The sequence below is a fragment of the Streptomyces piniterrae genome, from assembly GCF_005048155.1.
Classification (GTDB): Bacteria; Actinomycetota; Actinomycetes; order Streptomycetales; family Streptomycetaceae; genus Streptomyces; species Streptomyces piniterrae.
In genome coordinates, this window is the sequence record NZ_SUMB01000018.1 from 1 (window position 1) to 55,764 (window position 55,764).

At 70.9% G+C, this 55,764-nt stretch carries 53 protein-coding genes, 6 tRNA genes and 1 pseudogene (1 of these 60 only partly in view); 14 read left to right on the forward strand and 46 right to left on the reverse strand.

Annotated features, from left to right (window positions below; all coding sequences use genetic code 11):
• From FCH28_RS38755 to rpsD, 12 genes and pseudogenes are all read right to left on the reverse strand, one after another.
• Positions 1–209 (reverse strand): annotated as a pseudogene (locus FCH28_RS38755) (hypothetical protein); the annotation flags it as partial.
• A 244-nt stretch (positions 210–453) separates the two neighbouring features.
• On the reverse strand, positions 454–894 hold the full coding sequence (gene aroQ, locus FCH28_RS35585; RefSeq protein ID WP_136744562.1) for a type II 3-dehydroquinate dehydratase: 441 nt from the start codon (positions 892–894) through the stop codon (positions 454–456).
• A 5-nt stretch (positions 895–899) separates the two neighbouring features.
• A complete protein-coding gene (gene aroB / locus FCH28_RS35590) occupies positions 900–1,991 on the reverse strand; it encodes a 3-dehydroquinate synthase (protein WP_136744563.1) in 1,092 nt (363 codons plus the stop codon).
• The gene (locus FCH28_RS35595; RefSeq protein WP_136744564.1) at positions 1,988–2,545 is read right to left on the reverse strand and encodes a shikimate kinase; all 558 of its coding nucleotides are present in this window, start codon (positions 2,543–2,545) and stop codon (positions 1,988–1,990) included. Before FCH28_RS35595 ends, aroB begins: the two co-directional genes overlap by 4 nt.
• Positions 2,542–3,726 (reverse strand): chorismate synthase, encoded by a 1,185-nt coding sequence (gene aroC / locus FCH28_RS35600; protein WP_136744565.1) that lies wholly within the window; start codon positions 3,724–3,726, stop codon positions 2,542–2,544. Before aroC ends, FCH28_RS35595 begins: the two co-directional genes overlap by 4 nt.
• A 192-nt stretch (positions 3,727–3,918) precedes the next feature.
• Positions 3,919–4,746 (reverse strand): shikimate dehydrogenase, encoded by an 828-nt coding sequence (locus tag FCH28_RS35605; RefSeq protein WP_136744566.1) that lies wholly within the window; start codon positions 4,744–4,746, stop codon positions 3,919–3,921.
• Entirely contained in the window at positions 4,743–6,446 is a 1,704-nt protein-coding gene (mltG, locus tag FCH28_RS35610; RefSeq protein ID WP_136744567.1) for an endolytic transglycosylase MltG, read from the reverse strand. Before mltG ends, FCH28_RS35605 begins: the two co-directional genes overlap by 4 nt.
• Positions 6,447–6,571: 125 nt before the next feature.
• Positions 6,572–7,036: a Holliday junction resolvase RuvX gene (ruvX, locus tag FCH28_RS35620; protein ID WP_136744672.1), complete on the reverse strand. Its 465-nt coding sequence runs from the start codon at positions 7,034–7,036 to the stop codon at positions 6,572–6,574.
• 14 nt (positions 7,037–7,050) lie between these two features.
• On the reverse strand, positions 7,051–9,720 hold the full coding sequence (gene alaS / locus FCH28_RS35625) for an alanine--tRNA ligase (protein WP_136744568.1): 2,670 nt from the start codon (positions 9,718–9,720) through the stop codon (positions 7,051–7,053).
• Positions 9,720–10,067, reverse strand: coding sequence for a DUF6167 family protein (locus tag FCH28_RS35630; RefSeq protein WP_136744569.1), 348 nt, complete (start codon positions 10,065–10,067; stop codon positions 9,720–9,722). Before FCH28_RS35630 ends, alaS begins: the two co-directional genes overlap by 1 nt.
• A gap of 8 nt (positions 10,068–10,075) precedes the next feature.
• A complete protein-coding gene (locus FCH28_RS35635) occupies positions 10,076–10,522 on the reverse strand; it encodes a DUF948 domain-containing protein (RefSeq protein WP_246103488.1) in 447 nt (148 codons plus the stop codon).
• A 214-nt stretch (positions 10,523–10,736) separates the two neighbouring features.
• The gene (gene rpsD, locus FCH28_RS35640) at positions 10,737–11,348 is read right to left on the reverse strand and encodes a 30S ribosomal protein S4 (RefSeq protein WP_136744570.1); all 612 of its coding nucleotides are present in this window, start codon (positions 11,346–11,348) and stop codon (positions 10,737–10,739) included.
• Between the two features lie 182 nt (positions 11,349–11,530).
• On the opposite strand from rpsD, the gene FCH28_RS35645 reads away from it, so the two are divergent.
• Positions 11,531–12,322, forward strand: coding sequence for a DUF2470 domain-containing protein (locus tag FCH28_RS35645; RefSeq protein ID WP_136744674.1), 792 nt, complete (start codon positions 11,531–11,533; stop codon positions 12,320–12,322).
• 148 nt (positions 12,323–12,470) lie between these two features.
• On the opposite strand, the gene FCH28_RS35650 is transcribed toward FCH28_RS35645, so the two are convergent.
• The 4 genes from FCH28_RS35650 to FCH28_RS35665 all read right to left on the reverse strand — a co-directional run bounded on the left by FCH28_RS35650 (position 12,471) and on the right by FCH28_RS35665 (position 16,871).
• The gene (locus tag FCH28_RS35650; protein WP_136744675.1) at positions 12,471–13,850 is read right to left on the reverse strand and encodes a replication-associated recombination protein A; all 1,380 of its coding nucleotides are present in this window, start codon (positions 13,848–13,850) and stop codon (positions 12,471–12,473) included.
• Positions 13,851–13,968: 118 nt separating this feature from the next.
• Positions 13,969–14,610, reverse strand: coding sequence for a vitamin K epoxide reductase family protein (locus FCH28_RS35655; protein WP_136744571.1), 642 nt, complete (start codon positions 14,608–14,610; stop codon positions 13,969–13,971).
• Positions 14,611–14,882: 272 nt separating this feature from the next.
• Positions 14,883–16,145 carry a histidine--tRNA ligase gene (gene hisS, locus FCH28_RS35660; protein ID WP_136744572.1) on the reverse strand — a complete coding sequence of 421 codons (1,263 nt, stop codon included), beginning with the start codon at positions 16,143–16,145 and terminating at the stop codon, positions 14,883–14,885.
• Positions 16,146–16,157: 12 nt separating this feature from the next.
• Positions 16,158–16,871 (reverse strand): MBL fold metallo-hydrolase, encoded by a 714-nt coding sequence (locus tag FCH28_RS35665; RefSeq protein WP_136744573.1) that lies wholly within the window; start codon positions 16,869–16,871, stop codon positions 16,158–16,160.
• A gap of 181 nt (positions 16,872–17,052) precedes the next feature.
• Between FCH28_RS35665 and FCH28_RS35670 the strand changes: the two genes are divergently transcribed.
• Both FCH28_RS35670 and FCH28_RS35675 read left to right on the forward strand, forming a co-directional pair.
• On the forward strand, positions 17,053–17,883 hold the full coding sequence (locus FCH28_RS35670) for a peptidylprolyl isomerase (protein ID WP_136744574.1): 831 nt from the start codon (positions 17,053–17,055) through the stop codon (positions 17,881–17,883).
• A gap of 271 nt (positions 17,884–18,154) precedes the next feature.
• On the forward strand, positions 18,155–19,384 hold the full coding sequence (locus FCH28_RS35675; RefSeq protein WP_136744575.1) for a DUF349 domain-containing protein: 1,230 nt from the start codon (positions 18,155–18,157) through the stop codon (positions 19,382–19,384).
• A 128-nt stretch (positions 19,385–19,512) separates the two neighbouring features.
• Here the strand turns inward: FCH28_RS35675 and FCH28_RS35680 are convergent, their stop codons facing one another.
• The 15 genes from FCH28_RS35680 to pgsA form a co-directional block, all read right to left on the reverse strand.
• Entirely contained in the window at positions 19,513–22,176 is a 2,664-nt protein-coding gene (locus tag FCH28_RS35680; RefSeq protein ID WP_425472070.1) for a RelA/SpoT family protein, read from the reverse strand.
• Positions 22,177–22,347: 171 nt separating this feature from the next.
• Entirely contained in the window at positions 22,348–22,896 is a 549-nt protein-coding gene (locus FCH28_RS35685) for an adenine phosphoribosyltransferase (protein ID WP_136744576.1), read from the reverse strand.
• Positions 22,893–24,020: a protein translocase subunit SecF gene (secF, locus tag FCH28_RS35690; RefSeq protein WP_136744577.1), complete on the reverse strand. Its 1,128-nt coding sequence runs from the start codon at positions 24,018–24,020 to the stop codon at positions 22,893–22,895. The genes FCH28_RS35685 and secF overlap by 4 nt, the downstream gene beginning before the upstream one ends.
• Position 24,021: 1 nt before the next feature.
• The gene (secD, locus tag FCH28_RS35695; RefSeq protein ID WP_136744578.1) at positions 24,022–25,782 is read right to left on the reverse strand and encodes a protein translocase subunit SecD; all 1,761 of its coding nucleotides are present in this window, start codon (positions 25,780–25,782) and stop codon (positions 24,022–24,024) included.
• Positions 25,783–25,935: 153 nt separating this feature from the next.
• Positions 25,936–26,454, reverse strand: coding sequence for a preprotein translocase subunit YajC (yajC, locus tag FCH28_RS35700; RefSeq protein ID WP_246103492.1), 519 nt, complete (start codon positions 26,452–26,454; stop codon positions 25,936–25,938).
• Between the two features lie 210 nt (positions 26,455–26,664).
• On the reverse strand, positions 26,665–27,768 hold the full coding sequence (ruvB, locus tag FCH28_RS35705) for a Holliday junction branch migration DNA helicase RuvB (protein ID WP_136744580.1): 1,104 nt from the start codon (positions 27,766–27,768) through the stop codon (positions 26,665–26,667).
• A gap of 79 nt (positions 27,769–27,847) precedes the next feature.
• Complete coding sequence (gene ruvA / locus FCH28_RS35710; RefSeq protein WP_136744581.1) at positions 27,848–28,468, reverse strand: Holliday junction branch migration protein RuvA; 621 nt, start codon at positions 28,466–28,468, stop codon at positions 27,848–27,850.
• Positions 28,465–29,037, reverse strand: a complete 573-nt coding sequence (gene ruvC, locus FCH28_RS35715; protein ID WP_136744582.1) for a crossover junction endodeoxyribonuclease RuvC — start codon at positions 29,035–29,037, stop codon at positions 28,465–28,467. Before ruvC ends, ruvA begins: the two co-directional genes overlap by 4 nt.
• Before the next feature lie 248 nt (positions 29,038–29,285).
• Positions 29,286–30,038, reverse strand: a complete 753-nt coding sequence (locus FCH28_RS35720; RefSeq protein ID WP_136744583.1) for a YebC/PmpR family DNA-binding transcriptional regulator — start codon at positions 30,036–30,038, stop codon at positions 29,286–29,288.
• A 62-nt stretch (positions 30,039–30,100) separates the two neighbouring features.
• Positions 30,101–30,691 (reverse strand): pyridoxal 5'-phosphate synthase glutaminase subunit PdxT, encoded by a 591-nt coding sequence (gene pdxT, locus FCH28_RS35725; RefSeq protein ID WP_136744584.1) that lies wholly within the window; start codon positions 30,689–30,691, stop codon positions 30,101–30,103.
• A gap of 15 nt (positions 30,692–30,706) precedes the next feature.
• On the reverse strand, positions 30,707–31,618 hold the full coding sequence (pdxS, locus tag FCH28_RS35730) for a pyridoxal 5'-phosphate synthase lyase subunit PdxS (protein ID WP_136744585.1): 912 nt from the start codon (positions 31,616–31,618) through the stop codon (positions 30,707–30,709).
• A 166-nt stretch (positions 31,619–31,784) separates the two neighbouring features.
• The gene (locus FCH28_RS35735) at positions 31,785–32,330 is read right to left on the reverse strand and encodes a LemA family protein (RefSeq protein ID WP_136744586.1); all 546 of its coding nucleotides are present in this window, start codon (positions 32,328–32,330) and stop codon (positions 31,785–31,787) included.
• 269 nt (positions 32,331–32,599) lie between these two features.
• On the reverse strand, positions 32,600–33,760 hold the full coding sequence (locus FCH28_RS35740; RefSeq protein ID WP_136744587.1) for a glycosyltransferase family 4 protein: 1,161 nt from the start codon (positions 33,758–33,760) through the stop codon (positions 32,600–32,602).
• Positions 33,757–34,707 carry a phosphatidylinositol mannoside acyltransferase gene (locus tag FCH28_RS35745; RefSeq protein ID WP_136744588.1) on the reverse strand — a complete coding sequence of 317 codons (951 nt, stop codon included), beginning with the start codon at positions 34,705–34,707 and terminating at the stop codon, positions 33,757–33,759. Before FCH28_RS35745 ends, FCH28_RS35740 begins: the two co-directional genes overlap by 4 nt.
• Positions 34,704–35,360 (reverse strand): phosphatidylinositol phosphate synthase, encoded by a 657-nt coding sequence (gene pgsA, locus FCH28_RS35750; RefSeq protein WP_136744589.1) that lies wholly within the window; start codon positions 35,358–35,360, stop codon positions 34,704–34,706. The genes FCH28_RS35745 and pgsA overlap by 4 nt, the downstream gene beginning before the upstream one ends.
• Positions 35,361–35,659: 299 nt before the next feature.
• Here pgsA and FCH28_RS35755 point away from each other — a divergent pair, with 299 nt between their 5' ends.
• Positions 35,660–37,858: an elongation factor G-like protein EF-G2 gene (locus tag FCH28_RS35755; protein WP_136744590.1), complete on the forward strand. Its 2,199-nt coding sequence runs from the start codon at positions 35,660–35,662 to the stop codon at positions 37,856–37,858.
• A 125-nt stretch (positions 37,859–37,983) separates the two neighbouring features.
• Positions 37,984–39,663, forward strand: a complete 1,680-nt coding sequence (locus tag FCH28_RS35760; protein WP_187364005.1) for a hypothetical protein — start codon at positions 37,984–37,986, stop codon at positions 39,661–39,663.
• Between the two features lie 151 nt (positions 39,664–39,814).
• Here the strand turns inward: FCH28_RS35760 and FCH28_RS35765 are convergent, their stop codons facing one another.
• From FCH28_RS35765 to FCH28_RS35775, 3 genes are all read right to left on the reverse strand, one after another.
• Positions 39,815–41,041: a YncE family protein gene (locus FCH28_RS35765; protein WP_136744591.1), complete on the reverse strand. Its 1,227-nt coding sequence runs from the start codon at positions 41,039–41,041 to the stop codon at positions 39,815–39,817.
• Complete coding sequence (locus tag FCH28_RS35770; protein ID WP_136744592.1) at positions 41,041–41,829, reverse strand: polysaccharide deacetylase family protein; 789 nt, start codon at positions 41,827–41,829, stop codon at positions 41,041–41,043. Before FCH28_RS35770 ends, FCH28_RS35765 begins: the two co-directional genes overlap by 1 nt.
• Before the next feature lie 93 nt (positions 41,830–41,922).
• On the reverse strand, positions 41,923–42,480 hold the full coding sequence (locus FCH28_RS35775) for an HIT family protein (RefSeq protein ID WP_136744593.1): 558 nt from the start codon (positions 42,478–42,480) through the stop codon (positions 41,923–41,925).
• Positions 42,481–42,547: 67 nt separating this feature from the next.
• Between FCH28_RS35775 and FCH28_RS35780 the strand changes: the two genes are divergently transcribed.
• Positions 42,548–43,195, forward strand: coding sequence for a potassium channel family protein (locus FCH28_RS35780; protein ID WP_136744594.1), 648 nt, complete (start codon positions 42,548–42,550; stop codon positions 43,193–43,195).
• Between the two features lie 54 nt (positions 43,196–43,249).
• On the opposite strand, the gene thrS is transcribed toward FCH28_RS35780, so the two are convergent.
• The 3 genes from thrS to FCH28_RS35795 all read right to left on the reverse strand — a co-directional run bounded on the left by thrS (position 43,250) and on the right by FCH28_RS35795 (position 47,108).
• The gene (gene thrS, locus FCH28_RS35785) at positions 43,250–45,229 is read right to left on the reverse strand and encodes a threonine--tRNA ligase (protein WP_136744595.1); all 1,980 of its coding nucleotides are present in this window, start codon (positions 45,227–45,229) and stop codon (positions 43,250–43,252) included.
• A gap of 125 nt (positions 45,230–45,354) precedes the next feature.
• Complete coding sequence (locus FCH28_RS35790; RefSeq protein ID WP_136744596.1) at positions 45,355–46,542, reverse strand: hypothetical protein; 1,188 nt, start codon at positions 46,540–46,542, stop codon at positions 45,355–45,357.
• The gene (locus FCH28_RS35795) at positions 46,542–47,108 is read right to left on the reverse strand and encodes a DUF4365 domain-containing protein (RefSeq protein WP_136744597.1); all 567 of its coding nucleotides are present in this window, start codon (positions 47,106–47,108) and stop codon (positions 46,542–46,544) included. The genes FCH28_RS35790 and FCH28_RS35795 overlap by 1 nt, the downstream gene beginning before the upstream one ends.
• A gap of 308 nt (positions 47,109–47,416) precedes the next feature.
• On the opposite strand from FCH28_RS35795, the gene FCH28_RS35800 reads away from it, so the two are divergent.
• Positions 47,417–48,142, forward strand: coding sequence for a 3'-5' exonuclease (locus tag FCH28_RS35800; protein WP_136744678.1), 726 nt, complete (start codon positions 47,417–47,419; stop codon positions 48,140–48,142).
• Positions 48,143–48,280: 138 nt separating this feature from the next.
• Here the strand turns inward: FCH28_RS35800 and FCH28_RS35805 are convergent.
• From FCH28_RS35805 to FCH28_RS35820, 4 genes are all read right to left on the reverse strand, one after another.
• Positions 48,281–48,352, reverse strand: a tRNA-Val gene (locus tag FCH28_RS35805).
• A 117-nt stretch (positions 48,353–48,469) separates the two neighbouring features.
• The gene (locus tag FCH28_RS35810) at positions 48,470–48,931 is read right to left on the reverse strand and encodes an SRPBCC family protein (RefSeq protein WP_136744598.1); all 462 of its coding nucleotides are present in this window, start codon (positions 48,929–48,931) and stop codon (positions 48,470–48,472) included.
• An 85-nt stretch (positions 48,932–49,016) separates the two neighbouring features.
• Positions 49,017–49,088, reverse strand: a tRNA-Val gene (locus tag FCH28_RS35815).
• A 53-nt stretch (positions 49,089–49,141) separates the two neighbouring features.
• Positions 49,142–49,573, reverse strand: coding sequence for a TIGR02611 family protein (locus tag FCH28_RS35820; RefSeq protein WP_136744599.1), 432 nt, complete (start codon positions 49,571–49,573; stop codon positions 49,142–49,144).
• 190 nt (positions 49,574–49,763) lie between these two features.
• Here FCH28_RS35820 and FCH28_RS35825 point away from each other — a divergent pair, with 190 nt between their 5' ends.
• Positions 49,764–50,177, forward strand: a complete 414-nt coding sequence (locus FCH28_RS35825) for an SsgA family sporulation/cell division regulator (protein WP_003959770.1) — start codon at positions 49,764–49,766, stop codon at positions 50,175–50,177.
• Between the two features lie 230 nt (positions 50,178–50,407).
• A complete protein-coding gene (locus FCH28_RS35830; RefSeq protein WP_136744600.1) occupies positions 50,408–50,974 on the forward strand; it encodes a CGNR zinc finger domain-containing protein in 567 nt (188 codons plus the stop codon).
• A gap of 48 nt (positions 50,975–51,022) precedes the next feature.
• On the opposite strand, the gene FCH28_RS38425 is transcribed toward FCH28_RS35830, so the two are convergent.
• On the reverse strand, positions 51,023–51,178 hold the full coding sequence (locus FCH28_RS38425; RefSeq protein WP_169314340.1) for a hypothetical protein: 156 nt from the start codon (positions 51,176–51,178) through the stop codon (positions 51,023–51,025).
• 68 nt (positions 51,179–51,246) lie between these two features.
• Positions 51,247–51,720 carry a hypothetical protein gene (locus FCH28_RS35835; RefSeq protein WP_136744601.1) on the reverse strand — a complete coding sequence of 158 codons (474 nt, stop codon included), beginning with the start codon at positions 51,718–51,720 and terminating at the stop codon, positions 51,247–51,249.
• 169 nt (positions 51,721–51,889) lie between these two features.
• On the opposite strand from FCH28_RS35835, the gene FCH28_RS35840 reads away from it, so the two are divergent.
• Positions 51,890–52,432 (forward strand): DsbA family protein, encoded by a 543-nt coding sequence (locus tag FCH28_RS35840; RefSeq protein ID WP_136744602.1) that lies wholly within the window; start codon positions 51,890–51,892, stop codon positions 52,430–52,432.
• Between the two features lie 99 nt (positions 52,433–52,531).
• Here FCH28_RS35840 and FCH28_RS35845 read toward each other — a convergent pair whose 3' ends face one another.
• From FCH28_RS35845 to FCH28_RS35855, 3 genes are read right to left on the reverse strand one after another with little or no spacing between them, the layout of a single operon-like run.
• On the reverse strand, positions 52,532–53,359 hold the full coding sequence (locus FCH28_RS35845; RefSeq protein WP_136744603.1) for a GNAT family N-acetyltransferase: 828 nt from the start codon (positions 53,357–53,359) through the stop codon (positions 52,532–52,534).
• A 34-nt stretch (positions 53,360–53,393) separates the two neighbouring features.
• On the reverse strand, positions 53,394–54,218 hold the full coding sequence (locus FCH28_RS35850; protein ID WP_136744604.1) for an aminotransferase class IV: 825 nt from the start codon (positions 54,216–54,218) through the stop codon (positions 53,394–53,396).
• Complete coding sequence (locus FCH28_RS35855) at positions 54,215–55,285, reverse strand: chorismate-binding protein (RefSeq protein ID WP_136744605.1); 1,071 nt, start codon at positions 55,283–55,285, stop codon at positions 54,215–54,217. The genes FCH28_RS35850 and FCH28_RS35855 overlap by 4 nt, the downstream gene beginning before the upstream one ends.
• Positions 55,286–55,462: 177 nt before the next feature.
• Here FCH28_RS35855 and FCH28_RS35860 point away from each other — a divergent pair.
• The 4 genes from FCH28_RS35860 to FCH28_RS35875 form a co-directional block, all read left to right on the forward strand.
• A tRNA-Gly gene (locus tag FCH28_RS35860) sits at positions 55,463–55,535 on the forward strand.
• Between the two features lie 35 nt (positions 55,536–55,570).
• A tRNA-Cys gene (locus FCH28_RS35865) sits at positions 55,571–55,644 on the forward strand.
• Between the two features lies 1 nt (position 55,645).
• Positions 55,646–55,717, forward strand: a tRNA-Val gene (locus FCH28_RS35870).
• Between the two features lie 25 nt (positions 55,718–55,742).
• Positions 55,743–55,764 (forward strand) — tRNA-Val (locus FCH28_RS35875); it runs 50 nt beyond the window's last position.

The window sequence follows — 55,764 nt, forward strand, 5'->3', positions numbered from 1 at the left end:
GGCGGCGGGACGGGCGGTGCGGCGGGTGCGGGCGGGGCGGGCGGCGCCGGTGGGGCCGCGGGGGACGGCGGCGAGCCGGGCGGGACGGGCCGGCCGTGGTGGGGGGTCCAGCTCATCGTGGCGCCGTGCTCGGGCTGTCCTGGATGGCCCTGCTGGCCTGGCGTCTGCCCCTGGGGCGGTGGCAGCGGAGCCCCCACTGCGTACTGCATCCGGTGGCTCTCCGTCTCGTGCGGTCGACATGGTGCGGTGCTCGGCGCCGGGTGGCGTGGTCCAGGACCATCCGGTGCGTCGTGCGGTAACCGACCGGCCCACAAGGGCCGTTGTGCCCGACACCGTCGGCGTGGGTGTACTTCTGCGAACGGTACTCTGCCAGCTCGCACTGGGTGCGGTCCCCACCCCCGGCGCTCACCGGAGGAACGTCCGGGGGCGGTGGGGAGTGCCCGATCCGGTGCGTCAGCCGTCGAGTTCCTCGGCCAGCGCACGGAGCGCGAGACGGTACGAGCCGATGCCGAAGCCGGCGACCGTACCGCTGGCGACCGCCGCGATCACCGAATTATGCCGGAATTCCTCGCGGGCGTACGGGTTCGAGATGTGCACCTCGATGAGCGGCGCGGTGCGCTGCGCCGCGGCGTCCCGCATCGCGTACGAATAGTGCGTGAAGGCACCGGGGTTGATGACGACCGGGATCGAGCCGTCGGCGGCTTCGTGCAGCCAACGGACCATCTCCCCCTCGTCGTTGGTCTCCCTGACCTCCGCGTCGAACCCCAGCTCCTTGCCGAGCGCGGTGCACTGCTCGACCAGCCCGGCGTAGGAGGTGGCGCCGTAGACGTCCGGCTCGCGGGAGCCCAGCCGGCCGAGGTTGGGGCCGTTCAGGACCAGCACTCTGCGATTCATCGGGCTCACGCCGCAATCTCGGCATGCGCGGCAAGCAGCATGGCCGGGTCCGGGCCCTCCAGGACGGTCGGCTTGGCGAGGCCGTCGAGGACGATGAAGCGCAGCCGGTCGCCGCGGGACTTCTTGTCGACCTTCATGGTCTCCAGCAGCTTGGGCCACTGGTCGCCGCGGTAGGTCAGCGGCAGCCCGACGGACGCCAGGACGGCGCGGTGCCGGTCGGCGGTGGCGTCGTCCAGGCGGCCCGCGATCCGGCCGAGTTCGGCGGCGAAGACCATGCCGACGGAGACGGCCGCGCCGTGCCGCCAGTTGTAGCGCTCGTTCTTCTCGATGGCGTGCGCCAGGGTGTGGCCGTAGTTGAGGATCTCGCGCAGACCGGACTCCTTGAGGTCCGCCGAGACGACCTCGGCCTTGACCCGGATCGCCCGCTCGATCAGCTCGGCGGTGTGCGCGCCGTCCGGGCGCTTGGCGGCCTCCGGGTCGGACTCGATCAGGTCGAGGATCACCGGGTCGGCGATGAAGCCGGCCTTGATGACCTCGGCCAGCCCGGAGACGTAGTCGTTGACCGGCAGCGAGTCGAGCGCGGCCAGGTCGCAGAGCACACCGGCCGGCGGGTGGAAGGCGCCGACGAGGTTCTTGCCCTCGGCGGTGTTGATGCCGGTCTTGCCGCCGACGGCCGCGTCCACCATGCCGAGGACGGTGGTGGGTACGGCGATCCAGCGCACTCCGCGCAGCCAGGTCGCGGCCACGAAACCGGCCAGGTCGGTGGTGGCGCCGCCGCCGACGCCGACGATCACATCGGTGCGGGTGAAGCCGGTCTGGCCGAGCGCCTTCCAGCAGTACGCGGCGACCTCGGCGGTCTTGGACTCCTCCGCGTTCGGCAGCTGGATGGCGATCGCCTCGTAGCCCTGGCCGGCGAGGTCCTCGCGCAGTGCCTCTCCGGTGGCGGCCAGCGCCTCCGGGTGCAGCACCGCGACCCGCTTGGCGCCGTCCCCGATCAGGCCCGGGAGTTCACCGAGCAGCTGCCGCCCGACGAGCACCTCGTACGGGTCGGTGCCTGCCGTACCGCCGACCTGGATACGGGTGGCCTGCTCCGTCATGCCTGTTCCTCCCTGTTGGCGGCCTGCGGGGCGTCGCCCGCGGCCTGCCGTAGCTCCAATGCGTCCAGGATCGCCTCGACGACCTGGCCGGGGGCGCGCTCCGCGGTGTCGATCACGGCGCGCGCCACCTCGGTGTACAGCGGGCGGCGCTGTTCCATCAGCTCGCGCCACCGCTTGCGCGGGTTGACCGCGAGCAGCGGGCGCGGCGCGTCCAGGCCCACCCGCTTGACGGCGTCTGCGAGTTGGACGTCCAGGAAGACGACCGGCAGCCCCGCGAGCAGCTTGCGGGTGCCGTCGTCCATGATCGCGCCGCCGCCGAGCGACAGCACCCCGTCATGGCCTTCGAGGGCCGTGCGGACCGCTTCCCGCTCCAGTTCGCGGAGGTACGGTTCGCCCTCGTCGACGAAGATGTCCGCGATCGGCTTGCCGGCCGTGGTGACGATGTCGGCGTCGGTGTCCCGGTAGCCCACGCCCAGCCGCTCGGCGAGCAGCGCGCCCACCGTGGACTTGCCGGCGCCGGGCGGGCCGATCAGTACGACGACCGGGGCCGTCATTTGATCGCCAGGTTGTCGAGGTAGCCCCGCACGTTGCGGCGGGTCTCCGGCACGCTGTCGCCGCCGAACTTCTCCGCCACAGCGTCGGCCAGCACCAGCGCCACCATCGCCTCGGCTACGATGCCGGCGGCCGGCACGGCGCAGACGTCCGAGCGCTGGTGGTGCGCCTTGGTCGCCTCACCCGTGGTGACGTCCACCGTGGCCAGGGCCCGCGGCACCGTCGCGATCGGCTTCATCGCGGCGCGGACGCGCAGGAGTTCACCGGTGGTCAGCCCGCCCTCGGTGCCGCCGGAGCGGCCCGACGTGCGCCTGATGCCGTCCTCGGTGGCCACGATCTCGTCGTGCGCCTTCGAGCCCGGCACCCGCGCCAGGTCGAAGCCGTCGCCGACCTCGACGCCCTTGATGGCCTGGATGCCCATGAGGGCGGCGGCCAGCCGGGCGTCCAGCCGGCGGTCCCAGTGGACATGCGAGCCGAGGCCGACCGGCACGCCGTAGGCCAGCACCTCGACCACGCCGCCGAGGGTGTCGCCGTCCTTGTGGGCCTGGTCGATCTCGGCGACCATCGCCTTGCTCGCGTCCGCGTCCAGGCAGCGCACCGGGTCGGCGTCCAGCTTCTCCACGTCGGAGGGCTTGGGGTAGACGCCGTACGGGGCCTTCGCCGCGGCCAGCTCGACGACATGCGAGACGATCTCGATGCCGGCCGTCTCCTTGAGGAAGGAACGGGCGACCGCGCCCAGGGCGACCCGGGCCGCAGTCTCGCGGGCGGAGGCGCGCTCCAGGATCGGCCGGGCCTCGCCGAAGCCGTACTTCTGCATTCCGGCCAGGTCGGCGTGACCGGGGCGGGGGCGGGTCAGCGGCGCGTTACGGGCCAGCGCGGCGAGCTCCTCCTCGTCCACCGGATCGGCCGCCATCACCTGCTCCCACTTGGGCCACTCGGTGTTGCCGACCATGATCGCCACGGGCGAGCCGAGCGAAAGGCCGTGCCGCACCCCGCCGAGGAAGGTGATCTCGTCCTGCTCGAACTTCATCCGGGCACCGCGGCCATAGCCCAGCCGGCGCCGGGCCAGCGCGTCCGCCACCAGCTCGGTGGTGATCGGGACCCCGGCCGGAAGGCCCTCCAGCGTCGCCACGAGTGCGGGGCCGTGCGACTCCCCCGCCGTCAGCCAGCGCAACCTGCTCAACGGTGCTCCTCATGTACTGCTCGTCCGCGTACGGTCTTCTCCCGATCCTCCCACGTCGCAGCGGCCGGGCAGCGCCCCGTCCAGGGTGCGGACCGGGCGCGGGCGGGAGGAATGGGACAGATCGCCGGATCGGTGCAGCAACTGAGCCGGCTCGGCGGGCGACGGGGGCCACCCGGAGCCGTGCTCATCGCATCAGCGGGCGGCGAGTGCCGCCTCGCCCGCCCGGCGCATCGCGGCCAGCGGCGCCGGGGACCGTCCGGTCATCTGCTCCACCTGGAGCACCGCCTGGTGCACCAGCAGGTCGAGGCCGCCGACGACCGCACCGCCGTGCGCCGCCCAGGCCGTGGCCAGCGTCGTCGGCCAGGGCTCGTACAGGACGTCGAAGAGCGTGCCGGGGTGTTCGGGCACGGCGGCGGCGAGCGCGTCGGTGGTGCCGGCCGGTGTGGTGGCGATGGTCAGCGGCGCGTGCAGCGCCTCGGCGGCGTCGTCCCAGGGCGCGGTACGGACCGCGACGCCCAGCCGCTCCCCCCAGCCGCGCATCTCGTCGGCGCGCGCGGCGCTGCGGACGTACGCGGTCACCTCGCCGGTGCAGATACGGGACAGCGCGGCGAGCGCCGAGGAGGCGGTGGCGCCGGCGCCCAGGACGGACGCCCGCTCGACCTTGCCGACGCCGCGCTCGCGCAGCGCGGCGAGCATGCCCGGGATGTCGGTGTTGTCGCCGAGGCGGCGCCCGTCGGCCGTGAGGACGACGGTGTTCACCGCCTCGACCGAGGCCGCGGTCTCACTGATCTCGTCGAGCAGCGGGATCACGGCCCGCTTGAGCGGCATGGTCAGCGACAGCCCCGCCCAGGTGGCATCCAGCCCTTCGATGAAGGACGGGAGTGTCTCCTCGTCGACCTCGTGGCGGTCGTACGTCCAGTCGCTCAGGCCCAGCGCCGCGTAGGCGGCACGGTGCAGTTCCGGGGAGAGGGAATGGGCAATCGGGGATCCGAGGACCGCGGCTCGACGTCTGGCGCTCATTGCTTGGCTTTCTCGCGTTCCTTTTCGTAGATGCGGCGGTTGCGCTCGTGCTCTTCGTTCGTCGCGGCGAACAGCGTCTTTTCCGGGTTGATCGAGACGAAGTAGTACCAGTTGCCCTTGGCCGGGTTGATGGCCGATTTGAGTGCCACCTCGCCAGGGTTGCCTATCGGCCCCGGCGGCAGACCCTTGAACTTGTAGGTGTTGTACGGGTCGTTGAACTTGCGCAGATCGTCGACGGATCCGGTGTCCAGGGTGCTTTCCGTCTTGGCGTAGTTCACGGTCGAGTCGAAGTCGAGCAGCCCGTAGGTCTCGGTGTTGTTCGGCTTGAGACGGTTGTAGACGACGCGTGCGACCTTGACGAAGTCGTGTTTGTACTTGCCTTCGGCCTGCGTGAGGCTGGCGACGGTGAGCAGCTGCATCGGCGAGTCGAGCTGGAGCTTTCGCGCGTTCCCCTGCAGGTCGTACTTCTCGTACACCTGGTTGGCCCGCGCCACCATCTCCTTCAGGACCGTCTCCGGCTTCGCCTTGCCGCCGACGCTGTACGTCGACGGGTAGAGGAAGCCTTCCAACGGGTCCTTGATATTCGCGGAGTTGTTGGCCCAGGAGGGCAGCCCGAGCTTCTTGAAGTCCTTCCGGGCGATCTGCTTGGTGGTGCCCTTCTTGAGCTTGAGCCGCTGGTCGATGAGTTCGTACACCGCCCCCGCCCGAAGCCCCTCGCGGACCGTCAGTCCGTTACGGCTCTTGGGGTCCAGCATCAGCTCGATGGCGGCGGCCGCCGACATGTGTTTGCGCAGCGAATACGTGCCGGGCTGGAGGCTCTTGTCGTTCTTGCTGTCGACGGCGGCCTCGCTGAACGCGTCGGCGCTCTTGACGACGCCCGCCTTTTTGAGCGTCAGGCCCATCTGCATGATCGAGGAGCCGGGTTCGATTTCGACCTGCACGTCACCGGAACCCTCGCCCTCGTAGTCGGGCGCCGGTCCGAAATGACTCATGAAGAAGTCATAGCCGAAATATCCGACGGTCCCGACAACTCCGGCGAAAACCAGGGTGATGACCAGGCATGCCCGGCCGCTGCGGCGTTTGTTCTTCTTGCCGCGGCGCTCGCGGTCGGACCGGCGTCCGCGCGGGTTGTCGTCGGGATCGTCGTCATCGACGCCGTCCGCGAAGAACGCGTGCTCCGGCTCCCGTTCCCGCCGCTCCGGCTCGACCCGCCAGTCGCCCTCCGCGGTGTCGTCGAACCCCGGCTCGACGCGCTGCTCGTACGGGCGCTGCTCGTATTGCCGCTGGTCGTACTGGCGCTGCTCGTACTGCTGCTGCTCGAACTGCTGCGACGGATAGGGCTGCTGTTGCTGGGGCACCTGGCGCTGCTGCGGGTGCGGCGGCGCCTGCTGCTGCACCCGCTGGGGCTGCTGCGCGTACGCGTCCTGGGAACCGTAGTAGTCGGTGCCCAGGCCGCCGTACGGATCGGCCGGCTGCTGGCCATAGGGGTCGTACGGGTCGTATGGCTGCTGCCCGCCCTGCGTGTCCCATCTCCCGTCGTACTGCTCCTGGGGATGCTGCTGGGGGTACGGCGCGGACTGAGCCTGCTGCCCGCCCCACTGGGACTGCTGCGGCTGGCCTCCGTAGGAACCCTGGTCTCCGTAGAGCGGGTCCTCGGGATGCCACGGTTCGGAGCCGTAGCCCCGGCCATACTCGGTCATCGATCCCCTAGAGCCGAGAGGCGGAGCGCTCCGAACGGGCAGCGCTCTTGCTGTACCGATCCGCCTCTGCTTGCACGCGCGGCTGTTCGAACCGCCACATCGCGCGGAACGTTACCGTACCGCGATCAGATGACCACTTCGACGCTCTCTCCCGGAGGCTGCCCGGAGACCCGTTCGGTTTCGAGTGCGCTCTGGAGGATAACTACGGCGGCCGCCTGGTCGACCACCGAACGGCCCTTCTTGCTGCGCACGCCAGAGGCCCTGAGACCCTGGGTCGCGGTCACCGTCGACATCCGCTCATCGACCAGCCGGACCCCGACAGGTGTGATGTTCTTCGCCATCTCGTGGGCGAACGCCCGGACCTTGGCCGCGGCCGGCCCCTCTCCCCCACTGAGGGAGCGGGGCAGGCCGACCACGACTTCGAGCGGCTCGTACTCGTCGACGATCGCCTTCAACCGCCGGTGCGCCGCCGGGACATCGCGTCCCGGCACCGTCTCGACGGGGGTGGCGAGGACCCCGTCGGGGTCGCACGAGGCGACCCCGATCCGGGCATCCCCGACATCAACGGCGATTCTTCTGCCGCGTCGCATGGCACTCACGCGCTTCAGGCCACCTCGGCGACGAGCCGCTCGACGGCCTCGATGGCCTCCGGCACCGCGTCGGCCTTCTGACCGCCGCCCTGGGCGACGTCCGGCTTGCCGCCGCCGCCTCCGCCGAGCGTCTTGGCGGCCGTACGGACCAGCTCGCCGGCCTTGATGCCGCGCTCGCGGGCGGCCTCGTTGGTGGCGATGACGGTCACCGGGCGGCCGTTGGCCACCGAGAACAGGGCCACGACGGCGGCGCGGTCGCCGGCGATGCGGCCGCGCACGTCCAGCACCAGCTTGCGCAGATCGTCGGCGGAGGTGCCGTCCGGGACCTGGCCGACGGCCAGGGCCACGCCCCGCACGTCCTTGGCGCCCTCGGCCAGCCCGGCGGCGGCCTGGAGCACCTTCTCGGCGCGGAACTTCTCGATCTCCTTCTCGGCGTCCTTCAGCTTGGCCAGAACACCGGAGATCTTCTCGGGCAGCTCCTCCGGGCGGCCCTTGACCAGCTCGGTGAGCTGCGAGACGACGGTGTGCTCGCGGGCCAGGAACCGGTAGGCGTCCACGCCGACCAGCGCCTCGACACGGCGTACGCCGGAGCCGATGGACGATTCGCCGAGCAGCTTCACCAGGCCGAGCTGGGCGGTGTTGTGGACATGCGTGCCGCCGCACAGCTCCTTGGAGAAGTCGCCGATGGTGACCACGCGCACCCGGTCGCCGTACTTCTCGCCGAACTCGGCGATGGCGCCCTGCTTCTTGGCGTCCTCCATGCTCATGACCTCGGCGTGCACATCGAGCTCACGGGCGAGGACGTCGTTGATCTTCTGCTCGACGTCGGTGAGGACCGAGCCCGGTACGGCGGTCGGCGACCCGAAGTCGAAGCGGAAGCGGCCCGGGGAGTTCTCCGAACCGGCCTGGGCGGCCGTCGGGCCGAGGGCGTCGCGCAGCGCCTGGTGCGTGAGGTGGGTGGCGCTGTGGGCGCGGGCGATGGCCCGGCGGCGGGTGACGTCGATGGCGGCGTACCCGGCGGCGCCGAGCACCACCTCGCCGACCTGGACGACCCCCTTGTGGACCGTGACGCCGGGCACCGGCTGCTGGACGTCGCGGACCTCGACGACGGCGCCGGAGTCCAGCTTGATCCGGCCGGTGTCGGCGAGCTGGCCGCCGCCCTCGGCGTAGAACGGGGTGCGGTCCAGGACGACCTCGACCTCGTCGCCCTCGTGGGCGGCGGGCGCCGGGACGCCGTTGACCAGCAGGCCGACGACGGTGGACTCGCCCTCGGTGGCGCTGTAGCCGGTGAACTCGGTGGCGCCGGACTTGTCGGCGACCTCGCGGTAGGCGGACAGGTCGGCGTGGCCGCTCTTCTTGGCCTGGGCGTCGGCCTTGGCGCGGTCCCGCTGCTCCTTCATCAGGCGGCGGAAGCCGTCCTCGTCCACCGAAAGGCCCTGCTCGGCGGCCATTTCGAGGGTGAGGTCGATGGGGAAGCCCCAGGTGTCGTGGAGCAGGAACGCCTTGTCGCCGGCCAGGACCGTGCCACCGGCGGTCTTGGTGTCGGTGACAGCGGTGTCGAGGATGTTGGTGCCGGCCTTCAGCGTCTTGACGAAGGCGGCCTCCTCGGCGAGGGCGACCGTCTCGATGCGGCGGCGGTCCTCCAGCAGCTCCGGGTACTGCTGGCCCATCGTCTTGATGACGACGTCCAGCAGCTCGCCGACGACTAGGTCCGTGGCGCCGAGCAGCCGCATGTTGCGGATGGCGCGGCGCATGATGCGGCGCAGGACGTAGCCGCGGCCCTCGTTGCCGGGGGTGACGCCGTCGCCGATGAGCATCGTGGCGGTGCGGATGTGGTCGGCGACGACGCGGAGCGAGACGTCGGAGCCGTGCGCGGCGCCGTAGCGGACGCCGGTGAGCTCGGTGGCCTTGTCGATGACGACGCGCAGGGTGTCCGTCTCGTACATGTTCGGGACGTCCTGCAGGATCATCGCCAGGCGCTCGAGGCCGAGCCCGGTGTCGATGTTCTTGCTGGGCAGGTCACCGAGGATCTCGAAGTCCTCCTTGCCGGTGCCGGCGCCCCGCTCGTACTGCATGAAGACCAGGTTCCAGATCTCCACGTACCGCTCGTCGTTGACGGCCGGGCCGCCCTCGACGCCGAATTCCGGGCCGCGGTCGTAGTTGATCTCGGAGCACGGGCCGCACGGGCCCGGGACGCCCATGGACCAGTAGTTCTCCTTCTTGCCCAGCCGCTGGATGCGCTCCTTGGGCACCCCGACGACCTCGTGCCAGATCCGCTCGGCCTCGTCGTCGTCGAGGTAGACGGTGATCCAGAGCTTCTCCGGGTCGAGGCCGTAGCCGCCGTCGGCCTGCGAGCTGGTCAGCAGCTCCCAGGCGTACTTGATGGCGCCTTCCTTGAAGTAGTCGCCGAAGGAGAAGTTGCCGCACATCTGGAAGAACGTGCCGTGCCGGGTGGTCTTGCCGACCTCTTCGATGTCCGGGGTACGGACGCACTTCTGGACGCTGGTGGCGCGCGCGGCGGGCGGCTTGACCTCGCCGAGGAAGTACGGCTTGAAGGGGACCATGCCCGCGTTGACGAGCAGCAGCGTCGGGTCGTCCGCGATGAGCGACGCCGACGGCACGACGGTGTGCCCACGCTCTTCGAAGAAGCGCAGCCAGCGGCGGCGGATTTCAGCCGACTCCATCAGTGGTCCTCATTTCCAGTCGGTCCGGTCAGCCCGGTCTGTCCGGGTGTTCTCGTGGTTCGGTAGTGCGTTTCGAGCGCCGCGGGGGTGCGCGGCGCGGGCAGCTCACGGACGTCGCTCGTGTCGCCGAGACCGAGCGCGTCGTGCAGCTGCTCTTCACGGTCCGCCATTCCCGTGCGTACGTCCAATGCAAATTGACGCAGCCGGTGCCCTGCCTCGACGGCCTTGTCCGCGGCCTGCGCGGCGAGACTGTCGGGCTGCAGTTTGCGCAGCTTGCGGTGGACCTTGTTGGTGGCCCACACCCCGGCGGCGGCGCCGGTGGTGAACCAGAATGCGCGGCGGAACATCGCTGTGATCAGTCCTTGGAGCGACGGTTGCGGCGCCCGCCACGGCGGGCGCCGGGCAGGGTTCGGCCGACGACGACGGTGCGCTTTGCGCCGTCGGCGGGGGCGGCGGCGCCCTTCTTGCCGATCGCGCGGCGCACGCCGTAGCCGAACGCCGCGACCTTGACCAGCGGTCCGCCGAAGGCGGAGGAGACGGTCGAGGAGAGCGCGGAGGCGTTGGCGGTGACCTCTTGGACGTCGGCCGCGATGGCGTCGACGCGGGCCAGTTGGGTGTGCGCGGAGCGGACGGTGGCGGACGCGTCGGCGAGCAGCGGGACGGCCTGGTCGGACACCTCGGACACCATCTTGGTGGTCGCCTTGAGCGTCTGTGCGAGCCTCACCAGCACGAGGGCGAGGAACGACACGAGGATCGCCCAGAAGACGGCCACGAGGATCCCGGCCACCTCTCCACCGGACACGTTGGCACCACTTTCCGACTGGTTGGGGCCGAGCTCGGCCCGCTCGGTTGTCCCGCTCGAACGGCAACCTTGACCTTATCGCGCCGTGACTGTCCGTCCGTACCCCGTTCCCGGAGAGGGGCGGGCGTCGGCACAACGAACGAACCCGCCGTCTCCCCGTCCGCGAGCGGCGGGGAGACGGCGGGCTGTGCTGAGGCTGCGCCTGCGGTGCTGCTTAGCGGGCGTAGTACTCGACGACGAGCTGCTCGTCGCAGATCACCGGGATCTCCTTGCGGTTCGGGTCCCGGTCGAGGCGGAACGCCAGAGCCTGCAGGTTGACCTCCAGGTAGCGGGGGGTCTCGCCGTCGGGGGCGTAGCCACCCTCACGCGCGACCTGGAAGGGGTGCTTCTCGCGGCTGCGCTCGCGGACCATCACGACGTCGCCGGGGCGGACGCGGAAGGACGGCTTGTCGACCTTGCGGTCGTTGACCGCGATGTGGCCGTGGACGACCATCTGGCGGGCCTGGTAGATGGTGCGGGCGATACCCGACCGCAGGACGAGCGCGTCCAGACGGCGCTCAAGCTCGACGATCAGGGCCTCGCCCGTCTTGCCTTCGACCTTCCGAGCGCGGTCGTAGGCACGGGCCATCTGGCGCTCGCTGATGTCGTACTGCGCACGCAGACGCTGCTTCTCCAGCAGACGGACCTTGTAGTCACTGCTCTGCTTGCGGCCACGGCCGTGCTCGCCGGGCGGGTAGGGACGGGCCTCGAAGTACTTGACGGCCTTCGGCGTCAGCGCGATGCCGAGCGCGCGCGACTTCTTGACCTTGGGACGCGACTGGTTCACGTGGAACGGACCTCCGTGTAAGTTAGGTGAGGCTTACCTTAGCGCGAGGAGAACGCATGTTTCGACCTGGGATCCCCCTGCCCAGTGCCCAGAGCACCGAGGCGGGTCAGCCGCGTCCCGTGGAAAACGCCCAGCAGCCCACCGCCGCCGAGCGCGTACGAACCCTCGTCGAGTCCAATGGTATGGCGTCCCTGAGCATCCCCGGAGTCGAGGACCCCGACGAGACCGGCCTCGGGGCGCCCGTCTGCCGGACGGTGACACCCGAGGGAGACGTGCTGTTGCTGGTTCCTGGCGACTCCGCGGCGGCACGGGCCGCCGCCCACGCCCAGGACGACGACCTCACCGCCGTGATGGAGATCACGGATGTCGCGCCGGTTTCGGTGCCGCATCGCATCCGCGGACGGGCCTGGGTGGCCGGCTGGCTGACCCCCGTACGCAACGAGCAGCGCGCCCAGGCAGCGATGCTGCTCGCCGAGCGGCATCCCGTCGGCGAGCTGCTCGGCATCGGGGAGGCGCTCCAGCCCGAGCCGGCACCGGGGTTGTACGGGCGGACCGCCTGGATGATGCTGCGCCTGGAGGTCGGTGAGGGCGCGGTGGACGACCTGTGGGGCGCCGAGCCCGTGGAGCCCGACGAGTTCGCCGCCGCGACGCCCGATCCGCTGGTGGCCCACGAGGCCGACCTGCTCCAGCATCTGCACGCGGCGCACGACGACCAGGTGCGCGGCCTGTGCAGCCTGCTGGGCGACCGCGCCCAGCTCTGCGGCGCGCGCGACCGGGCGGTACCGGTGGCGCTGGACCGCTTCGGCCTGCGGGTTCGCTTTGTCCAGGGATCCGGGGGTCGCTCCCCGGGAGACGGCGGCACCGATGCCGAGCAGCGCTCCTTCGACGCCCGCTTCGACTTCCCCGAGCCGGTACGGGACGTCGCCGAACTGCGCCGCGCCATGCACGGCCTCTTCGAGGCGGCCGCGGAGTAGGGAGCGGCGAAGCAGGGGCAGCGCACCGGGGCTTCGGCCGACGCGGCGCCGCCCGGCCGGCGGCGCCCAGTGGCGCCCAACTCGCCGTCCGCTGACGGGGGTTGACCGGACCGGACGGGCGCGCGGCACCGGGGCAGTCAGCGCCGGGCTACTCGGAGCCGCCCTCCCCCGTCGCGCCCGTCGCGCCGCGCAGTCGCGCGCGGACCCGCTCGGCGACGTCCGCGTAGCGAGCCTCGGCGCCGTGCCGGGTCGGGGTGTAGTAGCGCCTGCCGTGGACCTCGTCCGGTGCGTACTGCTGGGCCGCGATGCCGCCCGGGAGGTCGTGCGGGTACTGGTAGCCCTGGCCGTGGCCGAGCTTCTGGGCGCCCTTGTAGTGGCTGTCGCGCAGATGCGGCGGCACGGCGCCGGCCCGCCCCGCGCGGACGTCCGCCAGCGCGGCGTCGATCGCCATGTACGCGGCGTTCGACTTGGGCGCCAGGGCGAGCGCGATGGTGGCCTGGCTCAGGGTGATCCGGGCCTCGGGGAAGCCGATCATCGCCACCGCCTGGGCCGCGGCGACCGCGGTCTGCAGGGCGGTGGGGTCGGCCAGGCCGATGTCCTCGCTCGCCGAGATCATCAGCCGGCGGGCGATGAACCGCGGGTCCTCGCCCGCCTCGATCATCCGGGCCAGATAGTGCAGCGCGGCATCGACGTCGGAGCCGCGGATGGACTTGATCAGGGCGCTGGCGACGTCGTAATGCTGGTCGCCGTCCCGGTCGTACTTCACCGCAGCGCGGTCGACGGACTCCTCCAGGGTCTGGAGGGTGATCTCCGTTTCTCCCTTGGCCATCGCCGAGCCGGCCCCGGCCTCCAGGGCCGTCAGCGCCCGCCGGGCGTCGCCGCCCGCGATCCGCAGCAGATGCGCCTCGGTGTCCTCGGGCAGGGTGACCGCGCCCGCGAGCCCGCGCGCATCGGTCACGGCGCGGCGCAGCAGCCCGCGCAGATCGTCGTCCGTGAGCGGTTCCAGCGTCAGCAGCAGCGAACGGGACAGCAGCGGGGAGATCACCGAGAAATACGGGTTCTCGGTGGTCGCGGCGATCAGGGTGACCCAGCGGTTCTCCACGGCGGGCAGCAGGGAGTCCTGCTGGGCCTTGCTGAAGCGGTGGATCTCGTCGAGGAAGAGGACGGTCTCCTTGCCGAAGCCGCCGGAGGCGCGCCGGGCACCGTCGATGACCGCCCGGACCTCCTTGACCCCGGCCGTGATCGCGGAGAGCTCCACGAAGCGCTTGTTCGTCGCCTGGCTGACGACATACGCCAGGGTCGTCTTGCCGATGCCGGGCGGCCCCCACAGGAACACCGACGACGGCCCCGCCGGGCCCCCGTCGCCCTCGCCGACGAGGCGGCGCAGCGGCGAGCCCGGCCTGAGCAGATGCTGCTGCCCCACGACCTCGTCGAGGGTGCGCGGGCGCATCCGCACGGCGAGCGGAGACCCCGCGGGGTCCTTCTCCTGGCGGTCTTCGGCGGCGGCGGTGAACAGGTCGGGCTCCACGCTCACGAGCCTATGCCACCCCACTGACAACGCCCCTGGCCACCGCGGTGACCAGGGGCGTCGGAAGCCCGGAGACAGACCGTGCCCGGTGGATCGGGCCCAGGGCCTGTCCGAGGCGCTAGATCAGAGTGCTCCAGTACGACCAGAAGTTGGTGAGGATCAGCAGCAGGATCACGCCGTACCAGAGCACCGGTACGACCCAGTGGAACTCCAGCACCGACGTCCGCAGCGCCGCGGGGGCCGGGATGATGCCGTGCTTGATGTTGTGCACGGTCGTGTACCAGAACATCAGGATCGTGACGGCCCAGGTCAGCGAGCACCACAGGCACAGCGAGTGGATGCTGTAGAGCGACTGGACCATCAGCCACATGCAGAAGACGGCACCGAGCAGGGTGCCGACGTTCAGCCCGATCCAGTACCAGCGGCGGTAGCGGGCGCCCGACAGCAGGCCCATGCCGATCGCGACGACCGCACCGAAGGCGACCAGTCCGGCGAGCGGGTTCGGGAAGCCGAAGACGTCCGCCTGCCAGCTGTTCATGACATTGGTGCAGGAGATGATCGGGTTGAGGCTGCAGGCCGGCTTGAAGGTCGGGTCCTTGAGCAGCTCGAACTTGTCGAGGGTGATGACCGCCGCGGCCAGGATGCCCAGCGCGCCGGTGATCACCAGGAGGAGGGCGAATCCGCGACCCGCGCCGATGGTGCCCGAGTCGCTCGCGTGGTCGTCGTCGATGGACACGTCATCAACCGCTGTCGTCGTCATAGGGCCGTTCCGTCGTCGGTGGGGAGTGTGGCCGGGGCCCGCACCCGCGGGCGCGGCTTTCATTGTGCCCCAAGTCCACAACGCCCCACCGTTCGATACGCGTAAGTAAGGGGGATCCACAGGCCGGAGATTGACGCGAGGGCCGCCCCGACGATCACTCCCCGCCCGGACGGCCCTCGTCTCTCCCCACGAACACCGCAACCATCAATTGCGCAACCCACACGGCGAGCAATTGGGTCCGCGAGAGCGGCGCCGGTTTAGGCGCAAAGGGGTCAGCCCAGCCTGCGCCGGACCTCCTCGACCACGGCGTCCACCGCGACCGGGGTCTGCTCGCCGCTCTCCAGGTCCTTGACCTGCACGACGCCCTCGCCCAGGTCCCGCTCGCCGGCCACCAGAGCCAGCCGCGCGCCGGAACGGTTGGCCGACTTCATGGCGTTCTTCAGGCCCTTGCCGCCGTACGCGAAGTCGGTGGCGACGCCGGCCCGGCGCAGCTCGGTGACCGTGCCGAAGAGCACCCGGCGGGCCTCCTCGCCCAGCGGGACCGCGTACACGGCGGTGGCGGCGGGGATGTCGAGGGTGATGCCCTCCGCCTCCAGTGCGAGCACCGTACGGTCCACGCCCAGCGCCCAGCCGACGGACGGCAGCTCGGGGCCGCCGATCATCTCGGAGAGACCGTCGTAGCGGCCGCCGCCGCCCACCGCGGACTGCGAGCCCAGACCGTCGTGGACGAACTCGAAGGTGGTGCGGGTGTAGTAGTCCAGGCCGCGCACCAGCTTCGGGTCGTCCTCGAAGGCCACGCCCGCCGCGGTCAGCAGCTCGCGCACCTGCTCGTGGTACGCCTTGCACTCCTCGCAGAGGTAGTCGCGGAGCATGGGCGCCCCGATGAGCTGCTCCTGGACCGACTCGCGCTTGTCGTCGAGGACCCGCAGCGGGTTGATGTCGATCCGCCGGCGGGTGTCCTCGTCCAGCTCCAGACCGCGCAGGAACTCCTGCAGCGCGGCCCGGTAGACGGGGCGGCACGTCTTGTCGCCGAGCGAGTTCAGCAGGATGCGGAAGTCGCGCAGCCCCAGCGAGCGGTACGCCTGGTCGGCGAGGATGATCAGCTCGGCGTCCAGCGCGGGGTCCTCCGCGCCGATCGCCTCGGCGCCGACCTGCGAGAAGTGGCGGTAGCGGCCCTTCTGCGGGCGCTCGTAGCGGTAGTACGAGCCGGAGTACCAGAGCTTGACGGGCAGGTTGCCGCCCTTGTGGAGGTTGGCCTCCAGCGCCGCCCGCAGGACGGAGGCGGTGCCCTCGGGGCGCAGCGCGAGCCGGTCGCCGCCCTTGGTCTCGAAGGCGTACATCTCCTTGGTCACGATGTCGGTGGACTCACCGACGCCGCGTGCGAACAGCTCGACGTTCTCGAATCCGGGCGTCTCGATGTAGCCGTACCCGGAGTTCCGCAGCGGCGCGGCGATCGCCTCGCGCACCGCGAGATAGCTCGCGGAATTCGGCGGGAGCAGATCGTACGTGCCCTTGGGTGCCTTGAAGGTGCTCACGGAAAAGTCTCGTCACATTCCTCGTCGCGGAGCGGAGGTGAAGCCGTCTCCGAGGCCGGCGGCCACTTCCCGGAGGAAGGGGTTGGTGGCGCGCTCGCGGCCGATGGTGGTCTGGGGGCCGTGGCCGGACAGGACGACGGTGGAGTCCTCCAGCGGGAGGCATACGCGCTCCAGCGACCGGAGGATCTCGGCGTGGTCGCCGCCCGGCAGATCGGTACGTCCGATGGAGCCGGCGAACAGCAGGTCGCCCGAGAAGAACACCGGCGGAATGTCCGCCTGCTCGGGCATCCTGAACGTCACCGACCCCTTGGTATGGCCCGGGGCGTGCGCGACGGAGAACTCCATCCCGGCGAGTTCCAGGGCGGCGCCGTCGGTCAGCTCCTTGACGTCGTCCGGCTCCCCCACGGTGAGTTCGCCCATGAGCTGCTGCCCGATGGAGCGGCCGAGGGCCTTCTCCGGGTCGCTCATCATGAAGCGGTCCTCGGGGTGGATCCAGGCCGGGACGTCATGCGCGCCGCACACCGGGACCACCGAGGCGACGTGGTCGATGTGGCCGTGCGTGAGGACGACCGCCACGGGCTTGAGCCGATGCTTTCTGACCGCGTCCTCGACTCCTTGGGCCGCTTGGTGGCCCGGGTCGATGATGACGCACTCCTCGCCGGCGGCGGGGGCGACCAGGTAGCAGTTGGTCCCCCAGGCCCCGGCGGGGAACCCGGCAATCAGCACGTTCGTCCTTAAAGGTCGTGGAGGTCGGTCCCTGGGACCGCTCCCGGAACATCTCAGCAGCTCCAGAGCCTACCGGCGGGACTCCCAGCAGGGCGAACCCGTATACGGTACGGCCACGGCAGACCAGAGCGACCGATGGCCGGGCGATTCGACGCCTCTGGCCAAGATAGGGAGACGACCGGTGGTCAGCAACGATCAGCGGCGGCGGCAGCTCGCCCGGGAAAAGTTCGAGCGCCAGCAGCAGCGCCGGGCGGCGGCCCAGCGCAAGACCAAACGCCGCAACGTGATCATCGCGTCCATAGTCGCGGTGGGACTGGCCGCCGGCGGCGTCGCCTACGCCTCGGTCGGCCTGGCCGGCGGCGACCAGGAGTCCGACCGGGCCGTGAACACCCCGCCGCCGACCAAGGTGCCGGACCCGTGCGGCAAGCCCGCCAAGGGCTCCCCGTCGAAGGAGACATGGAAGAAGGAGCCGGCCATGACGGTCGACACCGACGCCTCCTACGCCGTGCAGCTGTCCACGACCTGCGGGCGGATCGATCTGAAGCTGGACGCCGGCAAGGCGCCGCACACGGTGAACTCCTTCGCCTTCCTCGCCGGGAAGGGCTACTTCGACCACAGCAAGTGCCACCGGCTGGTCGACCAGGGCATCCATGTGCTGCAGTGCGGCGACCCGTCCGCCACCGGCCGGGGTACGCCCGGCTACACCATCCCGGACGAGAACCTCAAGGACCCCCGGCTCAAGGGCAATGTCTATCCGGCGGGCACCGTCGCGATGGCCAACAGCTACGACGGGGAGCACGAGAAGACCCGCAACTCCGGCGGCAGCCAGTTCTTCCTCGTCTTCGAGGACAGCCAACTGCCCCCGAACTACACGCCGTTCGGAACCATCACCGGTGGCATGGACGTCCTGAAGAAGATCGCCAAGGCCAGTTCGACGCTCGACCGGGCGACCGGCAACACCGCCCCGAACGCGACCGCCGTCATCGACAAGGCGACGATCAGGAAGTCCTGACCGCCGGCCGGCCGGTGATCAGGGCGCCGGCCGGCCCGAGCCCGTCCGTCGCCGCCCGTATCCGAACCGCTGAATTTCGGTCGCGTGGATGCGGACAGCCGACCGCCGGTCGCCTAGATTGGCGTTTGGGTAGGGTGCCTGCTCCGACGGCGGCACCCGCACCCGCAAGACAGCCCGTCGGACCGGCCAGGGCGCGGCTCTGCCGGGACAGAAACTGTGGACGATGCCGGGGGGCCGCACGCCTCGGTCGGCATCATGTGGAGGAGGCGCTGTGAGCAGCGACCCATGGGGCCGCGTCGATGAGACGGGGACCGTGTACGTGCGTACCGCCGATGGCGAGAAGGTCGTCGGATCGTGGCAGGCGGGATCTCCCGAGGAGGCCCTCGCCTACTTCGAGCGCAAGTATGAGGGCCTGGTCGTCGAGATCGGCCTCCTCGAACGGCGGGTCAAGACCACCGACCTGTCGGCGAAGGACGCCATGACCGCGATCGACCATCTGCGCCAGCAGGTCGACGAGCACCACGCGGTGGGTGATCTGGACGCGCTGTCGAAGCGGCTGGACGCGCTCGTGGGCACGGTCGAGGCGCGCCGCGAGGAGCGCAAGGCGCAGAAGGCCAAGCAGAGCGACGAGGCCCGGCAGGCCAAGGAGAAGCTGGTCACAGAGGCCGAGGAGCTCGCCGCCAGTGAGCAGTGGCGGGCGGCCGGTGAGCGGCTGCGTGCGCTGGTCGACACCTGGAAGGGCCTGCCGCGGCTGGACCGCAAGGCGGACGACGAGCTGTGGCACCGCTTCTCGCACGCCCGCTCGGCGTTCTCCAAGCGGCGCAAGGCGCACTTCGCGTCGCTGGACGCGCAGCGCGAGGAGTCCCGTAAGGCCAAGGAGAAGCTGGTCTCCGAGGCCGAGGCGCTGTCGAACTCGACGGACTGGGGGGCGACGGCCGCCCGCTACCGCGAGCTGATGACGGAGTGGAAGGCGGCGGGCCGCGCCCAGCGCGAGCACGAGGACGACCTGTGGAACCGCTTCCGCGGCGCCCAGGACGTCTTCTTCCAGGCGCGCGGCGAGGTCTTCGCCGAGCGCGACGCCGAGCAGCGGGAGAACCTCACCCGCAAGGAGGAGCTGGTCGTCGAGGCCGAGAAGCTGCTGCCCGTCTCGGACCTGAAGGCGGCGCGGGCCGCGTTCCGCTCGGTCAACGAGCGGTGGGAGGCCATCGGCCATGTGCCGCGGGACGCCCGCCCGAAGATCGAGGGCCGGATGCACGCCGTCGAGCGCGCCATCCAGGACGCCGAGGAGTCCGAGTGGCGGCGTACGAACCCCGAGGCGCGGGCGCGGGCCGCGGGGCTGACCGGCCAGCTCCAGGACGCCGTCGACAAGCTGCAGAAGCAGATCGACACGGCGCGGGCGGCCGGCAACGACGCCAAGGCCGACAAGCTCTCCCGTGAGCTGGAGGGCCGCAAGGCGCTGCTGGACCAGGCGCTGAAGGGCCTGGAGGAGTTCGGCGGCTGACTTTTGCCGCTAGACCGCCGCCGCTCTCGCGGAGGTGGTTTCTCGCCGTAGGGGTTCCTCAATTGATGGCTGAGGTGCCAGACGAGGAGGGCCCGGTACGAAGCTCGTACCGGGCCCTCCTCGCGCTCTCACGGCCTGCGGGCCGACGTCACCCGGTAGACGTCGTACACGCCTTCCACGCCCCGTACCGCCTTGAGGACATGCCCCAGGTGTTTCGGGTCGCCCATCTCGAACGTGAAGCGGGAGGTGGCGACCCGGTCGCGGGAGGTCTGGACGGCCGCGGACAGGATGTTGACGTGCTGGTCGGACAGCACCCGGGTGACGTCGGACAGCAGCCGGGAGCGGTCCAGCGCCTCGACCTGGATGGCCACCAGGAAGACCGAGGACTGGGTGGGCGCCCACTCGACCTCCAGGATCCGCTCCGGCTGCCGGGACAGCGAGTCGACGTTGACGCAGTCGGCGCGGTGAACCGATACGCCACTGCCGCGGGTGACGAAGCCGATGATGGGGTCGCCGGGCACCGGCGTACAGCAGCGGGCGAGCTTGACCCACACATCGTCGACGCCCTTGACGACCACGCCCGGGTCGGCGCTGGAGCGGCGCTTGGAGCGCGGCCGGATCGGCGTCGACTCCGCGATGTCCTCGGTGGCCTCGTCCTGGCCGCCGAGCGCCTGCACCAGCTTCTGGACGACGCCCTGCGCGGCGACATGGCCCTCGCCGATCGCCGCGTAGAGGGAGGAGATGTCGGGGTAGCGCATCTCGTGCGCGAGGGTGACCAGGGAGTCGCCCGTCAGGATCCGCTGGATCGGCAGGTTCTGCTTGCGCATGGCGCGCGCGATGGCGTCCTTGCCCTGCTCGATGGCCTCGTCGCGGCGCTCCTTGGAGAACCAGCCGCGGATCTTGTTGCGGGCGCGCGGCGACTTGACGAAGCCCAGCCAGTCGCGGGACGGCCCGGCGCCGGGCGCCTTGGAGGTGAAGACCTCCACCAGGTCGCCGTTGTCCAGGGTCGATTCGAGGGGTACCAGCCGCCCGTTGACCCGCGCTCCTATCGTGCGGTGGCCGACCTCGGTGTGCACCGCGTACGCGAAGTCCACAGGGGTGGCGCCGGCCGGCAGCGCTATCACGTCGCCCTTCGGCGTGAAGACGAAGACCTCGTTGCGGGAGAGGTCGAAGCGCAGCGATTCGAGGAACTCGCCCGGGTCCTCGGTCTCCTTCTGCCAGTCGAGCAACTGGCGCAGCCACGCCATGTCGTTGACGGCGTCCTTGTCCTTGCCGGCCTTGCCCACTCCCTTGGGCGCGTCCGTACGCACCTTGGAGGCGCCGGCGGAGGGCTCCTGCTTGTACTTCCAGTGCGCGGCGATGCCGTACTCGGCGCGGCGGTGCATGTCGAAGGTGCGGATCTGCAGCTCGACGGGCTTGCCGGCGGGGCCGATGACCGTGGTGTGCAGGGACTGGTACATGTTGAACTTGGGCATCGCGATGTAGTCCTTGAACCGGCCGGGGACCGGGTTCCATCGCGCGTGGACGGTGCCGAGAGCGGCGTAGCAGTCCCTGACCGTGTCGACGAGGACGCGGATGCCCACCAGGTCGTAGATCTCCGCGAAGTCGCGGCCGCGGACGATCATCTTCTGGTAGACGCTGTAGTAGTGCTTAGGCCGCCCGGTGACGGTGGCCTTGATGCGGGCGGCGCGCAGATCGGCCTGGACCTCGTCGGTCACTATGGCCAGGTACTCGTCGCGCTTGGGCGCCCGCTCGGCGACCAGCCGCACGATCTCGTCGTACATCTTGGGGTAGAGGATCGCGAAGGCGAGGTCCTCCAGCTCCCACTTGATGGTGTTCATGCCCAGGCGGTGGGCCAGCGGCGCGTAGATCTCCAGGGTCTCGCGGGCCTTCTTCTCCTGCTTCTCCCGCTTGAGATAGCGCATGGTGCGCATGTTGTGCAGCCGGTCGGCGAGCTTGATGACCAGGACGCGCGGGTCCTTGGCCATCGCGACGACCATCTTGCGAACCGTTTCCGCTTGCGCGGCCTCACCGAACTTGACCTTGTCGAGCTTGGTGACGCCGTCGACCAGCAGCGCGACCTGGTCGCCGAAGTCGCGGCGCAGGGTGTCCAGGCCGTACTCGGTGTCCTCGACGGTGTCGTGCAGCAGGCCCGCCATCAGCGTGGCCGGGTCCATGCCGAGCTCGGCGAGGATCGTGGTCACCGCGAGCGGGTGGGTGATGTACGGGTCGCCGCTCTTGCGCTTCTGGCCGCGGTGCCAGCGCTCGGCGACCTGGTAGGCCCGCTCGACCTGGCGCAGCGTGGCCGCCTCGATCTTGGGGTCGTTGCCGCGCACGATCCGCAGCAGCGGCTCCAGGACCGGGTTGTACGGGCTGGAGCGCTGCACGCCGAGGCGGGCGAGGCGGGCCCGCACCCGGTTGGGCGAGCCGGAGCGGCCCACGGGGGTGGGCGGCAGGGGCTTGGGCGCCGGGGTCGCGGCGGGGGGATCGGCCTTGGCGGGCGGCTTGGGCGCGGGGGCCTGCTTCGACGCGGGCCGCGGCTCGTCCGCCGGGGCCGCGGCGGCGCCCGCGTCGGGCTTGGGGGCCGGGTCGGGCTTGGGGGCCGGGTCGGGAGCCTGGGCGGACCCGTTGGCGGAAGCCGGGGCCGTGGCGCCGGCCCGTGCGGTGCCGTGGGGCGCGCTCTGCCGCTCGGGCTTCGGCGCGTCCGCCGTGGGCTTCGGCTCGTCCGGGTGCGCGGCGGGGGATCCCGCCGGACGCAGTCCGGGGGAGAGCGGCTGGGCCTCGTCTGGCAAGAGCACTCCTCAAGCGATTCCGGACCCCAGGACCAGAACGGGCCGGGGTGCCATGGTATCGACCCCCGCGTCCGGACTGCCGCGCGGCCATGGGTCCGTACATGACACAGCACCAGGGGCACCCGAATTCTTCCGGGTGCCCCTGGTGCGTGCGGGAAGGGAGAGGTCGGCTCAGACCGTGATCAGGGCCTCCAGCGGAGCGCCCTTCAGACCAGACTCCAGCCGCTGCCGGCCGGCCAGGAAACCGAGCTCCAGCAGCACCGCGAGGCCCGCGACCTCGGCACCGGCACGCCGGATGAGCTGCAGCGACGCATCGGCGGTGCCGCCGGTGGCCAGCACGTCGTCGATCACCAGCACCCGGTCTCCCGGGGCCAGCGCATCGGCGTGCATCTCGATCTCGGCGGTGCCGTACTCCAGGTCGTACGCCTGCCCGAGCGTGGCGCCGGGCAGCTTGCCGGCCTTGCGCACCGGGACGAAGCCGATGCCGGCGCGGACCGCGACGGGGGCAGCGAGGATGAAGCCGCGCGCCTCCAGGCCCACCACCTTGTCCGCGCGATGGCGCGCGCACAGGTCGACGAACGCGTCGGTGAGCGCGCCGAAGGCGGTCGCGTCCGCCAGCAGCGGGGTGATGTCCTTGAACATCACGCCCGGCTGCGGGTAGTCCGGCACATCCGAGATCCGGCTGAGGAGCAGCTCGCGCAGCTCGGCGGGCGCGGTCATCGGCGCTTGCCCGACGGGCGGCCGCGGCCGCGGTTGCGGGCCCCGGGCTGGTGGCGCGGGCCCACGATCGCGGCGTCGTCGTCGCCCTCACCGGCCGCTTCGGCGCCGGCCGGGACCGCGTCCTGCGGCTCCTCCTGGCTCGCGCCCTTGGCGGCGGCCGCGGCGCGCTTCGCCCGTACCCGCTTGGCCAGGGCCTTCATCTGCGGCTCGCGCTCCTTGAAGTCGGCGACCAGCGGCGTCGCGATGAAGATCGAGGAGTACGCACCGGCGGCGAGACCGACGAACAGGGCGAGCGAGATGTCGTTGAGCATGCCCGCGCCCAGCACACCGCCACCGACGAACAGCAGGCCGGCGACCGGCAGCAGCGCCACGACCGTGGTGTTGATGGAACGCACCAGGGTGCTGTTGATGCTGCGGTTGGCGATCTCGCTGTAGGTGAAGCGGGTCTGCTTGGTGATGTCCTTGGAGGCTTCCTTCAGGCTGTCGAAGACGACGACCGTGTCATAGAGGGAGTAACCGAGGATGGTCAGCAGACCGATGACGGTGCCCGGGGTGACCTCGAAGCCGACCAGGGCGTAGATACCGACCGTGATCGTGAGGTCGTGGATCAGCGCGATCAGGGCGGCCAGCGCCATCCGCCACTCGAAGGCGATGGCCAGGTAGACCACCACGAGGGCCATGAAGATCCCCAGGCCCAGCCAGGCCTTGTTGGCGATCTCCTCACCCCAACTCGGGCCGACCAGCTGGGTGTTGACGTCCTCGAGCGGGAACTTCAGCTCCTTGGCGAGCTGTTCCTGGACCTGGACGGCCTGCTTGGTGTCCAGGCCGCCGATCTGGATGCGCAGCGCGCTGCCGCCGAGCTTCTGCACGACGGCCTGGTGGCCGCCGGACGCCGACTCGGCCATGTGCTCCGCCTGCGTCGCCGACACGGAGGTCTTCGGGGTGGTGAAGACCGCGCCGCCCTCGAACTCGATGCCGAAGTTCAGGCCGCGCACCGCCAGGCCGACGATGGCCGTGATGGTGATGAGGATCGAGATGCCGTACCAGATCTTGCGCTTGCCGATGAAGTCGTAGCCGACCTCGCCGCGGTAGAGCCGGGCACCGATGTTTCCGAGCTTGGACACCTCACGCCTCCTTCGTCTGGGTGGGGGCGCTGCGGCGTCGGCGCAGCGGCGGCTTGGCGCCCAGCCGCTTGGGGTCCAGGCCGGACCAGGAATGGCCCTCGTAGAAGAACTTCCGCCGGGCCAGCATCGTCATCAACGGCTTGGTGAAGAAGAAGACCACGACGACGTCCAGGACGGTGGTCAGGCCGAGCGTGAACGCGAAGCCCTTCACCTTGCCGACGGTGACGATGAACAGCACCGCGGCGGCCAGGAACGACACGAAGTCGGAGACCAGGATCGTCCGGCGGGCCCGCGGCCAGCCGCGCTCCACGGCCGGGCGCAGGGTGCGGCCCTCGCGGATCTCGTCCCGGATGCGCTCGAAGTAGACGATGAAGGAGTCGGCGGTGATACCGATGGCGACGATGGCGCCGCAGACCGCCGGGAGGTTCAGCGCGAACCCGATGGTCGGGCCGAGCAGCGTCATGATCGCGTAGGTCAGGATCGCCGAGACGCAGAGGCTCGCCAGCGCGACCAGCGCCAGCCCCCGGTAGTAGGCGACCAGGTAGATGACGACCAGCGCGAGGCCGATGGCGCCGGCCAGCAGGCCGGCGTGCAGCTGCTCGCCGCCGAGCGCCGCGGTGACCGTGGTCTCGTCGTCGATCTTGAAGGAGAGCGGCAGGGCGCCGTACGACAGCATGTTGCCCAGGTCCTCGGCGGACTGCTGGGTGAAGCCGCCGGAGATGGTGGCGCTGCCGCCGTTGAGGCGCTCGCGGACGCGCGGGTCGGAGACCACCGCGCCGTCCAGGACGATCGCGAACTGGTTCTGCGGCTCCACCTTGGTGGCGAGCTTGCCGGTGATGTCCGCGAACTTCTTCCCGCCCTCGGAGGTGAAGTCCATCTGGACGATCCAGCCCTGGCCCTGCTGGCTGTCGAAGACGGCCTTGGCGTCCTTGACGTCGGTGCCCTCGACGCCGAGGGGGCCGAGGACGTACTTCTGCCTGCCGTCGTCACCACAGGCCACGATCGGGTCGGACGGCTTGGCGCCGGCGGCCTGCTGACCGGCGGCGGCGCGGCCCTGCTTGGTGGTGCAGTCCAGCGCGGCGTACTGCTTCTGCAGCGCGGCCGGCACGCCCTCGGTGCCCGGAACCGGCGGCTGGGGCGTGGTGGGCTTGGACGGCGCGGAGGACGGGGTGGGCTTGGCGCTGGGCGCCTTCTTCAGGGAGTCCGTGACGGCGCGGCCCTGGGTCGTGGGGCTCGCCTCGGGCGTCGGCTTGGACTGGCCGCCCTTGCCCTTGGCTTCCTGGTCCGTGCCCGTCTTGCCCTTGCCGTTGGTGCCCTTGGAGGGGCTGGGGGAAGGCTCGGGGGTCTTGGCGCCCGCGGTGGTGGCCAGCACCGGGCGGAACCCGAGCTGGGCGGTGGTGCCGACCTGCGCTCGGGCCTGCTTCGCGTCCGTCCCCTTGGGGATGTTCACGACGATGTGGTTGTTGCCCTGCGTCTGGACCTCGGTCTCGGACACACCGAGACCGTTGACCCGCCGCTCCATGATGCCGGCGGCGGTGTTCATGTTGGTCTCGTTGATCGCGTTGGGCTTGCCCGGCTGGTTCTGGGCCGCCAGCGTGAAGCTGGTGCCGCCGGCCAGGTCGATGCCCAGCCGGGGGGTCAGATTGCCGGAGTAGAACATGCCTCCGACCAACGCCACCATCGCGACCAGGATCAGAACCAGGGCGCGCCCCGGATGCCCCTGACCGGCCGGCGCCCTGCGGCCCTTCTTCGGTGCTGCCACCTTCTCGTATCTCCCTGTCCAACCACTCGGCTTCGGGTGTGGGCCGAGCGGCCACGAAGTGTTGTGGGGACGTGCCCCCCGCCGGAGCCTAGACCGTCCCGGAACCGCGGTGCATTGCCCGTTGGGGCGCGCCGCGGTTCCGTTTTGGGCGGACTACTTCGCGTCGGCGCCGCCGGCCTTCTTCTCGTCCTTGGCGGCGTCGGCGTCGGTCTTGGCCTCGTCGGCCTTGGCGTCGTCGGCCTCGACGGCGTCCTTCGCGTCGGCGTCCTTCTTCTCGGCGTCCGCGTCGGCGGTCTTGTCGGCATCGGCCGGGGCCTCGGCCTTGCCCAGGTCGATCTTGTCGGCCTGGTCGCCCTTTTCGGCGGCCTCGCCGGCGACGGCGCCGGTCAGCGAGGAGGCGTCGTCGGGAACGACCGGCTCGTGGTGGACGCCCTCGGCGCCGTCCAGGATGCGGTTGTACTCCTCGTCCGCGAGCACCGCGCCGATGGCGTTCTTGGCGTAGATGGCGTGCACGCCGGGGGCGACCTCCAGGAGGACGGTGTCCTCGTGGATTTCCTTGACGGTGGCGTACATGCCGCCGATCGTCCGGACGCCGGTGCCGGCCTGCATTTCATCCCGCATCTGTGCGGCCGCCTGCTGCTTCTTCTTGGCGGACCGGGTCATCAGGAACATGGCCCCGATGAGGACGATGAAGGGGAGGAGAGTCACGATATTGGGCACGGGACGGAAATCCTTCGCACGACCGCTGAGGCGCGGTCTGATATACGGGGGTGGGTATGCCGACCCGGACGGACGGCATCGGCGGAGTCTAAGCGAGTCCCCACCGGTGGAACAACGCTCAGCATTGCACCGTAGTTCCTGGCCGGGCGAGTCTCCGCGCCGTCACGGCCCGAACAGGCCCTGCTGTCCGTTTCCTCCTGTTTGCTGCTGCGGCGGGACCAGCCCCATATGGGCCCACGCCGCGGGCGTCGCGATCCGCCCGCGCGGCGTACGGGCCAGCAGCCCCTCGCGCACCAGGAACGGCTCGGCGACCTCCTCGACCGTCTCGCGCTCCTCCCCCACCGCGACCGCGAGGGTGGAGAGTCCCACCGGGCCGCCGCCGAACAGCTTGAGCAGGGCGGTGAGCACCGCACGGTCCAGGCGGTCCAGGCCACGCCCGTCGACCTCGTAGACCGCCAGGGCCTGGGAGGCGGTCTCGCGGGTGATCACACCGTCGGCCTTGACCTGGGCGTAGTCGCGGACCCGGCGCAGCAGGCGGTTGGCGATACGGGGTGTGCCACGGGAGCGGCCGGCGATCTCGGCGGCGCCCTCGGTTTCTATGTCGACGTCCAGCAGGCCGGCCGAGCGGTGGATGACCCGCTCCAGCTCGGCGGGCGCGTAGAACTCCATATGGCCGGTGAAGCCGAAGCGGTCGCGCAGCGGGGGCGGCAGCAGCCCGGCCCGGGTGGTGGCGCCGACCAGGGTGAACGGCGGGAGTTCGAGCGGGATGGCGGTGGCGCCCGGCCCCTTCCCCACGATGACGTCCACCCGGAAGTCCTCCATCGCCATGTAGAGCATTTCCTCGGCGGGCCGCGACATCCGATGGATTTCGTCCAGGAAGAGGACCTCGCCCTCCTGGAGGGAGGAGAGGATCGCGGCGAGGTCGCCGGCGTGCTGGATGGCGGGGCCCGAGGTGATGCGGATCGGGGCGCCCATCTCGGCGGCGATGATCATCGACAGGGTGGTCTTGCCGAGGCCGGGCGCCCCGGAGAGCAGGACATGGTCGGCGGTGGCGCCCCGGGCGCGGGCCGCCCGCAGCACCAGGTCGAGTTGCTCGCGCACCCGCTCCTGGCCGACGAACTCCTCCAGGTCCTTGGGCCGCAGGGCGGCCTCGACGGCGGAGTCCTCACCGTCGGCGTCGGCCCCGACGAGCCGGTCCTGCGCGCCCATGGCGGTGTCGTCTGCGGTGTTCTCGGCGGCGGACGGTGCGGTGTCGTCCCAGTTCACTGCGGAATGCCTCGCGGGGTCGGGGCGGCCGGGCCGCCTGCGTCGTCGTACGGTCGGGGGCGCGCGGCCACGGTGGCGGTCATCGCGCCCTGTTCAGGGTGCGCAGCGCGGCCTTGAGGAGCTGCGGCACCTGCGGCTGCCCGCCGTCGGCGGCCGCCGCCTCGGCCTGCGGGGCGACCGCGTCGAGCGCCTCGTCCGCCTCCCGGGTGGCATAGCCGAGGCCGATCAGCGCGGCGTGCAGCTGGTCGCGCCAGCCGGCGGTGACGGCGCTGCCGATGCCCGCGCCGCTGGTGCCGATCGGCGCGCCGAGGCGGTCCTTGAGTTCGAGGAGGAGCTTCTGCGCTCCCTTCTTTCCGATGCCAGGCACGGCGGTGAGGGTCTTCTCGTCGCCGTTGGCGACGGCGAGGCGCAGGGTGTCCGGGGAGTGCACGGCGAGCATGGCCTGGGCGAGCCGTGGGCCGACGCCGCTGGCGGTCTGCAGCAGCTCGAAGGTCTGCCGCTCGTCGTCGTCGGCGAAGCCGTAGAGGGTGAGCGAGTCCTCGCGGACGACGAGGGAGGTGGCGAGCTTGGCCTGCTGTCCGATGCGCAGTCCGGACAGGGTGTTCGGTGTGCACTGGACGGCCATGCCGACGCCACCGACCTCGACGACGGCGGTGTCCGGTGCGAGGGCCGCGACCGGGCCGGAGACGAAGGCGATCATCGGGTGCCCTTCTGGGGTGTGCCGCGGCGGATGCCGGAGGCGCGTACGGGAGCGGCGCGGCGGGCCGCGGCGTGTGCCTCCTGGAGGCGGTTGACCGCGGGGGCGCGCCAGATGTGGCAGATGGCGAGCGCGAGGGCGTCGGCCGCGTCGGCGGGTTTGGGGGGCGCGTCGAGCCGCAGCAGCCGGGTGACCATCGCGCCGACCTGGGCCTTGTCGGCCCGGCCCGATCCCGTCACGGCGGCCTTGACCTCGCTGGGGGTGTGCAGCGCGACCGGCAGTCCGCGGCGGGCGGCGCACAGCATGGCGACCGCGCTGGCCTGGGCGGTGCCCATGACCGTACGGACGTTGTGCTGGCTGAACACCCGCTCCACGGCGACGAATTCGGGCCGGTGCGTGTCGAGCCACTCCTCTATGCCGCGCTCGATGAGGACGAGCCGGTCGGCGATGTCGGCGTCGGCGGGCGTCCGCACCACGCCGACCCCGACCATCGTCAACGGCCGTCCGGCCACCCCCTCGACCACGCCGACGCCGCAGCGCGTCAACCCCGGGTCCACCCCGAGCACCTTCACGGTGCCCTCCCCTCATGCCGTACGTTGCCGTGCCTGCCGCGGCCGGAGGGCCGCCGGCCGGCGTACCGTTTCCGCCGGCCTTTCCCCCACGGGGGGCGCGAGGTCCCCTGCTCAGCACAGTATCGGGTGGCACTGACAACGCGGCCGGCAACGCGGACGGGCCGACGGGGGCGTGTCCTGCCCCGTCGGCCCGTAGCGTCAGCCGTGTTCTCGTCAGGCGTGCTTCGCGTCAGCCGTGTCGGCTCGCGTCAGGCGTCGACCTTGGCCATGACGTCGTCCGAGACGTCGAAGTTGGCGAAGACGTTCTGCACGTCGTCGCTGTCCTCCAGCGCGTCGATCAGCTTGAAGATCTTGCGCGCGCCCTCTTCCTCCAGCTCGACCTGCATGGTCGGGACGAAGTTGGCGTCGGCCGAGTCGTAGTCGATGCCGGACTCCTGGAGCGCGGTGCGGACCGCGACCAGGTCGGTGGCCTCGCTGAGCACCTCGAAGGACTCGCCGAGGTCGTTGACCTCTTCGGCGCCGGCGTCCAGGACCGCGCCCAGGACGTCGTCCTCGGTCAGCTCGCCCTTGGGGACGATCACCACGCCCTTGCGGTTGAACAGGTAGGACACCGAGCCCGGGTCGGCCATCGAACCGCCGTTGCGGGTCATCGCCACGCGGACGTCCGAGGCGGCACGGTTGCGGTTGTCGGTCAGGCACTCGATGAGCACCGCGACACCGTTGGGGCCGTACCCCTCGTACATGATGGTTTCGTAGTCGGCGCCGCCGGCCTCAAGTCCCGCACCGCGCTTGACCGCGGAGTCGATGTTCTTGTTGGGCACCGAACTCTTCTTGGCCTTCTGAATGGCGTCGAAGAGCGTCGGGTTGCCGTCCGGGTCGGCGCCGCCGGTACGGGCCGCGACCTCGATGTTCTTGATCAGCTTCGCGAAGAGCTTGCCGCGCTTGGCATCGATCACGGCCTTCTTGTGCTTCGTCGTAGCCCATTTAGAGTGGCCGGACATCCGCCTGTCTCCTTCGCGTAACCAATTGAGAAACGAACGTCTGTGATCCTACCGGGATCACGTCACCCGACCGCACGCACCATGTCGACGAAGAACGCATGGATCCGGTGGTCGCCGGTGAGCTCCGGGTGGAAGGACGTGGCGAGGACGTTACCCTGCCGGACCGCCACCGTGTGCCCGCCGTACGTCGCCAGGACATCCACCGTGGCACCGACCGATTCGACCCACGGCGCCCGGATGAAGACGCCCTCGACGGGGCCGCCCGGGATGCCGGCGACCTCGACCGACGCCTCGAAGGATTCGTTCTGACGTCCGAAGGCGTTCCGGCGGACGATCATGTCGATGCCGCCGAGCGTCTCCTGGTCCTCGCGGGCGTCCAGCAGCTTGTCCGCGACCATGATCATGCCGGCGCAGGTGCCGTAGACCGGCTTGCCCGCGCGGACGAAGGCGCGCAGCGGCTCCAGCATGTCGAAGACGACCGCCAGTTTGGACATGGTGGTGGACTCGCCGCCCGGTATGACCAGGCCGTCGAGGTCTTCCAGTTCCTCGGGGCGGCGTACCGGCCGGGCCAGGGCGTCCGCCTCGGCGAGCGCCGTGAGGTGCTCGCGGACGTCGCCCTGGAGAGCCAGCACGCCGATGGTGGGGGTGCTCATCTGGGTCTTACGTCCTTACCAGCCGCGGTTGGCGTAGCGCTCGGCTTCGGGGAGGGTGTCGCAGTTGATGCCGACCATGGCCTCGCCGAGGTTGCGCGAGACGTCCGCGATGACCTTCGGGTCGTCGTAGAAGGTGGTGGCCTTCACGATCGCGGCGGCGCGCTTGGCCGGGTCGCCGGACTTGAAGATGCCGGAGCCGACGAACACGCCCTCGGCGCCGAGCTGGCGCATCAGCGCGGCGTCGGCCGGGGTGGCGACACCGCCGGCGGAGAACAGCACGACCGGCAGCTTGCCGAGCTCGGCGACCTCCTTGACCAGCTCGTACGGGGCGCGCAGCTCCTTGGCGGCGGCGAACAGCTCGTTGTTGTCGTAGCCGCGCAGGCGGGCGATCTCGCCCTTGATCTGGCGCAGGTGGCGGACCGCCTCGACGACGTTGCCGGTGCCGGCCTCGCCCTTCGAGCGGATCATGGCCGCGCCCTCGGCGATACGGCGCAGCGCCTCGCCCAGGTTGGTGGCACCACAGACGAAGGGGGTGGTGAAGGCCCACTTGTCGGAGTGGTTGACCTCGTCGGCCGGGGTGAGGACCTCGGACTCGTCGATGTAGTCGACGCCGAGCGACTGGAGGACCTGGGCCTCGACGAAGTGGCCGATGCGGGACTTGGCCATGACCGGGATGGACACGGCGTTGATGATGCCGTCGATCATGTCGGGGTCGGACATACGGGCCACGCCGCCGTCCTTGCGGATGTCCGCCGGGACCCGCTCGAGGGCCATGACGGCGACGGCGCCCGCGTCCTCGGCGATCTTCGCCTCTTCCGGCGTGACGACGTCCATGATCACGCCGCCCTTGAGCTGCTCGGCCATACCGCGCTTGACGCGCGCGGTTCCGGTCTCGGGGTGCTGGGGCGTGGTGGGCGTGCTGGACACGGTTGACCTCACTCAGTGCGGGTGCTGGGCTTCGCCGCCCACACAACCGTTTGTGAGGGGCGCTCGAAAAGGGCCAATTAGAGGTCGGTGGCTCGTTGCGGGCGGTCGGCGGCCCCTCGGGAGGGGCGGTCGGCGGTTTACGGGCGCGCCTCCGGGGCGTCCACCGTCAGTTGCCGGCCGAGCGGTCGTCCAGGATGGCCGGGGGCTCGTCGTCCATCTCGAAGGCCAGCGGGAACGGCGCGTGGCCGGCGAGCCTGAGGTAGCGCACCAGCCGGTGCCGGCGGACGGCGCGCGCGGCCCGTACGGAGTCGTTGTGGAAGCGGCGCGCCATCGGGACGCGGCGGACCGCGGCGGTGAGCTCGGCGACCGTCTGTTCTCCGCCGGGGGCCTCCCGTACGGCCTCCAGCTGTGCCTCCTCCGCGAAGATCGCGCGCAGTGCCTGGCTGAGCTCGCTCTCGGCGACCTCGCGGTGGTCCTCCTCGGCCTGCCGGGCCTCGTGCGCGGCCTGGTAGAGGACGATCGAGGCGGCGGGGTCGAGGACGCCCGAGGTGCCGACCTCCTGTGCGACGGAGGCGCGCCGCAGGAGCTGGGCGTCGAGGGCGGCCCGCGCTGCGTCGATGCGCGTGTGCAGGCGGTCCAGACGGCCGGCGGTCCAGCTGAGGTAGACGCCGACGAGGATGATGGCGGCGGCGATCCAGATGAAGGTGGTCACGGGGCGTCACCTTACGCTGCGCTGGGCTGGGCCGATGGGGGTGACCGTCCGGTACCGGTGTCGCTCGGTTTCGCCTGCGGCGGGGTCGATCGGTGCGCTCGTACGTCGCCGGGTGCGGCGCCGTCTGGCTGTGTTTCCGCCTGCGGCGGGCTGTCGGGTGCGTTGCGGGCCGCCGGACTTCGTCCCGCGGCCCGGCCCTCCCGTTGGGGGTGGTGAAAAGGCGGGTGGGTGGGGCTCGGGTCCGCGGATCGGCGTCGGTGCGTCGTGGGTCAGTCGCGGGCCAGCCATCTGCGGGCCCGTTGGCCCACGCGTTCGTCGGTGGCGACGGAGGCTGCGCCGGCGGTGACGGTTTCGTAGACGGCGAGGATGTCGGAGCCCACGGTCGCCCAGTCGAAGCGGCGTACGTGTTTGCTGCCGCGTTCGCGGAGTTCGGTGAGGCGCTTGGGGTTGTCGAGAAGGTCGACGGCGGCGGTGGCCAGGGCGTCGGCGTTCTCGTTGGCGAAGAGTTCGCCGGCCTCGCCCTGGTCGAGGACCTGCGCGAACGCGTCGAGGTCGCTGGCGAGGACGGGTGCGCCGGCCGACATGGCCTCGACGAGGATGATGCCGAAGGATTCGCCGCCGGTGTTGGGGGCGACGTACAGGTCGACGCTGCGGAGCAGGCGGGCCTTGTCCTCGTCGGTGACCATGCCGAGGAATTCGACGCGGGAGCGGAGGCCGGCGGGCAGGGCCGCGACGGCCTCTTCCTCGTCGCCGCGGCCGGCGACGAGGAGCCGTGCGTCCGGGACCTCGGCGAGGATCTTCGGCAGCGCCTTCATCAGGACGGGCAGGCCCTTGCGGGGCTCGTCGATGCGGCCGATGAAGCCGATGGTCCTGCCCTGCCACTCGGGCTTGGGTTCCGCGCCGGCGAAGAAGTCGACGTCGACGCCGTTGGGGATGACGACCGCGTCGCCGCCGAGGTGTTCGACGAGGGTGCGGCGGGCGTACTCGCTGACCGCGATGCGGGCGCTGATCTTCTCCAGGGCGGGCTGGAGGATCGGATAGGCCGCGATCATGGCGCGGGAGCGCGGGTTGGACGTGTGGAAGGTCGCCACGATGGGGCCCTGGGCCGCCCAGCAGGAGAGCAGGCCGAGGGAGGGCGAGGCCGGTTCGTGGATGTGGATGACGTCGAAGGCGCCGTTCTGGAGCCAGCGGCGTACCCGGGCGGCGGAGAGGAAGCCGAAGTTGAGGCGGGCGACGGAGCCGTTGTAGGGGACGGGTACGGCGCGGCCGGCGGAGACGACGTAGGGCGGGAGGGGGGTTTCGTCGTCGGCCGGGGCCAGTACGGAGACCTCGTGGCCCAGCCGGATGAGGTGCTCGGCCAGGTCGCGGATGTGGAACTGGACGCCGCCGGGGACGTCCCAGGCGTAGGGGCAGACGATGCCGATCCTCATGCGGTGGCCCCCGCTTCCGGGCCGGTGGCGGTGGAGCGGGGCTCCAGGTCGGCGAGCCACAGGCGCTGGAGCATGTGCCAGTCCTCGGGGTGGTCGGCGATGCCGGAGGCGAAGGCGTCGGCGAGTGCCTGGGTCATCGCGGCGGCCTTCTCGTTGCGGGTACCGGTCTCGGGCGGTTCGATCTCCGGGTGGACGCGGCCTCGCATGATGGGGCCGTCGTCGTACCAGAGGGTGACGGGCAGCAGCATGGCGCCGGTCTGCAGGGCGAGTATCGCGGGTCCCGCGGGCATCTTCGTCGCCTCGCCGAAGAACTTGACCTCGATGCCGGAGGCGGACAGGTCGCGGTCGGCGACCAGGCAGACCAGCCCGCCGGCGCGCAGCCGCCGGGCGAGGGTGCCGAAGGCGGCGCCGCCGGTGTGCGGCAGCACCTCCATGCCCAGGCCCTCGCGGTAGGCGACGAACCGGTCGTAGAGGGTTTCCGGCTTGAGGCGTTCGGCGACGGTGGCGAAGGGGGTGTTGAGCTTGGTGGTGACCCAGACGCCCGCGAGGTCGTAGTTGCCCATGTGGGGCAGGGCGAGGATGACGCCGCGGTCACTGGCCAGGCCGTCGGTCAGGTGGTGCACGTCTTCGGGTGCGAAGCCGTTCCTTATGCGGTCCTTGCTCCAGGCCGGCAGGCGGAAGGACTCCATCCAGTAGCGCATGTAGGAGCGCATTCCGGCCCGGGAGAGCTCGGCCAGGCGCTGCGGGGTGGCGTCCGGGACGACCCGGGCGAGGTTGGACTCCAGGCGGCGGATGCCCTTGCCGCGGCGCTTCCAGGCCGTGTCGGCGATGCGCCGGCCGAGGCGTACGGCGACGCCTTCGGGCAGCTTTTTCACGGTGGCCCAGCCGAGGCCGTAGAGCGCGTCGGTGAGCTTGTCCGTGTCGATCAGGCCGTTCTTGCGGCTCATGCGCCGTTCCCCCCTTGGGCGATGGCGTCGGCCTCGGCCGACTCGCGGCGCACTGTCACGACGCGCTGGCCGAGGGTGACGGCGCTGCCGATGGCGACGACCCACAGGGCGATCGGCAGCAGGACGTGGATGCCGGGGACCCCGAAGGCGGCAAGTCCGGAGAAGCCGCAGGCGACCAGCGTGATCACCAGCCGTTCGGCGCGCTCGACCAGGCCGTTGACGTCCACCGGCAGCCCGATGGCCTCGCCGCGCGCCTTGGTGTACGAGACGACCTGGCCGCTGGCGAGGCAGAAGATCGCGATCGCGCAGAGTGTCAGGCTGTCGCCGCGGCCGGCGTACCAGAGGGCCAGCCCGCCGAAGATCGCCGAGTCGGCGACCCGGTCGAGGGTGGAGTCGAGGAAGGCGCCCCAGCGGCTGGAGCGGCCGAGCTGGCGTGCCATGTTGCCGTCGACCAGGTCGGAGAAGACGAACAGGGTGATGACGACCGTGCCCCAGAAGAACTCGCCCAGCGGGTAGAAGATCAGGGCGCCGGCCACGACGCCGCTGGTCCCGACGACGGTGACCGCGTCCGGGCTGACCCCGATACGGATGAGCAGGGCGGCGAACGGCGTGAGAACACGCGTGAAGAACGCACGCGCGTACTTGTTCAGCATGGCCTTCCCGAAGGGTCGATATGGGCCGTGCGGTCAAGGGGCCACCGGCTGGCCCATCGTAGCCAGGCGGCCACGGGGCACCGCGAAGGCATCGCGGCGCGAGGTGCATCCCGGCGGCTCGGCGGATTCGGCGCGCGCCGCCGGGCGCTCCGGAGGGCTTCCGAGGCGGCCACGGGGCGGCCGGACGGGGCGGGACCGCCGAGATGATCACGGCTCGTCCCTTGTGTCATGTATGGACGCATCATGACCTCGGTGGAAAGCTCGAATCACCGCAAAGTGTCGACCTGGAGGCGAGACACATGAGCGACAAGACGAGTACACACCCGGGAGCCGCCGGAAGGGCGTCGGCGGCCGACCGGCCCACCGCTCTGCGGAATGTGGTGCTGGTCGGCCACAGCGGATCGGGAAAGACCACTCTGGTCGAGGCGCTCGCGCTGGCGTCCGGCGCGGTCAACCGGGCGGGCCGGGTCGAGGAGGGCGGCTGTCTGTCCGACTACGACGAGATCGAGCACCGCCAGCAGCGCTCCGTACAGCTCTCCCTGGTCCCGGTCGACTGGGGCGGCATCAAAATCAATTTGCTGGACACCCCCGGCTATGCCGATTTCGTCGGGGAGCTGAGGGCCGGTCTGCGCGCTGCGGACGCGGCCCTTTTCGTTGTCTCGGCGTCGGACGGGGTGGCCGGCGCGACCCGAATGGTCTGGGACGAGTGCGCGGCGGTCGGGATGCCGCGTGCGCTGGTCATCACCCATCTGGAGGCATCCCGCGCCGACTTCGACGAGATCACCGAGGTGAGCCGCAGCACCTTCGGTGGCGAGAACCCGGATGCCGTGCTCCCCCTGTATCTGCCGCTGTACGGCACGCCGGGCGCCGACGGCCACGCCCCCGTGCACGGCCTGATCGGTCTGCTGTCCCAGCGGGTCTTCGACTACTCCTCCGGCGAGCGCACCGAGCGCGCGCCGACGGCGGACGAGCTGCCGATGATCGAGCAGGCCCGTAACCGGCTCATCGAGGGGATCATCGCCGAGAGCGAGGACGAGTCCCTGATGGACCGCTACCTCGGCGGGGAGGACATCGACGTCAAGACGCTGATCGGCGACTTGGAGACGGCGGTCGCCCGGGGCACCTTCCACCCGGTGCTGGCGGCCGCGCCGGCCGTCGACGGCTCCAAGCAGGGGCTGGGCACCGTCGAGCTGCTGGAGCTGATCACGGGCGGTTTCCCGACCCCGGCGGAGCGCGAGGCGCCGGCCGTGACCGGCACCGACGGCGGCCCGCGGGAGTCGCTGACCTGCGATCCGGACGGTCCGCTGGCGGCCGAGGTGGTCAAGACGTCCTCGGACCCGTACGTCGGCCGGATCTCACTGGTCCGGGTCTTCTCCGGCACCCTGCGCCCGGACGAGACGGTGCATGTGTCGGGCCACGGGCTGGAGGACCGCGGGCACGAGGACCATGACGTCGACGAGCGGGTCGGCGCGCTGTCCGCGCCGTTCGGCAAGCAGCAGCGCCCGCTGTCGCAGGCGATCGCCGGTGATCTGGCGTGTGTGGCGAAGCTGTCCCGCGCGGAGACCGGCGACACGCTTTCGGCCAAGGACGCTCCGCTGCTGATGGAGCCGTGGACGATGCCGGATCCGCTGCTTCCGGTCGCCATCCAGGCGCACAGCAAACCCGACGAGGACAAGCTCTCGCAGGGCCTGGCCCGCCTGGTGGCCGAGGACCCGACCATGCGCCTCGAACACAATCAGGACACCCATCAGGTGGTGCTGTGGTGCATGGGCGAGGCGCATGTCGATGTGGCGCTGGAGCGGCTGCGGAGCCGGTACGGCGTGCAGGTGGACACCGTCCCGCACAAGGTGGCCCTCAGGGAGACCTTCGGCGAGCCCGCCGCGGCACGCGGGCGCCATGTCAAACAGTCCGGTGGCCACGGCCAGTTCGCGATCTGTGAGATCGAGGTGGAGCCGCTGCCCGGCGGGTCCGGCATCGAGTTCGTGGACAAGGTCGTGGGCGGCGCGGTGCCCCGGCAGTTCATCCCGTCCGTGGAGAAGGGGGTACGCGCCCAGGCCGCGCGCGGCGTCGCCGTCGGGCATCCGCTCGTCGACATCCGCGTCACGCTGCTCGACGGCAAGGCGCACTCCGTCGACTCCTCGGACGCCGCGTTCCAGACGGCGGGCGCGCTGGCGCTGCGCGAGGCCGCCGGCGGCGTCCGGATCGATCTGCTGGAACCGGTGGCCGTGGTGAGTGTGCTGGTTCCGGACGAGTTCGTCGGCCCGGTGATGAGCGATCTGTCGGGTCGCCGCGGCCGGGTGGTGGGCACCGAGCAGTCGGGGGCGGGCCGCACACTCGTACGCGCCGAGGTGCCGGAGATCGAAATCGGCCGGTATGCGGTCGATCTGCGGTCCCTCTCGCACGGTACCGGCCGCTTCCACCGCGTTTATCTGCGGCATGAGCCGATGCCGCCGCAGGTCGCCGCGAAATACCGGGAAGAGGCCGAACGCGGCGCATAGTTAACGGTGAATCAGCCGTCGTCCGGCTCAACTCCCTTGGGCTGGACGGCGGCTGTACGCTGAGTGAGATCACAGGCTCGGTGAGTGTGCCGTGGGCGGTAGTCGGGAAAGAGCCGCATCATCGGATGCGTGCGGTGATGGGGGCGGTAGTGGCAGACGGCTTTGACTTCAGCCCGGGAGCGCAGGTGCCGCTCTCGGGGGGCGCGGGAGAGACCGCGGCGACCCAGGCACTGGCCTCGGCCGCCTACCGGGACAGCCCGCTCTCCGACATCACGAAGGCCGACTCCGACTCCGGCAAGTCCACCGTCAAGAAGCCGAAGCTGTCGCTGTTCGCGCCCAATCTCGGCGAGGCGTTCGCGCGCGCCGTGCAGGAGCGGATGCTCGGCGGCGGGCGCGCCGCGCTCATCCAGTCCTTCGGGATCGAGCCGCAGACCATCGTCGAGCACTGTCTGTCCGCCAGCCGGCTCCGTAAGCAGCGGGACACCAAGCTGACGCTGGTGATGGTGCTGTTCGGGCTGCTGTTCCTGCCGGGTGTGCTGCTGTGGCTGGGCGTCTTCCAACTCCGCAAGATGCTCTCCAAGGACGGCGAGGGCAAGGGCGTCTCGCTGCTCGGCGGGGCGCTGCTGACGGTGCTGGCGGGCGTCGCCCTGTTCTTCATGATCAAGCTGCCGGTCGCCGGGTTCTGGCCGCTGTACGCGCGCGCCATGGTCGTCGCCCCGGTGGTCGGCTGGTGGTGGGCCAAGCAGATCTGCGAGACGGCCGCCGTGACCATGCGGGAGGCCTGGAAGGGCCTGCTCGAGGGCGGCGGCGTGGCCGCGAAGATCCCCGAGGCGGTGCCGCAGGACCCGAACCAGGTCGCCGCCGAGACCCTCCGGCAGAATCTCGCCAAAGTCTCCGCCGAGCAGCGCAGCAACGTCGTCTTCTACGCCGGCCCCAAGGGGATACTCGGCATGGGCACGCGTTGGGGCAGCTGGCAGCTCGCCGAGGAGCTGCGGCCCGCGCAGGAGGGCGCCGAGATCCATCCGTTCCGCAGCTGGGACGTCATCCGGGTGATCCACGACCGGCTGCGCATGCTGGAGCGCTCGCCGCTGCACACCGGCGGCTTTCCGACGCCGTCGGTGCGCCACTGGATCGTCTCGCCGGTCGGTGAGAACGCCGCGGCGGTCTCCCGGCCGGACGGTACGGACAGCGACGCGTACCAGATCCGCGGTCACGAGATAGAGCGCATCTGCAACGAGCAGCAGTTCGGCGCCGGCAACCGCCACTATCTGGGCGTCCAGTTCGTCCTCTGGGACGGCCAGCTGGTGATCACCCTGATGATCACCGTCACGGTGCTGCACGAGACGCTGCGCATCGAGGTCACCGGCCATGCGCTCGGCCCGGTGCACTCTTTCTTCTCGACGAAGCCGGAGCCGAAGACCAAGGAGGTCGCCAAGACCGTCAGGTTCTGGGAGACGAGGAAGGTGACCCTCCCTCTCATCGAGCCCTCGGAGGTCGTCCGCCTCGCCGCCCGCGCCCCGCTGACGTGGTTCCCGCCGGTTCTCGACTTCCTCGGCGGGAAGCTCACCCTCCCGGAGCCGTTCGGGCTGCGCCATGTCTGGGCCGCCAAGCCGTGGCGCCACCGCTTCATGGCCGACGACGCACTGCGCGCCGCGACCCCGGTCCTGCGTACGGTCCACGCCGCCGCCATGAGCGTCCTCAAGGAGAACGGCGTGGACACCGAGCGCTTCGACAACCGCTCGCTGGTGCTCAGCGGCATGATCCAGGGCGCGGAGCCGCACAAGGTCGACGAGTACAACGCGTAGGGGCCGCAGCGGCTGCAGCGGCTTCGGCTGGTGCAGCGGCTTCGGCGGCTTTGGCGGCTTTGGCGGCTGTCGCCGAGGGGTAGGCATTGGCCTGGGGCGCTGTGGTCCCCTAGGGGACCACAGCGCCCCGACCGATTTCCTACCCCGAGCCCTATCGGAAGATCCCCGTGTGCCCCAGTGAGTACCGTCCCGGCTGCGGGTAGACCGCCAGTCCGTGCGGGCCCTCGCCGACCTTGATCTTCGCCAGCGTTTTGCCGGTGTGCGCGTCCATCGCGTAGACCTCGGAGTTGTAGCGGCCGGAGAGCCACAGGACCTTGCCGTCCGCGGAGACGCCGCCCATGTCGGGGCTGCCGCCGCCGGGGATCCGCCACTTGTCGACGAGTTTGCCGGTCTTGAAGTCGAGGAGCGAGATGGAGCCCTCGCCGCGGTTGGAGATGTACATGTGCCGGGAGTCGCGGCTGACGTAGAGGCCGTGGGTGCCCTTGCCGGTGGGCATCAGCTTCGGCTTGCCGAAGGTGTCGCCGTTGAGGACCCACATGCCGTCGGCCATCATGTCGGCGACGTACCAGGTCCTGCCGTCCGGGGAGATCTTCACGTCCTGCGGCATCGCCCCCTCGAACGGCAGCTTCTGCTGGCCGATGACCTTCATCTTCTCCGTATCGACCTTGATGAGTTCGCCGGAGAACTCGCAGGAGACGATGAAGTAGCGCCCGTCCGGCGAGAAGTCGGCGTGGTTGACGCCCGCGCAGGTGACCGGCAGGGTCTTGCGGACCTTCATGGTGTGCGGGTCGCGGAAGACCAGCTGCTTGTCCATCGACGCCATCACCACCGCGTACTTCCCGTTGGGCGTGAAGTAGAGGTTGTACGGGTCGTGGACCTTGACGGTCCTGCCGGCCTTGCCGGTGGCGGGGTCGATCGGGGTGAGGTCGTGGCCGCGGTTGTTGTTGACCCAGAGCGTCTTCATGTCCCAGGACGGCACGACGTGCTGCGGCTGCACGCCCACCCGGATCGTCTCGATGACCTTGTATGTCTTCGGGTCGATGACGCTGACGGTGTCGGAGCCGGTGTTCGGCACGTACACCCGTGAGGGGAAGTTCCTGACGTGCGGCGCCAGCTTGTTGGGCCGGTCAGCGGCGTAGAGGTCGTGCTCGTCGAGCAGCGGCGGCATCCCCGGCAGTCCGGGACCGGCGGCCTTGGCGGGCGTCGGTCCGGCGGGGTGCGGGCTCTGTTCCGCGGCCTCGATGTCTTCGCCGCCACCGCACCCCGCCGCCACCAGTGCGCAGGCCACCGCGAGCAGCACGGCCCGGCGGCCGGCGCGCCGGGGTCGGCCGTTTCCGGCGCTTTTTCCGCGGTCCTGGGTACGGGTCCGGTCAGCCATCACGTCACTAGCTCCGTTGTCGTCACCGCGCGCAGACCGCGCCGGCGGAGGCCGTCGAGGATCGGGGGCAGCGCGGCGACGGTGCCCGCGTGCCCGAGGTGGAGGCTCACGACGGAGCCCGGCGCGGTCCCGTCGAGGACCGTGCGCTGGACGGCCGGCGCGCCGGGGTCGGCCGCGTCCAGGGAGTCCAGGTCGTAGGAGAGGACGTGCGGATAGCCGGCCTGGCGGGCCAGCCGGGTCACCAGGTCGGTGGCCCGCCGGGCGCGCGAGGGGCGGAACCAGCTGCCGGCGCTGCCGGTGAGCCTCCGCAGCCGGTCGGCGCACTGGCGGATCTCGGCGTATGCCTCGGCGGCGGGCAGGGCGCAGATGGCGCGGTGGTGCATGGTGTGGTTGCCCAGCTCGTGGCCGCCGTCGAGGATCCGGCGGGCCATCGCGGGCTGCTCGTCGAGCCAGTCGCCGACGGCGAGCACGGTGACCCGGGCGCCGGCCCGTTCGGCCTCGGTGAGCAGGGCCGTCGCCAGTTGGGGGTCACCGCTGCCGTGGAAGGTCAGCGCGACCGCGTGGCCGTCGCGCGGGCCGTGGACGATCTGTGCGGGCAGGCCGGGCACCCGGGGCGGCGGCCGGGCGGCGCGCGCCGGGGCGGGTGAGGCGGCGGGCTGCGGGGGGCGCCCGGTGTCCGGTACGGCGGAGGTGTCCGTACGGGCCGGGTCGCAGCCCGACGCCAGCGCACCGGCGCCCGCGGCCGAGGCGGCAGCGCGCAGCACGGAGCGACGATCTAGGGAGGTCACCACATCATTAGAGTGGCAACTGATCCGAATTGTTGCGATCTGTCTGGTTCGTACGGGTGCGTGTCGCCCCCGGCGCCCCCGCCCGGCGGGGCCTTACGCGGGCCAGGCGTCCGCGAGCATCGCCCGTGTGTCGGCGAGGAGTTGGGGCAGCACCTTGGTGTGGCCGACCACCGGCATGAAGTTGGTGTCGCCGCCCCAGCGCGGGACGACGTGCTGGTGGAGGTGGGCCGCGATCCCGGCGCCGGCGACGCCGCCCTGGTTCATCCCGATGTTGAAACCGTGCGCCCCTGACGCGGTACGCAGCGCGCCCATCGCCCGCTTGGTGAATTCGGCGAGCTCCGCGGTCTCCGGACCGTCCAGCTCGGTGTAGTCGGCGACATGCCGGAACGGGACGACCATGAGATGGCCGCCGTTGTACGGGTACAGGTTCAGCACCGCGTAGACATGCTCGCCGCGCGCGATCACGAGGCCGTCCTCGTCCGACTTCGCGGGGATCGAGCAGAAGGGGCAGCCGTCGTCGGCCCCCGGGCCGCTCGGCTTGTTCTCCCCCTGGATGTAGGCCATCCGGTGGGGCGTCCACAGGCGCTGGAAGGCGTCCTGCGTCCCGACTCCGATCTGCTGCTCCGGCTCGCTTGTCATACGGGCCAGCATATGACTTCGCCTGTTCGCGGCGTGTCGTTGGGGCGGACCCCGGCGCCGGCTCGGCGAAGCTGAACCGGTGGACAGCGAAGAGCGGCTGCGGGTCTGGGAAGAGCGCGCCGACCCGTACCTCCTGGTCGCCTCGCTCCTCTATCTCGCCGCCTACGCGGTGCAGGTCCTGGTGCCCGGCCTCTCCCCCGGCTGGCACACCTTCTGGCTCACCGTGACCGTCGTGACCTGGTCGGTCTTCGTGGTGGAATATCTGGCCCGGCTGATCCTCTGCGACGACCGGCGGCACTTCGTCCGTACGCGCTGGCTGGACCTGGTCGTGACCGTGCTCCCGCTGCTGCGTCCGCTGCGCATCGTCGAGGTGCACGAGCGGGTGCAGCGGCGCAGGGCGAGGCCGCGGCTCAACCTCGAAGCGCGGGTGATGGCGTACACGGGGCTCACGGTCGTGCTGCTGGGTTTCGCCGCCAGCCTGGCCGTGCTGCATGACGAGCGGTACGCGCCCGGCGCGAACATCCACACCTTCGGCGAGGCCCTGTGGTGGGCCGCGTCGACCCTGACGACGACGGGCTACGGCGACGCCACCCCGGTCACCGTGCGCGGCCGGCTGGTCGCGGTGGGCGTGATGTTCCTGGGGGTGGCGCTGGTGGGCGCGGTGGTGGGGTCGTTCTCGTCGTGGCTGCTGCGGCGGTTCCGGCTGGAGGGGGAACGGGAGGAATGAGAAGGCCCCGGGGAGCGGGTGCTCTCCGGGGCCTCGCGCTCACGCGGCGGGGCGTCACACCTGGACGCGACGCTCCACGACGTCCAGGATCTTGGCGATCGCCTCGTCCTTCGGAATGCCGTTCTCCTGCGACCCGTCCCGGTACCGGAACGAGACGGCGCCGTGCTCCATGTCCTCGTCACCGGCGATGATCATGAATGGCACCTTGGCCTTCTGAGCGTTCCTGATCTTCTTCTGCATCCGGTCGGACGACGAGTCGACCTCGATCCGCAGGCCCTTCTCACGGGCCTCCTCGGCGAACGCCTCCAGATACGGCACATGTGCGTCACCGATCGGGATCCCGGTCGCCTGCACCGGCGCCAGCCAGGCCGGGAAGGCACCCGCGTAGTGCTCCAGCAGCACCGCGAAGAACCGCTCGATCGAGCCGAACAGGGCGCGGTGGATCATGACCGGCTGCTGCTTGGACCCGTCGGCCGCGGTGTACTCGAGACCGAAGCGCTTGGGCTGCTGGAAGTCGACCTGCACGGTCGACATCTGCCAGGACCGGCCGATGGCGTCCTTCGCCTGCACCGAGATCTTCGGCCCGTAGTAGGCCGCGCCACCCGGGTCGGGAACGAGCGGCAGCCCCTGCTTCTCGGCCGCCTGGCGGAGCGCCTCGGTGGCCTCCTCCCACTCCGCGTCCTCGCCGATGAACTTGTCGGAGTCGTCGCGGGTGGACAGCTCCAGCTCGAAGTCGTGCAGACCGTAGTCGCGCAGCAGATCCAGGACGAAGGTCAGCAGCGAGTCCAGCTCGTCCGCCATCTGCTCCTTGGTGCAGTAGATGTGCGAGTCGTCCTGGGTGAAGCCGCGGGCCCGGGTCAGGCCGTGCACCACGCCGGACTTCTCGTAGCGGTAGACCGTGCCGAACTCGAAGAGCCGCAGCGGCAGTTCGCGGTACGAGCGGCCGCGCGCCTTGAAGATCAGGTTGTGCATGGGGCAGTTCATCGCCTTGAGGCGGTAGTTCTGCCCGTCGAACTCCAGGGGCGGGAACATCGCCTCGCCGTAGTTCGGCAGATGCCCCGAGGTCACGAAGAGCTGTTCCTTCGTGATGTGCGGGGTGTTGACGAATTCATAGCCCGACCGCTCGTGCCGCTTGCGGGAGTAGTCCTCCATGACCCGGCGCACGACGCCGCCCTTGGGGTGGAAGACGGCGAGACCGGAACCCAGCTCCTCCGGGATGGAGAAGAGGTCCAGCTCGGCGCCCAGCTTGCGGTGGTCGCGCTTCTCCGCCTCGGCCAGGAACTCCAGATACGCCTTGAGCTCGTCCTTGGTCGGCCACGCGGTGCCGTAGATCCGCTGGAGCTGCGGGTTGTTCTCGCTGCCCCGCCAGTACGCGGCGGCCGAGCGCATCAGCTTGAACGCCGGGATGACGCGGGTGCTGGGCAGGTGCGGACCGCGGCAGAGGTCCTTCCAGCACAGCTCGCCGGTCTTGGCGTCGAGGTTGTCGTAGATCGTCAGCTCGCCGGCGCCGACCTCGGCGGAGGCGCCCTCGGCGGCGTCCGCGGCGGAGCCCTTGAGCCCGATCAGTTCGAGCTTGTACGGCTCGTCGGCCAGCTCCTCGCGCGCGGCGTCGTCGGTGACCGCACGGCGCGCGAACTTCTGCCCGCGCTTCTGGATCTCCTGCATCTTCTTCTCGATGCGCTTGAGATCGTCGGGGTGGAAGGGGCTCTCGACGTCGAAGTCGTAGTAGAAGCCGTCCTTGATGGGCGGGCCGATGCCCAGCTTCGCCTCGGGGAACAGCTCCTGCACGGCCTGCGCCATCACATGCGCGGTGGAGTGCCGCAGGATGTTCAGGCCGTCCTCGGAGGTGATCTCGACGGGCTCGACCGCGTCGCCGTCGGCGACCTCGTACGCCAGGTCCTTCAGTTCCCCGGCCACCCGCGCGGCGACGACGCTGCGCTCACCCTGGAAGAGGTCGGCGGCCGTAGTCCCCGTGGTCACCACGCGTTCTTCCCGCTCGGAATCGCGTTGGACGGTCACACGGACGTCTGACACCGGTCTCTCCTGACTCATGTCTCTTTCACGTCAGCGATTGCTGCGCAGCCGAATCGTACCGAGCGAGCGGACCCCATCGCGAAACGGTTTGCCCCGGGCACCGCCGGGGGCCGCTCCCCCTCGGCTCAGTCTTCGGCCAGCGGCCCGCCGCACGCCTCCTCGAAGAAGTCGAGGTTCTCCTGGAGCGACTTCATCAGCCGGTCCCGCTCCGCCTCGTCGACCTGCACCGGGGTGACGTCGCAGCCCCCGGTGATACGGCGGAAGCCGCCCCGGCTCTCCAGCCTCCCGGTCACCCGGATCGGCAGTCCCACCAGGTGCGCGTGCGCCGCGATCCGGTAGTCCTCCTCCTCCAGGGCCACCCGCACCTGGACCACGTCGGCCCCGGTGATCACCCGCAGCCGCACCGCCCCGGGACCGCACGGGCGCTCCCTGCGCAGCCGTACGACGGCGCCGGTCACCCGCACCGGCAGCGACGGCTCGTCCCGTACGTAGCGCTGGGCGGCCTGCTGGAGGGCGGGCAGGTCCCCGGGCGAGAACTCGACGGGTTCGGGGCGGGCCGGGCAGCCGACGGGGGCGCCGGCCGCCGGCGACCACTCGACGGTGATCCGCACCCCTTCCACATCCCGCACCAGCGCGATCAGCGCCTGTGTCAGCTCATGGCAGACGCCCAGCTCGACGGCGGCGTCGAAGGCGTCCATGCCGCCGGTGGCCCGCTGGTAGTCGGTCGCGTCGCGGGCCGCGTGCAGCGCCCGTTGCAGTCCGGCGACGGCGCCCCGGCCAGCCCGTACGGGCACGAACGCGGTCAGCCGGCGCCCCGCCGAGGCCGGGCCGACCAGCACGTCGGCCAGGAACCCCTCGGCCTGCCGCTTGTGCCGGGCGCCGTAGTAGCCGGCCCTGGCGTAGGTGCCGAGCGCCCCGGCGATCAGCATCGAGCGGGCGGCGCCGCGCAGCTGCTCCTGCGCCACCCAGTGCGCGGCCCCCGAGCCGTCGTCCGGGATCTCGCGCTCCCAGCGGACCTCGTCGCTGGGCACGGCGAGCCCCACCAGCACCTCGCGGGCGGAGGGCGCGACGCTCCGCGCCAGCGCGGCCAGCGCCTCGGCCAGCAGCTCCGCGCTGTCGGGGAACCGTCGGTCGTGCGGCACCAGCAGGCTCGTACCGTCCGCTCCGCCCGGCGGCGTCCACCGGGCGTAGTGGCCGACGGCCCCGCCTCTGCGCCGCCAGCCGTGCCGGGCCAGCAGCGCGTTGAGCACCGCCGGATCGACCTCCGCCGGGTCCAGGAGCCGTGCGTCGAATTCATCGGTCGGCCGGTACATCAGGGTCTCCCTCCCGCCCCGACCCGCGTCATGATCTCGCAGAGCGCGCGGTCGTCGAAGATCCGCGTGGTCGGGATCCGCACAGTGGTCCTGCGCCGGCCGCTGATCTTGTGGCCGGCCAAGTTGATCCAGTAGCAGCAATGCCGCAGTTCGAGGCGGTCGTGGCCCGCCCGCAGCCAGTCTTCCGGTCTTCGTGGGACCAGCATCACGACGAGGATCTTGTGCACCGAGACCGGTGTGCGGGCCAGCTTCGCCAGGTGATCGTTGTCGAGCGTGAAGGCGAACGTCGGGCCGGGCGGGCGGGGAGCGGTCTGGTAGGTGCATTTGAGCTGCACCTTGATGGTGACCTCGTCGTCGACGGTGTGGCCGGGCGCGCCATGGCTGACGTGCCAGTCGATTCCGTTGTCCGGGAAGGGCTGCGCCAGCGAGCATCCGGAGGCGGCGGCGATCGCGTGCAGATAGCCGACCTGCAGGGTCTCCATGCAGGCGGTGGTGGCGAGTCCGCCGCGCTGCGGGATGGTCCGCTGGGGCAGCAGCCCGCCCGGTTCGGGCTGCGCGATGGTCATCGCGGGGGTGCCTTCCGGGCTGTGCCGATCGATGCGGTCGTGCCGATCGATGGGTCGGTGGATCGATGCGTCCGTATGACGGGGAGGCAGCCGGCGGCGTACGGGAGAGCCCTGCGCTGCCGGCCGTATCCGGTGGCGTCGGGGGACGCCGCCGCCGGACCGCGCGGATCGCGTCGGCCCGTCACTGTGGTTGTCTCCGCGTCAAGTGGTCGGCAAACAAGAGCGGTTCGACCACGGCGCTGGTCGGGTATCACCAGGTCGGGTGACGTGCACGGTCATCCACCTTACGAGCGCGAGGAGTTGGGATGATGCCGTGCTGGTATGACGGTCCGCTTGCCGCCTTCGACACCGAGACGACGGGCATAGACGTCGAGCGGGACCGCATCGTCTCCGCGGCCCTGGTCGTGCAGGAGACCCCGCGCTCCGCTCCGCGGGTCACCAACTGGCTGATCAATCCGGGCGTCGAGATCCCGGAGGCGGCGACGGCGGTGCACGGCCTGACCGCCGACCATCTGGCGCTGCACGGCCGCTGGCCGTCGCCGGTGCTGGAGGAGGTCGCGCGTGCCCTGGCCGCCCAGTCGGTGGCCGGCCGCCCGCTGGTCGTGATGAACGCCCCCTTCGATCTCACGCTCCTGGACCGCGAGTTGAAGCGGCACCGCGCCACCTCGCTGGACGCCTATCTGGACGCCCATCCGCTGTGCGTCCTGGACCCCCGGGTCCTGGACAAGCACCTGGACCGCTATCGCAAGGGCCGCCGCACCCTCACCGACCTGTGTGCGCACTACGAGGTCGAGCTGACCGACGCCCATGAGGCGGCGGCCGACGCGTTCGCCGCGCTGCGGGTCGTCCGGGCCCTGGGGCAGCGCTTCGCGTCCCGGCTGGAGGGGCTGCGTCCGGTCGAGCTGCACACCCGGCAGGCGGTCTGGTACGCCGCCCAGGCCCGCGGGCTCCAGGAGTGGTTCGCGCGCAGCGGCACCCCGGAGACCGTGGATCCGCATTGGCCGCTGCGTCCGGAACTCCCCGCCGCGGCCTGATAGCCCCTCAGCAATTCCGGCCGATCGACCGGGTGGTTTCCGGGCGCGGAAAGCGGCGAAGCGGAAAGCGGGCATTACACAATGGCTTTCAACGACAAGAACCGGGCCGCTTTTTGGCGGCCCGGTTCTTGATCCCGGTGGGCGATACTGGGTTCGAACCAGTGACCTCTTCGGTGTGAACGAAGCGCTCTCCCACTGAGCTAATCGCCCGGGTGTCGGCGGGGTTTCCCTCGCGAACGAGCTGAACAATACAGGCCGCCGGGGCCTTCCATCAAATTCCTGTTTCCCGCGGGCGCCCGCCACCGGGCCCCGGGCGTCCGGGCCCGCTCAGCCCCGGGCCAGCCAGGCCGCCAGCCCGCGCCGGCCGGCCCGCATCATCAGCCGGTGATTGACGGCGAACAGCGGCCGGCCCAGCAGTGCGAGCCGCCGCAGCAGCGGTTTGCAGACCTCGACCTCCTGCTCGTACACGGCCCGCGTCCCGCCCCTGCCGGGCTTGATCGTCCAGCGCGCCCAGCCGGCCACGTCCCCGCGCAGCGTTATCTCCAGGACCCCAGCGCCCGGATCCCGTACGCCCTCGGACGCCACGATCCGCAGGTCGTAGGGGAGCAACGACCGGATACGGGCCGTGCCGCGGTGGTCGTCGATGGTGGTGACCTCGCGCACCTGCGGCCACCACCGGGGATAGGTCTCGCCGCGTTCGAGGACGGCGTAGACGACGGCGGGCGACGCGTCGAGCAGCCATACGCTGCGAAAACGGTAGTGATGCAGACGGCGGGACCAGTCGGGCATGATCCCAGTGTGCGGTGTAGGTGGCGCATGTGCCCAAAAAGTGCAACGGCCCGGAGACTTGGGTCTCCGGGCCGGTCTGCCGGGGTGGGCGATACTGGGTTCGAACCAGTGACCTCTTCGGTGTGAACGAAGCGCTCTCCCACTGAGCTAATCGCCCGGCGCACCGCCAACATTACCGCACGTCGGCGGGCACTTCCGACCAGTTCCGGATCACTCGGCGACGTTCCACGGCATCGCGAAGCCGAACTTCCACACATACACCGCGAGCACCGCCGCGATGATCACCAGGCCGATGGCGGTCAGAATGATGTTGCGCCGCCGCACCTTCGGGTCGAGCGCCTTCTGGGCCGCCTCGGTCACCTTCCGCTTGGTCCAGCGCAGCACGAGCTGGGCCCAGACGAATTCCGTCGCCCAGATCGCCATACCGGCGAAGATCACCAGCCAGCCGGGGCCCGGCAGCGGCAGCATGATCACGCCGACGACGACCACCGCGAGACCGACGATGAAGATTCCGACCTGCCAGCTCAGATGCAGCGGCCGGGAGCGCTTGATGAAGTGCGGCGCGCGCGAACCGAGCGGCTGCTCGTGCGTCACGGCGCTCCCTTCGGCAGCCTCCGGCCCCCCGTTACTCTCCGTATTCATGGGGCCCAACTTACCGGACGCGATCCGTCCGCCGGAATTACCGCCGAGGACGAGCTGGCAATCCGCCGTAAGAGGTACCTGAAGGCACCCAAAACAGTCAGAGGGGTTTACAACGGCACCGTAGGTGGCATGTCGATTTCGCCGACGTGCGAATCCCCGAGCGCACACTGAGCGAAAGGCCCTGGCGCTTATGAACACCACGGTCAGCTGCGAGCTGCACCTGCGCCTCGTTGTGTCGAGCGAGTCCTCACTGCCTGTACCCGCGGGCCTGCGGTATGACACGGCCGATCCCTATGCCGTGCATGCCACCTTCCACACCGGAGCCGAGGAGACCGTCGAGTGGGTTTTCGCCCGCGACCTCCTCGCCGAGGGCCTGCACCGGCCCACGGGAACCGGAGACGTCCGCGTATGGCCGTCCCGGAGCCACGGACAGGGCGTGGTCTGCATCGCCCTGAGTTCCCCGGAAGGCGAAGCCCTTCTCGAGGCCCCCGCGCGGGCCCTCGAATCGTTCCTCAAGAGGACCGACGCGGCCGTACCGCCCGGTACGGAACACCGCCACTTCGATCTCGACACCGAGCTCTCCCACATCCTGGCGGAGAGCTGAGACGCACCACAGCCGCCCAACGCACCCAACCGCTCAACTTGCGACCGTCCGACTCGGGGAGACGGCGCAGGACCGACAAGTTCACACGGCACACTTCGGCGCCGTCGCCGCGGACCCACCGCGGAGACGGCGCCGAGGCTTGTTCCAGGCGCTAGAGTCGGCGACCATTCGGCAACGACACCGGGGGGCGGCCGATCCGGCCGGCCCCCACCCGGCCAGGGAGCGGACCCGTGATGATCACCCATGACACCCGGTGCGCGCTGGACGCGGTCGTCGATCTGCTCAACACCGCTCCGGAGGGCGAGGCGCCCGGGGCACCGGACAGCCTGACCGACCTCGCGGCGCTCGAGGACTTCGTGAAGCGCAACGAGGTCAGCGACGTGGGCACCCTCTGCGAGCGCGATCTGGCGGCCGTACGGGGCGTCCGTGGGCGCTTCGCCCAGGTCTTCGCCGCCGATGACGACCGGACCGCCGCCGAACTGCTGAACTTCCTGGTCGCCTCGGCCGGCACCACTCCCCGGCTGACCGACCACGACAACTACGACTGGCATGTCCACTACTTCGCGCCGGGCGCCTCGGTCGCCGAGCATCTGGCCGCGGACGGCGGGATGGCGCTGGCCTTCCTCGTCGTCGCCGGGGAGCGGGAGCGGCTGCGGCGCTGCGAGGCGCCGGACTGCCGGCACGCGTTCGTCGACCTCTCGCGGAACCGCTCCCGGCGCTACTGCGACAGCCGCACCTGCGGCAACCGGCTGCATGTCGCGGCCTACCGGGCACGGCGCCGGGAGGCGGCGGGCTGAGGGCCGAACGGCTGAAGTACGGCGCGGCGACACGCCGTGACCGCGCGCTCACAGGATATAGAGGTCGTGTACTGCGCCGAGAAGGAGCAACAGGCCGATGATGCCGAGGAAGAGCATCAGCGGCGGCTGGGACAGCGCGAAAAGACAGCCGCGCGGTTCGGGGGCCGGGGCGTCTTCCCTGGCCAGGGCGCACTCATCGTTCATCTCGCGCGCATCATGGCGCAGTTGATCGCGGGCGCACGCCCAATAGGCGCTTCAGCAGCGGTAGTTCATCAGATCCCGTGTTTTTTCAGGATCGCTTCGATGTCCGAGAAGTCATCCTTGGGTGCACCACCCGCGCTCTTGTCCTTGCCCTTGTCCTTTCCCTTGGCCTTCGCGGCCGGCTGAGCCGCGCCGTGGCCGGCGCCGAGGGAGGGTACGGAGGCGGCCGGCGCCACCACCCCGGACCGGGCGGCCGCCGCGGCCTTGCGCTCCTTGCGACTGCCGATCCCCCGGCGGCGCTCGACGACCCGGCCGATGGTGAACAGCACGGCGGAGAGCGCGAGCACGCCGAAGCCGGCCCAGACCGAGGGCTTGAAGACGATGTCGGTGAGCCAGTCGATGACACCGGTCAGCACCAGGCCGAGGGGGATGAGAGAAAACGCGGCGATGCGGGTCGCGGCCAGGAACCGCTTGCGGTAAGCCGTCAGTGCGGCAATGGCCAGGCCCGCAGCCGACACCGCGGCACAGACGGTCGAGGTCAGCATCCGGTCCTCCTGCCGATGGATGGGCGAGCGTGCGTTGCGCTCCTCTCCATCCTGCCCTGTCCGGTGCGCGGGCGGCCATGTTCCGGGACGGGCTCAGGGACATCTCCGGGTTCCGGTCCTCCGCAGGTCCCGGTTCGGGCCCCGCCCACCGGACTGGGAGACTGGCCCCATGAACGACGCCACCACCTCCGACGCCTCGTCGCCGGCCGCTTCCGTCCTCCCCATCGTTCTGGACGTCTGGTGCGAGCTGCAGTGCCCGGACTGCCATGCCGCCCTGGACGATCTGCGGGCACTGCGCGAGCGTTACGGCGACCGGCTGGACATCCGGCTGCGCCACTTCCCCCTGGAGAAGCACAAGCACGCCTACGTCGCGGCCCAGGCCGCCGAGGAGGCCACGGAGCAGGGGCAGGGCTGGCCGTACGCCGAGGCGGTGCTGGCGCGCACCGAGGAGCTGGCCGGACGCGGCGAGAAGCTGCTGCTGGAGGTGGCCGGGGAGCTGGGGCTGGACGCGGAGGAGCTGGACACCGCGCTGATCGACGGGCGGCATCTGCTGATCGTCGACGCGGACCAGGCGGAGGGCAAGGCGATCGGTGTGAGCGGCACTCCGACCTATGTGATCGGCGGCGAGCGGCTGGACGGCGGCAAGAGCCAGGAGGGCCTGCGCGCCCGGATCGAGGAGATCGCCGACCGGCTGCTGGCCGAGCAGGGCTGAGAACGGGCCTACGGGTGCCGCAGTGCCGCCGCGGCACCCCGGGCCGGCACGCGACCGCCGGTCGTCAGCGGCCGATCGTCAGCCGTCAGCCGCCGGCGGTCACAGGATCGGCTTCCACAACAGATAGCCGGTCGGCCGGTAGCCCAGCGAGTCGTAGAGCTTGAGCGCCGGCGCGTTGTCGGTGTAGACGTTCAGGCCGAGGGTCTCACGGGCGGCCGCGAGGCATTCGCGCTCGGCGATCAGCATCAGCGTGCGGCCGTGCCCCCGACCTCGGTGTGCGGGGTCGACTTTCACGTCCATGACGTAGCCGCCGGGCTCCCCCGGCCGCCGCATCGCGACCCACACGTGCCCGACGTCCACACCGTCATGGGCGAGGATCCGCACCACATGGTCCGGCGTGGCCACGCCGTCCGGGCGCACCGCGCGGTGTCCGTCCGCGGAGATCCGCTCGGCCCGTTCGCGGGACATCCCGTTCGTCGTCAGCTGCGACACGTAGGCGGCGTGCGCCTCGGCGAACCAGGCCGGGAACTCCGCCTCGCCCAGCGGCCGGTCCTGGCTGCCAGCGGGGAGCTGTGACGGCGCGGGCTCCTTGGCCATCCGCCGGCTGCGCTCGGTGTAGCCCAGCGCGGCGGCCAGCCGCAGGGCGGCCTCGGCGGCGGCCGGGACGGTCAGCTCTATGCGCCGGCAGCCCCAGCCGCGCAGCACTTCCTCGGCGGCCAGCGCGGCAACGGTGGCGCGGCCACGGTGCCGGTCCGGGGGGTCGATCTCCAGGGCCTCGATCCGGCCGGCCGCCGGCCCGAACCGCGCATCGGTGGCCAGCCGGATCCGGCCGACGCGGCGGCTGTTGACGCAGACGTCGTACGGGCGGGCCCGGCCGCCGCCGTCCTGTCGTTCTTCCGGTCCGGCGGGCCGCAGCGTAGTGGTCACAAGGACTTTCTACCCGCCCGCGCGGGGCCCGTCATCACCGCGGATCGAAGTCGGCGGCCGACCGTTCGTCGAAGATCCGCATGGCTTCGGCCGTCACCGGGCCCGGCCCGTCGGCCAGTTGGCGGCCGTCGATCCGGGTCACGGCCTGGACGTCGCGCAGGGTGGAGGTCAGGAAGATCTCCTCGGCCCGCTCCAGGGCGTCGAGCGGCAGGTCGGTCTCCTTGGCCCCGGCCCAGGCGACGGTGAGCGCGCGGGTGATGCCCGCCAGGCAGCCGGAGGACAGCGGCGGAGTGTGCAGCTCGCCGTCCAGGACGACGAAGACATTGGAGCCGGTGCCTTCGCAGAGCGCGCCGACGGTGTTGGCGAACAGCGCCTCGGACGCGCCCAGTTCGCGTGCGCGGGCGAGCGCGACGACGTTCTCGCCGTACGAGGTGGTCTTCAGGCCGGCGAGCGCGCCGCGTTCGTTCCGGGTCCAGGGGACCGTGACGGCGGCGGTGGTGTCGGGGCGGCGGGACGTCTCGCTGAGCGCGATGACCAGCGTCGTTCCGTTGTCGCCGCGGTCCGAGCCGAGCGGTGAGAGGCCGCCGGTGTAGGTGATCCGGAGCCGTCCGAGGGCCATCGGGTTGGCGTCCAGGACGGCCGCGCAGCCGCGCCGTACCTCGTCGAGGTCGGGGGCGGGCAGGCCGAGGCCCTCGGCGGAGGTGGTCAGCCGCTCCAGGTGGCGGGTGAGGGCGAAGAGCCGTCCGTCGGCGGCCTTGATCGTCTCGAAGACGCCGTCGCCGACCGTCAGTCCGTGGTCGAAGACCGAGACCCGGGCGCCGTCGGCGTCCCGCAGTGCCCCGTCGAGCCAGATCCTCATCGTCGTGTTCCTCCGCTCGCCTCGTGCACGCCCGACGCTACCGCCAGCAGCCGGCTGGCCTTCAGTTCGGTCTCGGCCCACTCCCGCTCGGGATCGGAGTCCCAGATGATCCCCGCGCCGGCGCCGAAGCGCAGCACCGGGCCGCCGGGGGCGGTGCGGTCGATCCAGAACGTACGGATGCCGACGTTGAGCTCGCCGGTGCGGCGGTCGGCGTCGACCCAGCCGATGCCGCCGCAGTAGGGACCGCGGGGTGCGGTCTCCAGCTCGTCGATGATCTTCAGGGCGCTGTACTTGGGGGCGCCGGTGACCGAGCCGGGCGGGAAGGTGGCGCCGAGCAGGTCCGCCCAGGCCGTCTTCCGGTTCCTTCCGTCGAGTTCGCCGCGCACGGTGGAGACGAGATGGACCAGGCCGGGGTGCGGTTCGACGGTGCACAGCGCCGGGACGGTCACGGTGCCGGTGGCGCAGACCCGGCCGAGGTCGTTGCGGACCAGGTCCACGATCATCACGTTCTCCGCCTGGTCCTTCTCGGTGAGGTCCGCGGCGGTCCGTCCGGTTCCCTTGATCGGCCCGGACTCGACGGTGCGGCCGTCGCGGCGCAGATACAGCTCGGGCGAGGCGGTGGCGACCTCGACGCCGTGGCCGGGCAGGCGGATCGTTCCTGCGTACGGCGCGGGGTTGCCGCGGGCCAGCACCGCGGACAGCGCGTCCACATCGGCGCGGGCGGGGTCGGGCAGCGGCGCGGTCAGCACCCGGCAGAGGTTCACCTGGTAGACGTCGCCGGCCGCGATGTATTCACGGATCCGCCGCACGCCCGCGGTATAGGCGGCGCGGTCCAGGGAACTGGTCCAGTCGCCGGGCGCCGGGCCGAGCCAGCCACCGGGGGCGGGTTCGTCCGCGGCCGTGGCCGGGCGGATATCGCCGAAGCGGGCGCAGACCACCGCCCCCTCGAAGTCGGCGACCACCGCCCACCAGCCCGTGGAGTCCAGGGCCGCGGGGTCGCTGGTGACATCGCGCAGGTCGGTGGCTATCAGACCGCCGAAGCGGGCCATAGGAGGGAAGTCGTGCACGTCAGTGAGTCTATGGCGGGGGCCCGACGACCGCCTGGGCCGAGCGAGCAGCGCAGCACGCTGCACAAACGCGTTTTTGTACTGGCCCCGGAATCCGCTAGAGTTCAACACGTCGCCGGGACGCGGAAGCGCCCCGGAGGCCGAGTAGCTCCCGGACGTAGTCTGGGAGAGACACCTGCGGACGTAGCTCAGTTGGTAGAGCACCACCTTGCCAAGGTGGATGTCGCGAGTTCGAGTCTCGTCGTCCGCTCGATGTGGGGGATCTTCCCGAACCCCTTCACTCCTGGTGGAGTGGCCGAGAGGCGAGGCAACGGCCTGCAAAGCCGTCTACACGGGTTCAAATCCCGTCTCCACCTCCAAGGACGATTAGCTCAGCGGGAGAGCGCTTCCCTGACACGGAAGAGGTCACTGGTTCAATCCCAGTATCGTCCACTGGCCCGGTCTTCTCCGGGCCCCCGCGCGATTAGCTCAGCGGGAGA

Coding starts and splice junctions, on each gene's coding strand:
- FCH28_RS35840 (WP_136744602.1), top strand. CDS start 51,890: ATGAACGACGCCACCACCTCCGACGCCTCGTCGCCGGCCGCTTCCGTC.
- FCH28_RS35835 (WP_136744601.1), bottom strand. CDS start 51,720: ATGCTGACCTCGACCGTCTGTGCCGCGGTGTCGGCTGCGGGCCTGGCC.
- alaS (WP_136744568.1), bottom strand. CDS start 9,720: ATGGAGTCGGCTGAAATCCGCCGCCGCTGGCTGCGCTTCTTCGAAGAG.
- FCH28_RS35790 (WP_136744596.1), bottom strand. CDS start 46,542: ATGTACCGGCCGACCGATGAATTCGACGCACGGCTCCTGGACCCGGCG.
- FCH28_RS35630 (WP_136744569.1), bottom strand. CDS start 10,067: ATGTTCCGCCGCGCATTCTGGTTCACCACCGGCGCCGCCGCCGGGGTG.
- FCH28_RS35685 (WP_136744576.1), bottom strand. CDS start 22,896: ATGACCGCGCCCGCCGAGCTGCGCGAGCTGCTCCTCAGCCGGATCTCG.
- FCH28_RS35595 (WP_136744564.1), bottom strand. CDS start 2,545: ATGACGGCCCCGGTCGTCGTACTGATCGGCCCGCCCGGCGCCGGCAAG.
- FCH28_RS35720 (WP_136744583.1), bottom strand. CDS start 30,038: ATGTCCGGCCACTCTAAATGGGCTACGACGAAGCACAAGAAGGCCGTG.
- FCH28_RS38425 (WP_169314340.1), bottom strand. CDS start 51,178: ATGAACGATGAGTGCGCCCTGGCCAGGGAAGACGCCCCGGCCCCCGAA.
- FCH28_RS35745 (WP_136744588.1), bottom strand. CDS start 34,707: ATGAGCCGCAAGAACGGCCTGATCGACACGGACAAGCTCACCGACGCG.
- FCH28_RS35760 (WP_187364005.1), top strand. CDS start 37,984: ATGCGTGCGGTGATGGGGGCGGTAGTGGCAGACGGCTTTGACTTCAGC.
- mltG (WP_136744567.1), bottom strand. CDS start 6,446: ATGACCGAGTATGGCCGGGGCTACGGCTCCGAACCGTGGCATCCCGAG.
- FCH28_RS35605 (WP_136744566.1), bottom strand. CDS start 4,746: ATGAGCGCCAGACGTCGAGCCGCGGTCCTCGGATCCCCGATTGCCCAT.
- aroQ (WP_136744562.1), bottom strand. CDS start 894: ATGAATCGCAGAGTGCTGGTCCTGAACGGCCCCAACCTCGGCCGGCTG.
- aroB (WP_136744563.1), bottom strand. CDS start 1,991: ATGACGGAGCAGGCCACCCGTATCCAGGTCGGCGGTACGGCAGGCACC.
- FCH28_RS35850 (WP_136744604.1), bottom strand. CDS start 54,218: ATGAGGATCTGGCTCGACGGGGCACTGCGGGACGCCGACGGCGCCCGG.
- FCH28_RS35740 (WP_136744587.1), bottom strand. CDS start 33,760: ATGAGGATCGGCATCGTCTGCCCCTACGCCTGGGACGTCCCCGGCGGC.
- yajC (WP_246103492.1), bottom strand. CDS start 26,454: ATGTTCCTGATGACCCGGTCCGCCAAGAAGAAGCAGCAGGCGGCCGCA.
- FCH28_RS35795 (WP_136744597.1), bottom strand. CDS start 47,108: ATGACCATCGCGCAGCCCGAACCGGGCGGGCTGCTGCCCCAGCGGACC.
- FCH28_RS35655 (WP_136744571.1), bottom strand. CDS start 14,610: ATGACGACGACAGCGGTTGATGACGTGTCCATCGACGACGACCACGCG.
- ruvA (WP_136744581.1), bottom strand. CDS start 28,468: ATGATCGCCTTCGTCTCCGGCCCGGTCGCGGCCCTCGCACCGGACACC.
- FCH28_RS35820 (WP_136744599.1), bottom strand. CDS start 49,573: ATGAATACGGAGAGTAACGGGGGGCCGGAGGCTGCCGAAGGGAGCGCC.
- ruvX (WP_136744672.1), bottom strand. CDS start 7,036: ATGCGACGCGGCAGAAGAATCGCCGTTGATGTCGGGGATGCCCGGATC.
- FCH28_RS35775 (WP_136744593.1), bottom strand. CDS start 42,480: ATGCTGGCCCGTATGACAAGCGAGCCGGAGCAGCAGATCGGAGTCGGG.
- FCH28_RS35645 (WP_136744674.1), top strand. CDS start 11,531: ATGGCGTCCCTGAGCATCCCCGGAGTCGAGGACCCCGACGAGACCGGC.
- FCH28_RS35800 (WP_136744678.1), top strand. CDS start 47,417: ATGCCGTGCTGGTATGACGGTCCGCTTGCCGCCTTCGACACCGAGACG.
- pdxT (WP_136744584.1), bottom strand. CDS start 30,691: ATGAGCACCCCCACCATCGGCGTGCTGGCTCTCCAGGGCGACGTCCGC.
- pgsA (WP_136744589.1), bottom strand. CDS start 35,360: ATGCTGAACAAGTACGCGCGTGCGTTCTTCACGCGTGTTCTCACGCCG.
- FCH28_RS35825 (WP_003959770.1), top strand. CDS start 49,764: ATGAACACCACGGTCAGCTGCGAGCTGCACCTGCGCCTCGTTGTGTCG.
- FCH28_RS35755 (WP_136744590.1), top strand. CDS start 35,660: ATGAGCGACAAGACGAGTACACACCCGGGAGCCGCCGGAAGGGCGTCG.
- FCH28_RS35765 (WP_136744591.1), bottom strand. CDS start 41,041: ATGGCTGACCGGACCCGTACCCAGGACCGCGGAAAAAGCGCCGGAAAC.
- FCH28_RS35810 (WP_136744598.1), bottom strand. CDS start 48,931: ATGCCCGACTGGTCCCGCCGTCTGCATCACTACCGTTTTCGCAGCGTA.